The sequence below is a fragment of the Mesorhizobium sp. M0848 genome (assembly GCF_040319805.1).
Lineage (GTDB): Bacteria > Pseudomonadota > Alphaproteobacteria > Rhizobiales > Rhizobiaceae > Mesorhizobium.
The window spans coordinates 113,184-167,052 of sequence record NZ_JAMYOM010000008.1 but is presented as its reverse complement, the minus strand read 5'-3'; the positions used below and the strand labels follow the sequence as shown (position 1 = coordinate 167,052).

Below are 53,869 nucleotides of genomic sequence, written 5' to 3'. Positions count from 1 at the left end.
TTCGAGCGTGAGGCCCGACGACAGGCTGGCGGCGAAATAGCCGCAGAACGTATCGCCGGCGCCGACCGTGTCGACAGGCGTTATCTTGCGCGCAGGAACGGCCAGGTACTCGGTCGGTGTCGCCGCCATCACGCCGTCGCCGCCGAGTGTGACGACGACGGTGCGGCCGGTCTTTCCGGCAAAGTCGCGCATGCGGGCCGCCCGGTCGCGGCCTTGCAGCGACAGCGCTTCGCCATAGAGGTCGAACTCGGTTTCGTTGGCGACGACATAGTCGGCCTTGCCGAGAAAGCCGGCTGCTTGCCCCTGGAACGGCGCCGTGTTGAGCACGGTGATGGCGCCGGCCGCCCTTGCCTGGTCGAGGGCGGCATCGACGGTGGCCAGCGGAATCTCATTTTGCAGCAGCACGACGTCGCCTTTTTTCAGAAAGGCCTTGGAGAGATCGCCGGGCACCACGGAAGCGTTGGCGCCCGGCACCACGGCGATGATGTTCTCGCCGTCGTCGGCGACCATGATCAGTGCCGTGCCGGTCGAGGCGTGAGTCTCGGCAACGCCGGACAGGTCGACCTTGCCGTCGCGCAGCAATGCCAGTGCTTCGGCTGCGAAGCTGTCCCTGCCGACGGCGCCGACCATGCGCACCGAGGCGCCGGCGCGTGCGGCGGCCAGTGCCTGGTTGGCGCCCTTGCCCCCAGGCGCGGTGGTGAAGGCCGAGCCGCCTACCGTCTCGCCGGGGCTAGGCAAGCGGTCGACCTTGGCAATAAGGTCGAGGTTGATCGAACCGATGACGATAATCAAGCAAGGCCTCCTGGCAACGCAAATTCAAATGTCGGAGCATCCTTGTGCGTCCAAGCGAACGCAGGTCGTTCCGATTGCGCGGAAGCTAACCTGTAAGGCCGCGGCTTGCCAGACCACGCGCATGGTCCAGCCCGATTTGGGGTGTCGTGGCCTTATTCGCAGCGCACGGTGACCGTGCCCTGATAGTTGCCGGCGGGAAAGATACCGCTCGACCTGGTGGCGGTGAGGTCGACCTGCATCGTGTGGGTGCCGTTGGCAACCCTCTGCGGCACACTTCCGTTGACATCTGCCCCCGAGCCATCGAGGCGGAAGACCGAAGCGAAGGTCACGTTGGTGCCGCCGCCGCTCGGCGCGGACGAGAATGCGGCAGGCGCCGGCGCCGAAACCGAATAGCAGTCAAGCAAATTAAGTATCGAGCACAACAGGGAGCTTGCCACCACGGTGGCGCTGGCGCTCGATCCGCCTGCCTGTTTGGAGCCCAGTATGCTGATGGCGGGATTGGCCTTCATCGTTCCGGACGCCCCGACCATGATGGTGCAGGTGCCGATGATCGCCGCCTGCACCGGAAGGCAGGAACCGGCAAGTGCTGCCATCGCAAGCAGCGCGCGACTACTGCTTCTTCTTTTTCTTGCCATCACCACTTCCGGTCCTGATGCTCCAGCCTTCGTTGGCCCACCCCGGTGACGCGGCCGTGGAAGTGCTGGCAGCCACGCTCGCCGTCTGGCCGTCGGCGCCGAGGCCCATTTTGAGGAGCTTCAGTTCCAACTGCAGGCGCTCGACCTCAAGCTCATAGAGACGGCTGCAATCGACGCGCTTCGGCGTGCGCCCGATCGGGATCACCACCCGACCATAGGTGGCAACGCTGTTGTCCGACTGGCTGTTGCCTCTGATAACGCCGAGATCGACATAAGCGCCGGAACCGGAGACGGCGGAACGGCAAGTGGTACCGTCCGCGGCATGGACCTCGTCCTGGCCCTGGGGCAAGGTGACGCCGGGCAGGTTGAAGCCGCTCTCATTCTGGTTAAGGTTGTAGACGTCCTCGGCCCCGGCCGGCGACGCACCCGCCCAAGCAGCCGCGAGCGCCAGTGTCAGGACTTGCGGCGCCCAAAAAACTTTCCGCATATCTGTGCCCTTATCTGCGTCTGTTGATTGGGAAAGGGGATGCTTTCGGTACAGATACGCACTTTACGCTCGGCAGCGCCGTCAAAAGGCACAACCACAAGGACAGAACGGGAGGCCTGCGAAGCCAGCTGGAATATATCTGGAGAGATTCTGGCATCTACCGGCTGAAAATCCTGATCGTAGACATGGATTTCGACCCGGATCTTCCGGTCGTAGGGATTGGCGGGGAAGACGCGAACCGCGAAGACGTCGGTGAAGCTGTTGATCTCGCCACGCATCGGCGACATCGACTGGGCCTTGGCGGCAATGGGCGCCAATCCGACGGCCAGTGCCGTCGCCAGGATTCGAGCATGTTTCACGACCCCCTCCTTCGCTCGCGTCATTCGCAGCGCAGCGTTACCGTTGCCTGATAATTGCCGTTGGCGAAGCGATTGCTGCCGCCCTTGGTGCCGGCGAGGTGGACCGAAACGAGGTCGGCGCCGGGGGTGGTGATGCTGCTTGCCGAGCCGGTCTCACCGATGGCATGCGCGCCGGCGGCTGAGTAGGTGGGCGTCCAGGTCGTCGACGTGCTGTCTGCCGATGGCACCGTCATGGTGGTGACCGGGTCGACACTCAGCGACACACCTCCGGTCGTCGTCAGCGTCACGGTTCCAGCCGAGCCGCCGCTGTTGTGCGAACTGAGGGACTGGAGATCGGGGCTGGCCGTCATCGTGCCGTTGGTGGCAACGACAAGTGTGCAGGTGGGCGCGATCGTGCCATTGAAGATGACATTTTGCGTCGCGGCCAACGCGGCCTCGTCGATGCTGGCAACCAGCAGAGCTGCGCCGCAGGCGACGCGAAACAATGTCATCGGGACCTCCTATCAAGCCGGATCGTCCGGATTAATATGAGGGCATCATCACTTTATCGTGGTTAATTTAGAGTTACCTAAAATAATGGCTCAAAATAACTATTACAGGAACCGGAGGTTGCCCTCGGTTGCAAAGGTGAAAACCACAGTGGAAATCGCGCTTATACTTATTAACGCCGACATACCCATGGTTTTCCTCGTAATATCGAGAAAAATCGATATTACGATACCTGCCCGGCTTCCCAGCCCAGAATGGCGCGCTTGCGGGTCAGGCCCCAATGATAGCCGGTGAGGTCGCCTGATTTGCCGATGGCGCGGTGGCAGGGAACCACGAAAGAGAGGGGGTTGGCGCCGTTGGCCGCACCAACGGCACGGCTGGCTGACGGCGCGCCAATGCTGGCTGCAATCGAGGCATAGGTGCGGGCCTTGCCCATCGGGATCTTGAGCAGCGCCTCCCAGACACGAACCTGGAAATCGGTGCCGATCATGACGACATGCAGCGGCTGGTCGGGGCGCCACAGCGTCGGATCGAAGATGCGCGCGGCATAGGGGCCTGTAGCAGTCATGTCCTCGACATAAATGGCGTTCGGCCAGCGGCTGGACATGTCGGCAAAGGCGGCGCGCTCCTCGCCCGGATCATTGAAGGCGAGGCCTGCAAGCCCGCGGTCGGTGGCCATGATCAGGGCAGTGCCGAACGGCGAGGGATGGTAGCCGTAGCGGATGGTGAGCCCGGCGCCGCGTGTCTTGTAGTCGCCCGGCGACATCGCCTCATGCGTGACGAACAGGTCATGCAGCCGGCCCGGGCCGGACATGCCCAGTTCAAACGAGGTCTCGAGCAGCGGCATGCCGGAATCGAGCAGCCTGCGCGCATGGTCCAGTGTCACCGCCTGCAGGAACGCCTTGGGCGACAGGCCGGCCCAGCGGGTGAAGAGCTTTTGCAATCCGGTCGGCGTTTCGCCGACCTCCTCGGCCAACTCTTCGAGGGATGGCTGATCGCGGTAGTCGAGGCTGATCTTCTCGATGGCACGGCGCACGATTTCATAGTCGTTGCCTTGCGGCGTGATGTCCTTCTTGAGGACTGCTGTGTGGGTGCTCATGGAACTGTCTCCTTGAGCCGGAATATCGCCCCTCGGGGCGTCGATCGCCACCCGAAACTTGCCTTCTTGCGGCGTATACACAGATGGACACGGGATTCGAGCCCTGGAGTCGCTCGTGGCTGGCTCAGCGTGCCTTGGCGGTCGCCAGCGCCCGCGAAAAGGCGGTGGCAAAACTCTCGCGGGAATCGGGGTCCAGGAACGATCCGATCGGCACGTTCCGCCCTTGGCCTTCCACCGTCATCCCTGTGATGCCGATCTCGGCGTGACGGGCCACCGAAAGCCGGGCCCAGAACGGATTGAAGCGATGCGCTTCCGATTTCCCCGAGGGGGCTGTCTTGCGGATGTCGAGGCTGGTGCGCGAGACCGAGACTTCTTCGCGGGCACGAGCGGCACGATAGTTGATGCGAAAGGCGATGTAGACGGCGGCCACGTCGAGGCCGAAGAAGCCGAACACCGGCCAGGCGCCGCGCGACAGGAAAAACGCGCCTGTCACCAGCCAGCCGAACAGCAGCGCGCCCATCAGGATGAAGAAGCCTGTCCGGCCGAGAGACCGGTGCGGGGTGAGTAGCGCCTGAAAGAATGGCTCGTCGGCCTGGAACGAGGCGTTTGTGTCGCTCATGAGGGGATATTATAGGAGGGAAATGGCAAGTCCCAAGTCCAAAGATTCTTCCCTGTCCAAAAAAGAGCTGTTGCCCGCACGACGCGATGGGTCGAACGCCAAGCCGCGTCCGCGGCCGGTGCGAAGCGCGTCACGCTACAGCCCGGCCGAAGTGAACGAGATATTCCGGCGCTTTTCCGTCCAGCGGCCCGAGCCGAAGGGGGAGCTCGAACATGTCAACGCCTTCACGCTGCTGGTCGCGGTGGTGCTGTCGGCGCAAGCGACGGATGCCGGCGTCAACAAGGCGACGCGGGCGCTGTTCAAGGCCGCCGATACGCCGCACAAGATGCTGGCGCTGGGGGAGGCAATGGTCGGCCAATATATCCGCACCATCGGGCTGTGGCGCAACAAGGCGAAGAATGTGATTGCGCTGTCGCAGGCGCTGATCCGCGACCATGGCGGCGAGGTACCCGACAGTCGCGATGAATTGGTCAAGCTGCCCGGGGTCGGGCGCAAGACCGCCAATGTCGTGCTCAACATGGCCTTCGGCCAGCACACGATGGCGGTCGACACGCACATTCTGCGCATCGGCAACCGGCTCGGGCTGGCGCCCGGCAAGACACCGGAACAGGTCGAGCAGGGGTTGTTGAAGATCATTCCGGACGAATATATGCGCCATGCACATCACTGGCTGATCCTGCATGGCCGCTATGTCTGCAAGGCGCGCAAGCCGGATTGCCCGGCCTGCGTCATCGCCGACATCTGCAAGGCCGAGGTCAAGACGACCGATGTGCCGGCACCGCTGGTGCCGATCGCACCGCTCGATCCTGTCGAGGAGATCCAGGACCGAAGCGGAACGACGACGTAGTTCAACTCTCCTCCACAAACACCTGTTCGCGCTTTTTCTTGACCGCCGGCAGGAAGACGATGACGAGCACGGCGAGCGCGATGAGCAGCAGGCTGGCGCTGATCGGTCTGGTCAAGAAGGTGCTTGGGTCGCCGCGCGAGAGGATCATGGCGCGGCGCAGGTTTTCCTCGAGCAGCGGGCCGAGCACGAAGCCGAGCAGCAGCGGCGCCGGTTCGCAGCGCAGCTTGGTCAGGAGGTAGCCGAGGAAGCCGAAGAAGGCGACGGCGTAGAGGTCGTAGACGTTGCTGTTGACGCTGTAGACGCCGATCGAGCAGAACGCCATGATGATCGGGAAGAGCACGTAATAGGGGATCGTCAGCAGCTTCACCCAAAGCCCGATCAGCGGCAGGTTGAGGATGATCAGCATCAGATTGCCGATCCACATCGAGGCGATGATGCCCCAGAACAGCGCCGGCTGTTCGGTCGCGACATTGGGGCCGGGTACGATGCCCTGGATGATCATGGCGCCGATCATCAGCGCCATGACCGGGTTGGCCGGAATGCCGAGCGTCAGCATCGGGATGAAGGAGGTCTGCGCACCGGCATTGTTGGCCGATTCCGGTCCGGCGACGCCTTCGATGGCGCCCTTGCCGAACTCCTGCGGGTTTTTCGAGACGCGTTTTTCGACCGTGTAGGACGCAAAAGCTGCCAGGATCGCGCCGCCTCCCGGCAGGATGCCGAGCGCCGAACCGATGATTGTTCCGCGCACGATGGGCGCTGCCATGCGCCGAAAGTCCTCGCGGGTCGGCATAAGGCCGGTGACCTTGCGGATCATCACGGAACGCTCATCCTCGTTTTCGAGGTTGCGCAGGATCTCGGCGACGCCAAAGACGCCGACCGCCACCGCAACGAAATTCAATCCGTCGGCATATTCCCGGATTCCAAGCGTGAAGCGCGGCGTGCCGGTGTAGATGTCGGTGCCGACAATGCCGAGCAGCAGGCCGAGCACGACCATGGCCAGCGCCTTGACGATAGAGCCGTGGGCGAGCGCGACGGACGAAACCAAGCCGACGATCATCAGCGAAAAATACTCGGCCGCGCCGAATTTCAGCGCGATCGCCGTCAGCGGCGGGGCAAAGATGGCGACGAGGAACGTCGACACCGTGCCGGCAAAGAACGAGCCGATGGCCGCGATCGCGAGGGCCGCTCCGGCGCGGCCGTTCCTGGCCATCTGGTAGCCGTCGATCGCGGTGACGGCGGACGAGGATTCGCCCGGCATGTTGATGAGAATGGCGGTGGTCGAGCCGCCATATTGGGCACCGTAATAGATGCCGGCGAGCATGATGAGGGAGGAAACCGGGTCGCCGATCTGGAAGGTGATCGGCAAAAGCATGGCGATGGTCGCGGTGGCGCCGATGCCGGGCAGGACGCCGATCAGCGTGCCGAGAAGGACGCCGATCAGGCAGAAACCGAGGTTGGTCAGCGACGTCGCCGTCGAAAAACCGAGCGCGAGGTTGTCGAGCAGATCCATGCTCATCGCCTCACGACACCAACCATGGGGCCAGCCACGGGCCGAAGCGGCGGAACGGCAGGCCGAGCGCGTAGCTGAAGACGAGGTACGCAAACAATGTCAGGCCGGCCGACAGCACGAGCGCGGTCAACGGCTTCATGCGGCGGCTGGCAAACGACGCGATCAACGCCGTCAGGAAGATCGACGGGATGAAGCCGAGGCCGCGCACCGTCAGGCCGAAGAAGATCGGAGCAGGCAGGATGAGCAGCATGCCGCGCCACGCGATATGCCCGATCGCTTCGCCCTCGACGCGTACGGCCTGGACGAGAATGACGGCGCCAAGCAGGATCAGCACGATCGCCAGGACCAGCGGAAAATAGCCTGGACCCATGCGCAACGCGGTGCCGATTTCGAGGCCGAGCGATTGCAGCGCGAACCATGCGCCGAAACCGATGAACAGGGCGGCGCACAGGCCGTTGGCCCTGTCGATCGCGAAAGGTTTCATGATGGTTCTCCCAAGCCCGCAGTGGGTAGCGGATGCCAAGCGAATAGGGGCGCTGGTGGCGCCCCTATTCAAACCTCAGTCGGCGTACTGGCCGGCGGCTTCGATGATCGGCTTCCAGCGCGCGATCTCGCTTTCCAGCTTGGCCTTCAGTGCGGCGGGCGTCGCATCGGCCTCGGGCGACGGCTTGGTGCCGAGTTCGGCGAAGCGGGCGACGACGTTCTGGTCCTTCAGCGCGACCTGCAGCGATTTCGACAGGCGTTCGGTGATCCCGGCCGGCGTGCCCTTGGGTGCATAGAGACCGTGCCAGATGCCGACCTGCACTTCGGGAAGGCCGCCTTCCACCGTCGTGGGCACGTCTTTCAGCACATCGAGGCGCTCCGGCGAGGTGACGGCATAGGCCTTGATGGTGCCGCCCTGAATCTGCTTGGTGGTGTTGGTCGTCTGGTCGCACATGATGTCGACCTGGCCGCCGAGGAGATCGGTCATGGCCGGGCCGGTGCCCTTGTAGGGTACGGTGACCAGCGGCGTCTTGATGGCGCTCATGAACAGCATGCCGCATAGATGCGAGGCCGCACCGATGCCTGCATTGGCGACGGTTATGGAATCCTTGTTGGCCTTGGCGTACTCCACCAACCCCTTGAGGTCGGTCGGCTCCAGGTCCTTGCGGCCGACGATGGTCATCGGCACCTCGGTGACGAGGCCGACATATTCGAAGGCGTTCAGCGTGTCGTAGGCGAGCTTTCTGTACAGTGTCGCACTTGTCGCCATGCCGATATGATGGAGCAGCAGCGTATAGCCGTCAGGCTCGGCGTTGGCGACGCGGCCGGCACCCAGCGTGCCGCCGGCACCGCCGACATTTTCGACGATGACCTGCTGGCCGAGATCCTTCGACATCGCTTCGGCGACGAGGCGCGTGACCGTGTCGGTCGGGCCGCCGGCCGCAAACGGCACCACAACGGTGATGGTGCGTTCGGGATAGGTCTGCGCGCCGGCAGTGAACCCATAAAGCGTGACGGCCGCGGCAGCAGCCAGAGTGGCGACAAATCTTCTCATCGTGATCTCCTCCCAGTGTATCAATCTCCAACCGCTGCGCGGGGTCCCTCTCAGCACCGCCTGCGGATGAAGCAACAACTAGCGCAAGCTAGCAGATTGCAACCGGAGGCAAACGGCAAACTGCTGATCAGCCCTATCCTAGTAGCCGTAGCCGCGCGCCATCGCCGCCGCGAAGACCGGGATGAGCAGGAAGATGAAAGCTTCGGCGCGGATATAGGTCTTCACGGACGCAAGTTCGGTCGCCGGCACCTGGAACGAGGCATTGCCGCTCGCCTGCCTGTTCCAGGATATGAAGCGGACGGTCGGGATGATCGACAGCAGGCCGACCACGATGAACGCCGCTATCTTGGCCCAGAACACCCAGTTGTAGACGTAGAATTCCCAGCCCTTGAGGCCATAGAAGACGCGGCCGATGCCGACGACGATGATCAGCGCGGCGATGACGCCGTAATGGCGGTCGATGCCGGCGAGCCTCTTGAGCGTCGCAGCACCCAGATCGCCGCGGATCAGGACGAATTCGGCGCCGATGATTCCCGCCAGCGAAAACACCAGCAGATGATGGAAGATCGCAAGCGCAAGATCGGTGGTGTCCATGCTCTTCCCCGGGTTTGACGGCGCCAATGCGCGCTTGAAAGTCGCGCTGGCAGGTGTTGAAATCGGCCTGCGGTGAAAAATAACACCGTCTCGCAAAATTCCCATAGCGGCGCCTGGATGATGGGCCGTGTTGCCCTGGCCCCTTGCGCCGCATCGGCGATTTGCTAATCGCTGGCGATCCGTGCGAGGCAGATCCCATGAACAATCCACAAGCGACCAGCGCTCCTGTCATCGAAACGAAGCGAACCATCCTGCGGGCACACCGGCTGGACGATTTCGACGCCTATGCCGCGATGTGGACCGATCCAGTGGTCACCCGTTTCATCGGGGGCAAGCCGCGCACGCGCGAAGAGAGCTGGATGCGCTTCCTGCGTCACGCCGGCCTGTGGTCGCTGCTCGGCTATGGCTTCTGGGCGATCGAGGAGAAGGCGACCGGGCGCTTCATCGGCGAGGCCGGGTTTCACGATCTGAAGCGCGACATGGAACCATCGATCGAAGGCATTCCCGAGGCCGGGTGGGCGCTGGTTCCGGCCGTGCACGGGGCGGGCTTCGCCACCGAGGTGGTTGCCCGCGTCCTGGCGTGGGGCGAAGCGATTTTCGGGCGCGAGAAGACCGTCTGCATCATCGATCCGGAAAACGGCGCTTCGCTGAGGGTGGCTGCCAAGTGCGGTTACCGGGAAGTGGTGAAGACCACCTATCATGACACTCCGACAATCCTGCTGGCGCGGTGACCTGAGCGGCGAGGCTGCCCGCTGCCGGCGCCGGCATGATGGCGCCTGTCGCCAGCAATGATGACGAGGCGGGCCCCGCCAAGAACCGCCGTGTGGTTCTGGTCAAATTGATCGGAGCGAGCCTTCCAACCGGGACGCATTCTACGGCATGGCGTCCGCTGCCAGGCTTGCCCGCTCCAGCATGGAGGCGTCCTCGCCGAAGGCGCGGGTGGCGCGGGCCGCCGCCTCGAGCAGCGGACGCTTCATGCGCTGCAGAAATGCCGCGTCGACGCGCGTGCTGGGCCCAGCTAGGGTCAAGGCGCCGAGCAGGACGCCTCCTGGGCCGAACACCGGCGCCGACACGCCCCCCGTCTCGGGGTCCCGGTCGCCCACGGCGAGGCAGTTGCAGGTCTTGCGGATGGTCTCGTAGGGTTCGCCCTGCTGGCCCGAAAACGCTGCGAGCACGCGGCCGCCCGAGCCCAGCAGCAAAGGCAATACGTCGCCTTCGCGTATCGTGTAGCGGATCGGGTGCTTGGATTCGACGCGGTAGAGACAGGTGCGGACATCGCCCGAGCGAACATAGAAGGCAACGCTCTCCCAGCTTCGCTCGGAAAGATCGCGCATGATCGGCAGCAGGATATCGACCGCCACGACCGAACGCTGGTAGAGCGCACCGAGCCGAAAGGTCGCGGGTCCGACGCGGTAGCGCCCGTTGTCGAGGCGCTCGAGCAATCGTCCGCGCAAAAGGGAATTCGCAAGCCGCAGGATGGTGCTCTTGTAGAGGCCGGTGCGCGCCGCGATTTCGGCCAGGCTGAACGACCGGTCATCCGTGGTGAAGGCATCGAGGATGGCAATGGCCCGATCAAGCGCGGCAACACCGTCCGCCGAGGTGCGATCTATTTCCCCATTTGCCGATTTGCTTGGCGAGTCCATGGCGGTTCCAGTTTGAAGAAAGCCGAGCACGCGACTCTGTCGCGCCGCCAAATCGTTCTGTCCAGTAGAATATCGTTTCCGTTGACAGAACTCCGTAACATCTGCTTGAAATCGATGACGGGTCTGGATGCAGGCGCGTTTTGGCGGGCACCGGAGGAGGTGTCGTGATTTGGAGGAATCCCCATGCTGAACAGACGCAGATTTTTGATGAGCACCGCAGCCGTGGGTGCCGGGCTGATGACGTCGCATCTTTCTCCCGCTTTCGCCGAAGGCGCGCCCCAGATACAGCTCTTCGTGCCTGCCGCACCCGGTGGTGGCTGGGACCAGACGGCGCGCACGATCGACCAGGTGCTGCGCAGTGAAAAGCTCATCTCGGGTTCGCAGATCACCAATGTCGGCGGCGCCGGCGGCACTGTCGGGCTGCCGCAATTCATCAGCCAGTGGAACGGCAAAGGCAATTCCCTGATGGTTGCCGGCATGGTCATGGTTGGCGCCATCATTGCCAACAAGGCCGCGAACAATCTGACGCAAGTCACCCCGATCGCCCGCCTCACCGGCGAGTTCGAGGCCTTGGTCGTGCCGGCGGAGTCGCCGTTCAAGACGGCCGCTGATTTCGTCGCCGCGCTCAAGGCCGATCCGACAAAAGTTCCCGTCGCCGGCGGCTCCGCCGGCGGTTCGGATCACATCCTGTTCGGCTTGATTGCCAAGACGGTCGGCGTGCCGGCGACAAACCTGTCCTACGTGCCGTTCGCCGGCGGCGGTGAGGCATTGTCGGCGCTGCTCGGCAACCAGGTCGCGGCCGGCATCTCCGGCTTTGGCGAGTTCTCCGAGCAGGTCAAGGCGGGCGCGCTGCGGCTGCTCGCCATCTCGGCAGACAAGCGCCAGGACGGCATCGATGCGCCGACGCTGAAGGAGGCCGGCATCGATGTCGAGCTGTTCAACTGGCGCGGCGTCTTCGCACCGCCGGGCATTTCCGACGCCGACAAGGCGGCGATGGTCACAATGATCGAGACCATGGCCAAGAGCGATGCATGGGCAACCGAGTGCAAAAACCGCAACTGGACGCCCATCCTTTTGACTGGCGACGACTACGCAAAATTCCTCACCGAGGACACGGCCCGCATCACCGCGATCCTCAAGGATCTCGGCCTCGCCTGATGTCTTCAGGGGGCGGTTAGAGTGCCGCCCCCTTCCCATCTCGCCTGCCGCATGGACATATGATGCGGCGAAACTGCGGATGCGGTCGGCTGGAGGATGCCGGCCACCTTGGGAGGACACCGATGAGCACCAGCGACCCTCAGGCGGCGGCGCCGCGCCTTGCCATGCCCGAATTGTTGATCGGCGTCGGGCTTCTCGCCTGCGCCGGGGCCGTAGCCTGGCAGACCTTGGCGATCCCGGTGTCGCCGCTCTATTCCAAGGTCGGGCCGACCGTCTTTCCCTATATCACCATGACCGGCATGATCGTGCTTTCGCTGCTGCTCATCCTCGCAGCGCTGCGCGGCGGCTGGCAGCCGGAGGAAGAAAAGGAAACGCCGACCGACTGGAAGGCGATGGGCATCGTCGTTATCGGGCTGGTGGCAAACCTGGTGCTGATCCAGCCGCTCGGCTTTACCGCCGCCTCGGTCATTATGTTCGTTCTGGTCTGCTACGGCTTCGGCAGCAAGCGCACACTGCGTGACGCAGTGCTCGGCCTGATCCTGGCGCTGGCCGCCTATTTCGGCTTCGCCAGGGCGCTTGGCGTCAACATCGGTGCCGGTTTCATCGAGAACCAGCTGAACACGGTCATCGATGCGTTCATCACCGTGTTGAGGGGCTGACGCCATGGAAACGCTCGGACATCTCGCACATGGCTTCTCGGTCGCCTTCACCCCGGTCAACCTTCTGTGGTGCCTGCTTGGCACCACGCTTGGCACCGCCATCGGCGTGCTGCCCGGTCTTGGGCCGGCGCTGACCATCGCGCTGCTTTTGCCGATCACCTATCAGGTGGCGCCGGAGGCATCCTTCATCCTGTTCGCCGGCATCTACTACGGCGCCATGTACGGCGGTTCGACGACGTCGATCCTGCTCAACACGCCCGGCGAAAGCGCCACCATCGTCACTGCGTTGGAAGGCAACAGGATGGCGCGTTCCGGCCGTGGCGGTGCGGCGCTCGCCACGTCGGCGATCGGCTCGTTCGTCGCTGGCACGATCGGCACGATGGGCGTTGCCTTCCTGGCGCCGGTGGTGGTCAAATTCGCGCTGGCCTTCGGTCCGGCCGAATATTTCTCGCTGATGGTGCTGGCCTTCATCACCGTTTCGGCGGTGCTCGGCTCGTCGTCGGTGCGCGGCCTGACCAGCCTGTTCGCCGGCTTCGTCATCGGCATGATCGGCGTCGACCTGCAGACCGGCCAGCCGCGCTTCACCTTCGGCACGAACGAACTGCTCGATGGCGTCGATGTCATCATTGCCGCGGTCGGCCTGTTTGCCGTCGGCGAGACGCTCTACATGGCCTCGCGCCGCTATGCAGGCAAGGACGAGATCGTGCCGCTGAAGGGCTCGCTCTACATGACGGCGGCCGAATGGGGGCGTTCGTGGAAGCCGTGGCTGCGCGGCGCTGCTATCGGCTTCCCGATCGGCGCCATGCCGGCCGGCGGCGCCGAGATCCCGACATTCCTGTCCTACGCCATCGAAAAGAAGCTGTCGAAGCACAAGGAGGAGTTCGGCACGGTCGGCGCCATCGAAGGCGTCGCCGGCCCGGAAGCCGCCAACAATGCGTCTGCAGCCGGCGTGCTGGTGCCGATGCTGACGCTCGGCCTGCCAACGTCGGCGACGGCGGCGATCATGCTGTCGGCCTTCCAGAGCTACGGCATCAATCCCGGACCGCTGCTACTCACGACCCAGGGCGATCTCGTCTGGGGGCTGATCGCCAGCCTGTTCATCGCCAACGTCATCCTGGTCATCCTCAACCTGCCGTTGATCGGGCTGTGGGTGCGGTTGCTGAAAATCCCGGCGCCGCAGCTTTATGCCGGCATCCTGGTGTTCGCGACGGTCGGCACCTATGGTATTTCGCAGTCGCCCATCGACCTCGTCATCCTCTATCTGCTGGGAGCGGCCGGTTTCCTGATGCGGCGGTTCGATTTCCCGACCGCGCCTGTCATTATCGGCATGATCCTTGGGCCGCTCGCCGAAACCCAGTTCCGCCGGGCGATGACCATCTCGAATGGCGACTGGTCGGTGTTCTACACCCACAAGCTGTCGCTGACGCTGCTGACGCTCGCCTTCATCGGCCTCGCCGGCCCGCATATCTGGGCCTTCATCGAGCATCGGCGTCGGCGCGGACCGGAGCATGTGCCCGGCGATGCCTGATCGATCCATGATGCCATGACAGAACTGCTTTCCGGTATCCGCGTCCTTGACCTGACCAATGTGCTGGCCGGTCCCTACTGCGCCTATCAGCTGGCGCTGCTTGGCGCCGATGTGATCAAGGTCGAGGCGCCGCAAGGCGGCGACCTGGCCCGCCAGCTCGGCGGCTCGCCAAAGCTGAACAGCGCCGGCATGGGCGCATCGTTCCTGGCGCAGAACGCCGGCAAACGGTCGGTGGTGCTCGACCTCAAGAAGCAAGCCGATCGCGAGCGCTTTTTCGATCTGGTGGCCAGCGCCGATGCCCTGGTGGAGAATTTCCGCCCGGGCGTGATGGATCGGCTGGGGCTTGGCTACGAGGCGCTGAAGACGGTGCGTCCAGGCCTCGTCTATTGCGCGATATCGGGTTTCGGCCAGACCGGGCCGATGCGCGACAATCCCGCCTATGACCAGATAATCCAGGGCCTGTCGGGGATCATGAGTATCACCGGCACACCGGAAACGGCGCCGCTGCGGGTCGGCTATCCCGTGGCCGACACGCTTGGCGGACTGGTCGGCGCGTTCGCCATCGCCTCGGCGCTGGTGCGGCAGAAGACGAGCGGCGAGGGTGCCTTTCTCGACGTCTCGATGCTCGAATGCACACTTTCCGCGCTTGGCTGGCCGGTTTCCAACTATCTGACCGCAGGCATCGACCCCAAGCCGATGGGCAATGAGAACATGACGGCGGCACCCTCCGGTGCGTTTCGCACCGGCGACGGGCTCATCAACATCGCCGCCAACAAGCAGGAACAGTTCGTGACGCTGTGCCGGCTGATCGGCCGGCCGGAACTGGCCCTGGATGCCCGCTTTGCCGAGCGCGAGACGCGCAAGCGCAACCGTGCGGCGCTTAAAGTCGAGATCGAGCACGCCCTGGCGGGCGCGCCGGCTGCGGCCTGGGAAGAGATGCTCAATCGCGCCGGCGTGCCTGCCGGCAGGGTGCTGACGATCCCGCAAGTGCTGGCCGAGCCGCAAGTCCTCGAACGCCAGGTGACCGCGAATTTCGACGATGTGGCTGGTATGGACAAACCGCTGACCGTTCTGCGCGGCGGCTTCATGGTCGATGGCGAGGCGCCCTTGCCGACAAAGCCGCCGCCGGCGCTCGGCGAACATATGGGCGAGGTGTTCGCCGACCTGCCACCGCGCGTCAACACAAAGGCAAGCGCATGAGCGGCACGGAGAAGAAGACAGGCCGTGAGCGCGGCGAGGAATGGTGGCAGACCGACATCATCGAGATGCGGCCTGGTGTCATCCGGCTGCGCGGCTACGAGATCCAGGATCTGATCGGCCGCGTCAGCTTCCCGGCGATGATCTGGCTGATGCTGCGCGGCGAACTGCCCAGCGAGGATCAGGCCGCGCTGCTCGGCATTGCGCTCGGTGCCGCCGTCGACCACGGACCGCAGGCGCCATCGATCGCCATCGCGCGCATGGCTGCAACCTGCGGCGTCGGTATCAACAGCGCCATGGCCTCGGCCATCAACGTTCTCGGCGACGTGCATGGAGGCGCCGGCGAGCAGGCGCTTTCCTTCTATGGTGACATTGCCGTGGCGATCGATGCCGGGATGACGCTGAATGAGGCGGTCTCGGCGCGGCTCGACCGGTTCTTCGCCGAGGAGAAGGGCTATGTGCCGGGACTCGGACATCGCTTCCATCCCGTCGACCCGCGCGCGCCGCGCTTGCTGGAACTGATCCGCGAATTCGCCGCACGCGGTGCCGTCAATGGACGTTTCGCCGACATCGCCGCTGCGATCGAGGCTGACGTCGAACGCCGCAAGGGGAAAAAAATACCGCTCAACATCGATGGCGCCACCGCCGTCATCTATGGCGAACTCGGTTTTCCGCCGCCGCTGACGCGAGGGCTTTTCGTGCTGTCGCGCTCGGTCGGCATCCTGGCGCATGCTTGGGAGCAGTCGCAGCAGGCCGAGCGAAACAAGGGGCCGCTGCCGCGCGAGTGGCTGTGGGCCTATACCGGCACGCCGGTGCGGCCGTTTCCCGAAAGCGATGACCCCGGCGAGTGAGGCTTTACGCCTTGTCCACCTGCATAGGCTGGGGAAGCTTCAGCGTCTTCACCAACGTTGAAAGATCCGGCTCGTCGATGAGCATGGCCGCATCGGCTGGTGCCAGCCAGGCCCGCTGGCGTCGTTTGGCTTCCTGCCAATCGGCCAGTTCCTCCGTTACCTCGAGCAGATAGACGATGACGTCGACGCGGACAAAGCGATTGGCCAGCCGCTTCCAGTAGGAATAGGTGCCTGCCGGCTGCTTCAGCGTCTTGCCGAGTACGCCGGCTTCCTCCTGCGCCTCGATGGTGGCCGCCTTGCGCCCGCTCTTGCCCTTCATCGGCCAGCCCTTGGGTACGATGAAGCGCCTGGTGGTGCGCGACGTAACCAGCATGACCTCGATGTCGCCGCGCGCGATCAGCCGAAAGGGAACAGCCGCCACCTGGCGGATTCTTTCGCCCTTTTTTGCCTTGCGTACGGCTTTCTTCTTGGTGGCTGCCATTCGTCAATCCAGTCGATGCAATGCCGCATAGCGCGACAAGGCGTCGTTGCAAAACCAAAACTTTCGCATGTGCCGCCAAAACTTTCGCATATGCCGAAAGACACTCGAAATACCTAAGTCGGCTAAATAAATGAAAAAGGCCTTGTTGTCAGCGGCAATTGCTCACGGCGGTGGTGCCGATTATCTGGGTCTGGCAGCTTGGCTTGAGCTGCTGCACGACCGGGGGCGGTTGCTGAACGATCTGGCGGTCCTGGGCGCGGTACTGCCGCTGTTGCTGCTGATATTGCTGCCGCTGTATCCTGTTTTGCAGGATTTGCAGGTCGTTCTGCCGGATCAGCGCATTGTTGCCGGTAGCGGAATTGAGCGCTTGTGCGGAAGCCGGCAGGCAAACGCCCGCCAGCACTGCCGTGGCCAGCATTGCCACTGTGAAGATCGTTGATGGCCGAAGTGCCGACATTCGCTCATTCCCGCGCAAAAAACTCTGCCCACTGATATAGGACGTTTGCGCGGCGATGCCATGGCCAGCGGGTCGAGCGACCAAATCTGCTTGTCACCCCCGAAGGTCGCTTCGCGGCGGCGGAGAATCTGCCTGGCAACCCCGCATTGCACTTGACGGAGGCCGTCGATTCGCCGCTCTATCGGGTCGGCGCCGGCCTTGAGCTGAATGGCGTCAATGGCGTCGGCATGTCCGTCAGGTATAATGGCGCCTTCGGCGAAACGGTTAAACAGAACGCGATCAGCGCGTCTCTCAAGGTCAGTTTCTAGCTGGCCCGAGGCGGAGCCGGGCGGGAGGGATCTTGATGAGGAAGTACGCGCATTTCGTGGCGATGCTGGGTGTTGCCTGCACCGTCGGCGTGGCGGCCGTGGCGGCACAAACCAAGAGCGACAGGGCGGTCGCGGCACCCGCTGCCGCGGATGCGCCGCAGTTGCCCGGCGGCGCGTCGGCACTGTCTGAAACCCACGGCGACTGGACGGTCAATTGCCAGATATCGGGCACGGCCAAGACCTGCAGCCTGTCGCATCAGCAATTCAACAAGCAAAGCAATCAGCGGCTGCTGGCGATAGAGCTGTCGAGCAAGACCGGCGAGGATGCCACGGGCACGCTTGCGTTGCCGTTCGGCCTGGCGCTGGCCAAGGGGGTCAGCCTGACCATCGACGATCAGAAGCTGGACGGCAGCCTGGCGTTCAACACCTGCCAGGTCGTCGGCTGTCTGGTGCCGGTGGTGTTCGATGCGACTGTCACGCCACTGCTGAAATCAGGCACCACACTGAAGATCGACGCTTTCGCGGCAGACACCGGACAAGCGGTGAGCTTTTCCATTCCGCTCAACGGCTTCGCCGGCGCGCTTGCCCGAACCGCCGAGCTTTTGACCAATTGATGTAGAGCCGCAGGACTTAAAGCGCGCCGCCTGAATGCCATCTCGCGGCAGGGCGGTGCGTCACTGCAGCAGAACGTCTTTCAGCTCAAACGACGATCGTTTTAAGCCTTTCGGCGATCAGGGCGGCGAGCCGCGCCGCCACATCATCCTTGCTCATCTCCGGCCATTCCTCGACGCCAGCCTTTGACACGATCCGCACCCGGTTGCGATCGCCGCCCATCACGCCCGAAGAACCGACGCCGCTTCCCTGCGACACGTCGTTGGCGACGATGAGATCGGCGCCTTTTTTCTTGAGTTTGGCCTCGGCGTTGCGCAGGAGATCCTGCGTCTCGGCGGCGAAGCCGATAACCAGGCCGGGTCGCTGGCTGTGATGGCCGACGCCGGCGAGAATGTCGGGATTCTCGACCATGCGCAGCACCGGCGGCCCTTCGCCGGCGACCTTCTTGATCTTCTCACCGGCTGAATTCTCGGTTCGCCAGTCGGCCACGGCGGCGACGAACACCGCCGCGTCTGCGGGCAGGAGCTGTTCCACCGCGTCGCGCATCTCTTGCGCACGTTCAACATGGATGGTCTTCACGCCTGCCGGATCGGCGATGCCGACAGGGCCGGAGACGAGGTGCACATCGGCGCCGAGCCTGGCCAGTGCCGCGGCGATGGCATGGCCCTGCTTGCCGGACGAACGGTTGGCGATGTAGCGCACCGGGTCGATCGGCTCATGCGTCGGGCCGGAGGTGACGATGATCTTGCGCCCCGACAGCGGATTGGGGCCGCCATCGAGCAGCGCCTCGATGGCGGCGACGATCTCCAGCGGCTCGGCCATGCGGCCTTCGCCCGCCTCATTGCTTTCGGCCATCTCGCCCCTGGCCGGGCCGATGAAGGCAATGCCATCCTTCTGCAGCGTCGCGCGGTTTCGGCGGGTGGCTGGATGCGCCCACATCCTGGGGTTCATGGCCGGCGCCATCAACACCGGCTTGTCGGTGGCGAGAAGCACGGTGGAGGCCAGATCGTTGGCGTGGCCGTTGGCGAGCTTGGCCACCAGGTCGGCGGTGGCGGGCGCCACGACCAGAAGGTCGGCCTCGCGCGACAGCCTGATATGGCCGACATCGTGCTCGTCCTGGCGGTCGAACAGTTCGGTGAAGACATGGTCGGCGGAAAGCGCGCCGACCGACAGAGTGGTGACGAATTCCTGTGCCGCCGATGTCATGATCACCCGCACCGCCGCACCACGCTCGCGCAGCCGGCGGATCAGATCGAGCGCCTTGTAGGCGGCGATGCCGCCGCCAATGATGAGCAGGATGCGCTTGCCGAAGAGGCTCATGCCCAAGACCAGTTCCTGTCCAGTGTCATGCCGGCTTCAGCGCCGGTTCGATATCGGTATGGATGAAATCATTGCCCTTGAAAAGCAGCGGCAGGTTTCGCGTCTTGGCCAAGGCGTAAGCGAAACAGTCGCCCATGTTGAGATCAGCACGATGATGAGATCCACGGCCATAGAGAGAGTAGGCAAGCCGTGCGACTTCAAGCTGCGCTAAATCAAAAGGAACTACCGTCAACTCGAGAAGATCGATTAGCAGTTTGAGTTCGTTGACGTTAACGCCATCACTCGACCGGCTCGCGACACAATGCGCCTCCAGCAGCGTCGCTGCGCTTACCAGTGCAACAGATGAGGTACCGAAAACGTCGACGAATGCAGCGGCATCCGGCTCCGAGCCTAGGATTGCGATCAACGCCGAGGTATCGACCGCGACTGTCACAGAAGTCCCTCGTCCCACATATGGTCAGTAATCGCTTTGAGATCAAAAGGGCGTTCCAGCTTCCGCCCGAGCGCCAAGATTTCGTCACGGGAAGCCTTCAGTCGCCACGCCCCATTCTCAAGCCTGGTTTTTGGGATTGCCGCCTCACGCAAGGCATCCCGCACTTCCTGCTCCATCGAAACGCCGCGCGCGGCGGCGCGCTCGCGGAGCACCTGCTTCACGTTGTCGTCAAGGTTGCGGACTGTTATCGTGCTCATGGTCTTGCTCCAAGCCGCTTAATATAGGCAACAAGCAGCGTGCATGCAATGACAGCATTGCTGTCATTGCCTGCACTCAGATGAGCTTCCAGGCGATGTAGACCAGCGTCAGCGCAATTACCCAGAGTGCCCAGCGGCCGGAGCGGCTGTAGCGCGCCTCGGCCTTGCCGATGGCGTCGGCGGTGGTCTCGTCGAAGCGCAGGCCGTGCTCGGCCATCAGGTCGATCTCGCGCGACAGCCGGTCGGTGCGCGCCGCAAGCTCGGGAATCTGGCGGGCCAGCGTGAGCAGCGCCCTGGCGCCGTCACGCGCATCGATCATCATGCCACGCGGCCCAAGATTGCCTGATATCCAGTCGCCGACCACCGGCTCGGCCGTCTTCCACATGTTGAAGGCCGGGTCGAGCGTGCGCGCCACGCCCTCGACCACCACCATGGTCTTCTGCAGCAGGATCAATTCGGGCCGCGTCGCCATGTCGAAGAGTTCGGTGACCTCGAACAGCAGCGTCAGAAGCTTGGCCATCGAGATGGTCTCGGCCGGCTGGCCATGGATCGGCTCGCCGATCGCCCGGATCGCCTGCGCGAAGGCTGCGACATTGTGCTGGCGCGGCACATAGCCGGCCTCGAAATGGACCTCGGCGACACGCAGATAGTCGCGCGTGATGAAGCCGTAGAGAATTTCGGCGAGGAAGCGGCGCTCCTTCTTGCCGAGCCTGCCGGCAATGCCGAGATCGACGGCGACGATGGTGCCGTTTGCCTCGACGAACAAATTGCCCGGATGCATGTCGGCATGGAAGAAGCCGTCGCGCAGGGTGTGGCGCAGGAACGACTGGATGAGGTTGGCTGCGATCGCCTTCAGATCGTGGCCGGCGGCCTCCAGGCCGGCAATGTCGTTCATCTTGACGCCGTCGACCCACTCCATGGTCAAGACGTCGCGGCCGGTGCGCTCCCAGTCGACGGACGGCACGCGAAAGCCGGGGTCGTCCCTGGTGCTTTCGCCGAGCTCCGAGAGAGCCGCCGCCTCGAGGCGAAGATCCATCTCGATCTTGGTGGTCTGTGCCAGCGTCTGGGTGACCTCGACCGGCCGCAGCCGGCGTGACGAGGGGATGTATTTCTCCTGCAGGCGAGCGGCGAGGAAATAGCTTTCGAGATCCTGGAAAAAACGGCGGCGCACGCCTGGCCGGATCACCTTGACCGCCACCTTGGTGGCAATGCCGTCATGGAGAGCGTCGGCGGCATGGACCTGGGCGATGGAGGCGGCGGCGACCGGGTCGCCGAATTGCGTATAGAGGGCGCCGATCTTGCGCCCGAGCGAAGCCTCGACCGCCGCGATGGCCTCGGCCCGGGGGAAGGTGTGCATCTTGTCCTGCAACGTGGCGAGATCGAGCGCCATGTCGTTGCCGACGACGTCGGGCCGCGTCGCCAGGAACTGGCCGAGCTTTACATAAGATGGACCGAGCCGGACGACCGCCTTGGCCAGCCGGTCGCTGCGCTCATAGGCCAGCGCGCGGCGGCGGGTGAGCAGCCGCGCCATCCGCCATCCGAACTTCGGCAGGCCGGACAGTTCCTCACCCGGCAGAGCGGCGACGACACCCTCGCGGACCAGCACCCAGCCGGCCCTTACGAGCCGGAATCCTGCACTGACATTGCTCATGGCAGCGCCAATCCTGCCGGCTCTTTGAACCGGCATAGCACGCGTCGATTATGAGAAATGCGGTCCGGCCTCAAAGCTTCCAGCCCGAATGAAGTGCTGCAATACCGCCGGAATAGTTGCGGAAGGAAACGCGGTCGAAGCCGGCGCGGGAAATCATCGTCGCGAAATTCTGCTGATTGGGAAACCTGGCGATCGATTCGACCAGATAGGAATAGGGCTCGCCGTCGCCAGTGACCATCTTGCCGATCTTGGGGATGGCGTTGAACGACCAGGCTTCATAGGCCTTGTCGAGCAGCGGCATCTCGACCTCGGAAAATTCCAGGCACAGGAAGCGCCCGCCGGGCTTCAGCACGCGAAACGCTTCGCCCAAGGCCGCCTCTATGCGCGGTACGTTGCGGATGCCGAAAGCGATAGTGTAGGCATCGAATGTGGCATCAGGGAAGGGCAGTTCCTCGGCATTGGCCCCGACGAAATCGGTGTTGCCGGACAGGCCTTTCTTTCCGGCCCGGTCGCGGCCGACAGCCAGCATCGAGCCATTGATGTCGAGCACGGTGGCATGGGCATTGCCGTGGCTGGCATCGACGATGCGGAAGGCGATGTCGCCGGTGCCGCCGGCAACGTCCAGCACGCGCCAACCAATCCTTTTGGGAGGATTGAGCCAGGTGACCATGGCGTCCTTCCACAGCCGGTGCAGGCCGGCCGACATCAGATCGTTCATCAGGTCGTAGCGGTTGGCGACCTTGTGGAAAACATCGTTGACCAGGGACTGCTTGTCGCCAGCCCCTACACGCTTGAAACCATAGGAGGTTTCCATGCCGCCCGCGGCCGTGGTTCTCTCAACTGACATTTTTTTGATCCGTCATAAAACCGGCGGGACCATAGCCGATCGATGGTGCGGGCGCTATTGTTTAAGGCGCGGTGTTCAGCCGCGCTTCCAGGTGGCGGGTTTTCGAGACCTGGACGGACCGACGGGATGATTGAATGCCTTTGAAAGCGGAACTGCACTGCCACATCGAAGGGGCAGCGGCGCCCGAACTCGTCGTCCGCCAGGCGCAGAAATACGGCAAGGACACCTCGCCCTATATCCAGAACGGTTCCTTCGTCTGGCACGATTTCACCTCCTTCCTGGCGGCTTATGATTTTTCCGCCGATCTGTTCCGGACCGAGGAGGACTATGCGCGGCTGGCCGACCACTATCTGACCAGTCTCGCTCGCGATGGCGCCATCTATTCCGAAGTGTTCACCTCGCCGGACCACGCGAAAAAGGCCGGGCTGTCGCCGAAAGCCTATACCGATGCGCTCGGCGAAGGCATGGCCCGCGCCAAGGCCAAGACCGGCATCGAGGGCCGCATGATCGTTACCGGCGTGCGCCATGTCGGCGTCGAGTCGATCGAGCAGGCGGCGCGCTTCGCGGCGCGCTGCGGGCATCCGCTGGTCACCGGTTTCGGCGTTGCCGGCGATGAGCGCATCGGCGATATGGAGGACTATGTCAGGGCTTTCGAGATCGCCCGCGAAGCCGGGCTCGGCATCACCATCCATGCCGGCGAACTGACGGGCTGGGAGACCGTCCAGGCGGCGCTCGATCATATCCGTCCGTCCCGCATCGGCCATGGCGTGCGCGCCATCGAGAACCCGGACCTCGTCCGGCGCATCGCCGACGAGGGCGTCGTGCTGGAATGCTGCCCCGGCTCCAACATCGCGCTCAAGGTGTTCGACAGTTTTGCCGACCATCCGTTTCCGTCCCTGCAGGCGGCAGGCTGCAAGGTGACGCTCAATTCCGATGATCCGCCGTATTTCTGGACCTCGCTGAAGCGCGAATACGACATTGCCGCCGAGCATTTCTCGATGAACGAAAAGGCGCTGGCCGCCGTTACCCGCACCGCCATCGAGGCCGCTTTCGTCGACAAAAAGACCAAGACCGCGCTTCTTGCCCGGTTGAACAGCGCGGCACGCTGATTTCTGCCGACAAAGCTGTGGTCGGTGCGGGCCAAGCGGTTCCTTGGCCGGCGCATTGTCGCTAGGGTTCGCCCAGGCAGCTTGAAGCGCGGCGCGTCCGAAAGGACTATGCGCGCACTTTCGGGCGCAGGCATCAGGAGAACACCATGAAGGGCGTCACCGTCGTCGACCATCCGCTTGTCCAGCACAAGCTGACCATCATGCGCAAGAAGGAAACTTCAACGGCGGGCTTCCGCCGGCTGCTGCGCGAAATATCGCTGTTGCTCGGCTACGAGGTCACCCGCAATCTCGAATTGACGACGACGACGATCGAAACGCCGATGGAAACCATGGAGGCGCCGACGCTGGAGGGCAAGAAGCTGGTCTTCGCCTCGGTGCTGCGCGCCGGCAACGGCTTGCTGGAAGGCCTGCTCGATTTGGTGCCGGCGGCGCGCGTCGCCCATGTCGGTCTCTATCGCGATCACGAGACACTGGAAGCGATCGAGTATTTCTTCAAGGCGCCGAGCGACCTCGCCGACCGGCTGGTGATCGTCGTCGATCCGATGCTGGCGACCGCCAATTCGGCGATCGCGGCGATCGACAAGCTGAAAGAGCGCGGCGCCACCAACATCCGCTTCCTCTGCCTGCTGGCAGCGCCCGAAGGCATCGAACGCTTCATCAAGGCGCATCCGGACGTTCCCGTCTTCACCGCTTCGATCGACCGCCAGCTCAACGAGAAGGGCTACATCATGCCGGGCCTCGGCGACGCCGGCGACCGCATGTACGGGACCAAGTAAACCAGGCAAAGTCACCTGGTACGATTTACCAAATGTTTACGCAAAGGCGCGGTTTTGGCGCGCGTTAAAGCGGCAAACACCATCCGGGCCTAACGATCGGCTGTCACTACGGCGCCGCGCGTCCATTTCGGACGCGCAAAGGACGCTGTAGCATTTTGATTTGCGCGTGAGCCTTTCCGAAATCGATCCCGATTTCCGGGGTCATGCGGCGAGGCCGATCCATGCTGCGCAAACTTCTCATCCTCGCCGTTTTCGCCGGTTCATCGGTATCGATACCGATTGTGTATCAGTCGAATCCGCAACTCGTCGAAAACCTGCTGAGGTCGGCGGTGCCGGGCAAACAAGCGGTCGAAGCCCAACCGGACGTCAATCTGGCATCGGTGCCCAACAAGCCCGCGGCACCGCTGCCGATGGGCCGCAAGGTGGTCGTCGCGGCAGACGAGCGCGGACATTTCTCATCGGCTTTCAAGTTCAACGGGCGCCAGGTCGACGGCATGATCGACACCGGCGCCACGCTGGTCGCCATCAACATTTCGACGGCACGCCGAATCGGCTTGTCGCTGAATGCTTCGGACTTCAGCCACGAGGTCAACACGGCCAACGGCACCATCAAGGCGGCCGTGGCCATGATCGACCGCCTGCAGATCGGCAACATCACGGTCAATGACGTCCAGACCATCGTGCTCGACGACAGGGCGCTGCGCACCAATCTGATCGGCATGAGCTTCCTCAACCGGCTCGACAAATACCAGGTCGAGAACGGCACGCTGCTGCTCGTCCAGTAAGGCCGTTCGTTTTCCGTAATTCCCAAGGAAAGCGCTATGCGCTTTTCCCGGGAAGCCGTTTCACACTTTTCCTGGAATTGCTTTAGCCGCGCGGCAGAATCCGCCGGATGACCGACTTGTCGGCGGGCGGCTTCGAGGCGCCGACCGTATAGGCCGAAAGCACGGTTGCGGCAGCGCTCTCGGCATCGGCCGATGAGCGGGCATGGACCAGCGCCAGCGGCTCGCCGGCCCCAACCTCCGCACCGACCGGCAACAGCCTGGTGATGCCGACCTCGGGGTCGATCTTATCGTTCGGCCGCGTGCGTCCACCTCCCAGGCCGACCACGGCGAGCCCGATATCGCGGGTAGCGATGCCGGTGACGAAGCCGTTTGCGGTCGCCTTGACGGCAAATTCGATCGCCGCCGCCGGCAGATACTTTTCCGGTTTCTCGATGAAATCGGCGGGGCCGCCAAGCGCGGCCACCATGCGTGCGAAAGTGGCGGCGGCGCGGCCGCTGGCGAGCGTTTCGGTGGCGCGCCGCATGCCATCCTGGTTGGACGACACCAGCCCGGCCGACTGCAGCATTTCGGCGGCCAGCGCCAGCGTCACATCCTCGAGCCGACGGTCACGATACCGGCCGGTGAGGAAATCAACGGCGTTGCGCACCTCGACGGCGTTGCCGGCGGCCGACGCCAGTGGCTCGTTCATGCCGGTGATCAACGCCGAAGCCTTCAGTCCGGCGCCGTTGGCGATCTCAACCAGGCTGTTGGCGAGTGCAGTGGCGTCGCGCGATTTTTCCATGAAGGCGCCGTTGCCGACCTTGACGTCGAGCACCAGCGATTGCAGCCCGGCCGCCAGCTTCTTCGACAGTATCGAAGCGGTGATCAGCGGCACCGATTCGACCGTGCCGGAGACGTCGCGAATCGCATAGAGCCGTCGATCGGCGGGCGCGAGGTCGGCGGTCTGGCCGATGATGGCACAGCCTGTTTCGAGCACCGCCTTGCGAAACAGCGCGACGTCGGGCTGGCTGATGTAGCCGGGGATGGCATCCATCTTGTCCAGCGTGCCGCCGGTGTGGCCAAGGCCACGGCCCGAGATCATCGGCACATAGGCGCCGCAGGCGGCGACGATCGGCGCCAGCATCAGCGAGACATTGTCGCCAACGCCGCCGGTCGAATGCTTGTCGGTGACCGGGCCGGGCAGGTCCGACCAGTCGAGCACGTCGCCGGAATCGCGCATCGCCAGCGTGAGCGCCACGGCCTCGTCGCGGCTCATGCCGTTGAAGAACACCGCCATGGCGAAGGCGCCAGCCTGGCCATCGGTAACGGCGCCTGACGTCACGCCCTCGACGAAGCCGGCGATCTCCTCTTCCGACAGCCTGAGGCCATCGCGCTTGCGGCGGATGATTTCCTGGGGAAGCATCAGATCTCCAGCAGTCCGTCGCGAAACACGCGCTGCAGGATCGTCGCCAGCCGCGCGCCGCCTACCGGTGCCATGTCCTTGGTCTCCTGGTGCGAAAGCTCGGCCCCGGTCATGCCGGCCGCCAAATTGGTGATGACCGAACAGGCGGCGACGCGCAGTCCGAGGAAGCGGGCGAGAATGACCTCCGGTACGGTCGACATGCCGACCGCATTGGCGCCCATGATGCGCGCCATGCGGATCTCGGCCGGCGTTTCGAAGCATGGGCCGGAGAACCACATATAGACGCCCTTGTGCAGGGTGGTGCCGGTCGCATTTGCCGCCCGTTCGATGGCCTGGCGGATGCCGGCATCATAGGCTTCAGTCAGGCCGACGAAACGCCGGTCGCTTGGTTCGCCGATCAGCGGGTTGGTGCCCGAGAAATTGATATGGTCCGATATCAGCATCACCGAGCCCGGCGGCATGTCCGGATCGACCGAGCCGGCGGCATTGGTGAGGATCAGCTTCGTGATGCCGATGCCGGCAAGCACTTCCAGCACCGGCCGCATCGCCGCGGCAACGCCGTGCTCGTAGTAATGGGCGCGGCCCGAAAGCATCAGCACCGGCACGCCGGCAAACAGCCCTGCCACCACTTCGCCGGCGTGCCCGGTGACACCGCTTCTGGGAAAACCGGGCAGGTCGGCATAGGAGATGCGGATCGGGTCCTCGATCTGGGCGACCAGACCGCCGAGGCCCGAACCGAGCACCAGTGCCGTGGCCGGCGCCAGGCCGTCCAGCCTTTCGACGAGATGATCCAGGGCTTTTTCCGTCATCGCTGCCAGCTGTTCATTTGAGCCCGTTGTTCATTTCAAAATATCGCCGCGGAAGCCGTAAGGCAGCATGTCGCCCATGGTCACGGTCTCGGCCACACCTGCATTGTCGCAGAGATAGAGCTTTGTTTCCGGCCGGCAGAATTCGGCCAGCCGCTGCCGGCAGCCGCCGCAAGGCGAGCATTTCGCCATGCGTTCGGCGATGACGGCGATTTCGACGATCTTGCCGCCGCCGCCCATAATGTAGTGGCCGAGCGCCGTGGTCTCGGCGCACCAGCCTTCCGGATAGGAGGCGACTTCGATGTTGGCGCCGGTAAAGACGCGCCCGTCTTCGGTTCGCAAGGCAGCGCCGACCGGAAACTTCGAATAGGGCGCGTAGGCCCTGGCCATGGCGGCCTTGGCGGCCTCGAACAGATCATGCGACATTCAGGTGTTCTCTCCGATGATCGTGTTCAAAACCCGGCGCAAAGCCGACCTGCCGCTCAACGTTCCTTGACATAAGGCACGCCGCCGGCGCGTGGCGGGATTGCCTTGCCGATGAAGCCGGCGAGCAGGATGACGGTGAGGATGTAGGGCAGCGCCTGCATGAACTGCGCCGGCACCTTGCCGATGATGGGCAGCGGTGATCCCTGCAGGCGGATCGACGCCGCGTCCAGGAAGCCGAACAGAAGGCAGGCGAACATGGCGTTGACCGGCTTCCACTTGGCGAAGATCAGGGCTGCCAGCGCGATATAGCCCTTGCCGGCGGTCATGTCCTTCACGAAGCCGCCATTTTGCACCATCGACAGGTAGGCGCCGGCAATGCCGGTGAGGATGCCGGTGCAGATCAGCGCCCTGTAGCGCAGCCAGGCGACCGATATGCCGGCAGTATCGACGGCGGCCGGGTTCTCGCCTACGGCGCGCAGCCTGAGGCCGAAACGGGTGCGAAACAGCACCCACCAGGTGAACGGCACCATCAGGAAGGCAAGATAGACCAGGATCGAGTGGCCCGACAGGAGCTCGGCATAGATCGGTCCGATGATCGGCACGCCGCGGATGGCCTCGGCGCCCGGCAAGGTGATGGCCTCGAAGCGCTCGCCCGGTTGCAGCGCCGGCGTGCGCCCGCCCTGCTGGAACCAGGCCTGGCCGAGGATGATGGTCGAGCCGGCGGCGATGAAATTGATCGCCACGCCGGAGACGATCTGGTTGCCGCGATGGGTGATCGAGGCAAAGCCGTGGATCATGGCGAAGGCGACCGAGATCAGGATCGCCATGCCGAGGCCGAGAAAGGCCGAATGGAACACGGAAGCGGCGGCCGCACCGGCGAAGGCGCCGACCAGCATCTTGCCTTCGAGGCCGATGTCGAAGATGCCGGCGCGTTCCGAATAGAGGCCGGCGAGGCAGGCAAGCAGCAGCGGCACCGAGAGGCGGATGGTGGAGTCCAATGTCTGGATGATCGCGTTGAACACATCCATCTCAGGCACCTTTCCCCTTGACCGCTTCCATGCCCACCGATCGCGGACTGAACGAGGCGAACAGCGCCTGGATGTAGGGTCGGAACATGTGCTCGAGGGCACCGGCAAACAGGATCACCAAGCCTTGAATGATGACGATCATATCGCGGCTGATTGCCGGCATCTCGAAGGCGAGCTCGGCGCCGCCCTGGTAGAGCATGCCGAACAGGATCGCCGCCAGCACGATGCCGACAGGGTGCAGGCGGCCCATCAGCGCCACGGCGATGCCGACGAAGCCGGCGCCGGAAACGAAGTCGATGGCGACATTGTGCTGATCGCCCATCACCGGATTGAGCGCCATCATGCCGGCCAGCCCGCCCGAGATCATCATGGCGGTGATGATGATGCGGGTTTCGGAAATGCCGGCATAGCGTGCCGCTTTCGGGCTGTGACCGTAGGTGCGCATTTCATAGCCGAGCTTGGTGCGCCAGATCAGCAGCCAGACCAGGAAGGCCATGACCAGCGCCAGGAGGAAGGTGACGTTGAGCGGCGCCGAACGGATCTTGGCGCCGAACAGCTCGATGATCCAGTTGAGCTTGGGCAATTCCGCGCCGGCGAGGAAGTTACGCGTCTGCGGCGCTTGCGAGGCGGCTGGCTTCAACGGGCCGACCAGCACGTAAACCATGATCGAGGCGGCGATGAAGTTGAACATGATGGTGGTGATGACGATGTGCGAACCACGCTTGGCCTGCAGATAGGCCGGGATGAGCGCCCACAATGCGCCGACCGTCGCCGCAGCAATGATCGCCAGCGGGAAGGTCAGCCACCATGGCAGTGTGCTGTCGAAGCTCAGGCAGACGATGGCGATGCCGAGGCCGGCGATGTAGGCCTGCCCTTCAGTGCCGATGTTGAACAGGCCGCAATGCGCGGCCACCGCCACCGAAAGCCCGGTGAAGATGAAGGTGGTGGCATAAAAGAGGGTGAAGGCGATGCCGGTGCCTTTGCCGAAGGCGCCTTCGACCAGGATGACGGCTGCGCGCAACGGATTCTCGCCGACCAGAAGCACGACGAAGCCGGCGACGACGAAGGCGACGAACAGATTGATCAGCGGGATCAGGCCATAGTCGGCCCAGGCCGGCAGTTTGGCGTAAGGCGCGCTCATTCGGCGGCCTCCTGGTGCTCGATGCCGGCCATCAGCAGGCCGAGCTCGCCCTCGGTCGCTTCGGGGCCGCGTTCGCCGACGATGCGGCCCGCAAACATCACCAGGATACGGTCGGACAGCGAACGGATCTCGTCAAGCTCGACCGACACCACCAGCACCGCCTTGCCCTGGTCGCGCATGGCGATCAGGCGCTTGTGGATGAATTCGATGGCGCCGACATCGACGCCGCGTGTCGGCTGGCCAACGATCAGAACACCCGGGTCCTGTTCCATCTCCCGCGCCAGCACGATCTTCTGCTGGTTGCCACCGGAGAAATTGGCGGTCTTCAGGCGCGGATTGCCGGGGCGGATGTCGTATTTCTCGATCTTGTCCCTGGCGTCGGCCATAATGGCGTCAACGTTGAGGAACGGCCCCTTCAAATAGCGGGGATCGTCGTGATAGCCGAGGATAGAATTCTCGTTCTCCTCGAAGGCCAGCACCAGCCCGACGTGATGGCGGTCCTCCGGCACATGCGCCAGGCCACGGTCGCGCAATTCGCCGGGATCTGCCGCACCGGTCAGGTCGATCGGTTTGCCGTCGAGCATGACCGAGCCGGACACCGCGCGCCTGATGCCGGAAATCGCCTCGAGCAGTTCGGATTGTCCGTTGCCGGCGACACCGGCGATGCCGACGATCTCGCCGGCCCTGATATCGAAGGAGATGTCGTCGACCATGGTGACGCCGCGCGTATCCCTGACCGTCAGGTTCTTGACAGCGAGCTTGACGGCGCCGGCCTCGGCCTCGCCCTTCTCGACCCGCAAGAGCACGCGCCGCCCGACCATCAGCTCGGCCAGTTCCTCGACAGTCGTCTTCCTGGTCTCGCGCGTCGCCACCATCGTGCCCTGGCGCATCACCGACACGGTGTCGGTGATGGCCATGATCTCGCGCAATTTGTGGGTGATCAGCACCACCGTCTTGCCCTGGTCCTTCAACTGCCCGAGGATGCGGAACAGGTGATCGGCCTCGGCCGGTGTCAGCACGCCCGTAGGCTCGTCGAGGATCAGGATCTCGGCGCCGCGATAGAGTGCTTTGAGGATCTCCACCCGCTGCTGCAGGCCGACCGGCAGTTCCTCGATGATTGCATCGGGATCGACTTCCAGCCCGTATTCACGCTCCAGCCGCTCCAGTTCGGAGCGCGCCTTGGCGATGCTCTTCTTCAGCAGCGCATCGCTTTCGGCGCCGAGGATGACGTTCTCCAGCACCGTGAAATTGTCGACCAGCATAAAGTGCTGATGCACCATGCCGATGCCGAGCGCGATGGCGTCATTGGGGGTTTTGATCGAGGCCGGCTGGCCGCCAACGCGGATCTCGCCGCTGTCGGCCTGGTAGAAGCCGTAGAGGATCGACATCAGCGTCGACTTGCCAGCTCCGTTCTCGCCGACAATGCCGTGGATCGTGCCGCGACCGATCTCAAGATTGATGTCCCGGTTGGCGCGCACCGCACCAAAACTCTTGTTGATGCCGATCAACTCGATTGCGGCTTGCGCCATGCAGCCTGTCCCACTCTTATTTTTTTATCGCTTGGTCAAAACGCCTAGCATGACGCTCCGCCCGTGCCAATTGGCGGAGCCGGTTCACTCTCGACAAATCCCGGTGCGCTTGTCAATTTGCAACGTGGCCGGGGCCTTCACATTCGCTAGTATGACGGCGCCGAAATTCGCATCACGGCGCAAAACATCGCGGTGAACGACATCGCGGTGAACGACATCGCGGCGAACGACATCGCCGTGAAGACTGGGGAATTCACATGATCACGCCCGCCGACCGGCTGACGACGCTGGAAATACGCGCCGCCGAGCAGGAGAAGACCATCGAGGAACTGTCCGGCCAGATCGCCGAGCAGTGGAAAGTGATCGAGCGCATGCAGCGCAAGCTCGACGCGCTGACGGATCGCTTCCTGGCGCTGGAGGAGCAGACAGGAGATGAGGTGCCGGTAACCAAGCCACCGCACTGGTGAGGAAAGGGAAGGTGCACGCCGTGGTCAGTGAAAGCGATCGCATCGCGCGGGCCGGCGAATATGTGCTCGGTCTTATGAACGACAAAGACCGCGAACGGGCCGAACGTGACCTGGAGGTCGATCCCGCCTTCCGCGACGCGGTCGTGCGACTTGCCGAGCAGATGTATTTCTTCGACCGTTACGGAAAACGCGGCCTGCTGCCTGGCAGGCATTGGGAACTGGTTACCCAACGCCTAGCCGAGTTACCTCAGATGCGCAGCGTCGAGCTCGGCGGCAATGAGGTCAAACCGCGCACGGTGATCCGAAGCCTGTCCCGGCCACCATACGGCATTGGCGTGCACGCGCTTGGCGGCCGGCGCGGAGTTGTCGTTGCCGCCGGGCTGATGGTGGCGTTCGCGCTGGGCTGTGTCGTCGCGAAGCTGCTATAGGCGAGGCCGGCGCGACATCAGCGCCATCGTCTCGCCGTCCGAGCCGCTTATCTCAACGGTATTCCAGCCGAGAGCCGCGTAGAAATCACGCGCATCCCACGTGTAGAGATGGAGCATCTCGACGCCCCGTGACGCCGCATGGGCTTCCGTTGCCTTGACCAGCGCGGTGGCGATGCCTCGGCGTCGATACCTTGCATCGACAACCAACCCGGCCAGCCATGGCGTCAGATCATGTGCGGGCTCCAGTTCGTGGCGGACCAGCAGGCATGTCCCGACCGGGGTGTCGCCGATCCGGGCCACGAATGCCGCCTCGAAGCCGTCACCGGCGATCAAGTCGCGAAGCCCTGCCGCATCTTCACCGAGGGTCCTTCCGGTTCCCGCGAAAAAGGCAGCCAGGCGCAGTTGCGCGACAGCTGCTATGTCGTGCTCGCCCATGGGTTCGATCGTCGGCTGCATCCGTATCCCCAAACGGTGTCCGGCACGGAGCGAAGGTTTCGCTCGAACCCGTATAAGGCAAAACCGCCGGGCTGGCGCCCGGCGGTTTGCAGATCATGGCTGTGTGTTCGTGCCGCTCAATAGGGGCAAGCGTTGTCAGCCGTATAGTCGTGTACTTCGACCTTGCCGGCAATGATGTCGGCCTTGGCTTTTTCGACGGCCGCCTTCATCTCTTCCGTCACCAGCGCCTTGTTGTTGTCGTCCATGGCGTAGTCGACGCCGCCTTCCTTGAGGCCCAGATTCTCGACTCCGCCTTTGAAGGTGCCGTTCTTGCCGTCCATGAAGGCGGTGTAGACGGCGACGTCGACGCGCTTCAGCATCGAGGTCAGCACCTTGCCCGGCTGCAGGCCGTTCTGGTTGGAATCGACGCCGATGCCGAGCTTGCCGGCATCTGCCGCCGCCTGCAGCACGCCGACGCCGGTGCCGCCTGCCGCGGCATAGACCACGTCGGAGCCTTGGTCGATCTGCGTCTTGGCGATCTCGCCGCCCTTGGCCGGATCGTTCCAGGCAGCCGGCGTATCGCCCGTCATGTTCTGGATGACGTCGGTCGCGCCCGCTGACTTGGCGCCGCCGACATAGCCGCATTCGAACTTGCGGATCAGCGGGATATCCATGCCGCCGACGAAGGAGACCTTCTTCGACTTCGAAGCCATGGCCGCCAGGACGCCGACGAGGTAGGAGCCCTCCTGTTCCTTGAACTTCAGCGACCGCACGTTCGGCAGATCGACCTGGTCGTCGATGATGGCGAAGTTCAGGTCGGGATATTCGGCGGCGACCTTGGCCAGCGCGTCCGTCCAGGCAAAGCCGGCCATGACGATCGGGTTGCGGCCGTCCTCGGCGAAGCGGCGCAGCGCCTGCTCACGCTGCGAGGCATTGGAGACCTCGAATTCGACGTAGGCCGTACCGGTTTCCGTCTTGAATTTTTCGGCGCCGTTGTAGGCAGCCTCGTTGAAGGATTTGTCGAACTTGCCGCCGAGATCATAGAGGATGGCCGGCTGGACATCCGCGGCGAAAGCCGGAAGAACCATTGCGGTTGCGGCCAGGAGGCCGAGAACGATACGTTTCATGTGATCCACACCCTGTCGGTTATTTTTTCCGTTACGCGCCGCATGCCGGCCCGGTTCTCCGGCAGGCATACGACGTCAGCCAGGAGTGTACTCCCTCCCGCTCGGCGGCAATCTGGCATGGCCCGAAACAAAATTCACGCGGAATTTTGACCTTTTGGAAAAGCTTGGTGCGGGCAAGCCGCACCGCAGCTTGTCCTTGCGCCAAGTGTCAGGCGGAGGCGGCGGCAGGGATGGCGCAAGCGACGCCAGTGCCTTTGAGGTTGCACGTGCCGTAAGGATTCTTCGCCAGATATTGCTGGTGATCGGATTCTGCGAAGTAGAATTCGGCCGCCGGCGCGATCTCGGTGGTGATCCTGCCGTGGCCGGCACCGCGCAGCGAGGTCTCATACGCATCGCGCGAGGCGCTCGCCGCCGACAATTGCGCCTCGTCGCTCGTGTAGATCGCGGAGCGATAGGCGGTGCCGACATCATTGCCCTGGCGCATGCCTTGCGTGGGGTCGTGGCTTTCCCAGAACAGCTTCAGAAGCCCAGCATAGGAGACGATCTCGGGGTCATGGACCACCAGCACCACTTCGGCATGACCGGTAAGCCCGGTGCAGGTCTCCTGATAGGTCGGATTGGGGGTGAAGCCGCCGGCATAGCCAGCCGCGGTGACCCAGACGCCTTCGATCTGCCAGAACAGCCGCTCCGCACCCCAGAAGCAGCCCAGTCCGAACATCGCCGTCTCCAGCCTCTCGGGATAAGGACCCTTGAGCGGTCTTTTCAAGACCTTGTGTCTGGATGCGGTCGGGATCGCCCTGGCGCGGCCCGGCAGGGCCTCGGAGGGCTTCGGCATATTGAGCTTCTTGTTCAGCATGTCGCTGAGAAAGAACATGCGCGGCTCCTCTCCGGGTGAAACGCAAGAAGCCGCATGACGGCGGCTTTGTTTGAGCATCGGATTTCCCAAAACCGGCAACCGCTTTTGGGTCCGATGCTCTAGGTGGCGGCGAACTGCCCAGCACGCGGTGGCCGCCTGTAGCCTATCGCATAGAGCAGGAAAGCCAGCACCGCGAATACGGCGAAGCCCGGCTGGTTCAGCACCCAGGCGATGGCGCCGTCCCACAGCAGCGGGCTGGCCTTGGTTCGGATGAAGGTTTCGAAGGCGGCCCGCGTGTCAGGGGAGACCGCCAGCCAACTGGTGTTGAGCGGGGTCAGCACCAGAACGGAGGCCGCCACGGTGCGTGTCGCGTCGAGCACCGCCATGATGACGGAAATCGACAGCGCGATCATTGCGGCAAGACGAAAGACGAAGCGAAACATCAGAACTCTCCTCCGGGCTGGTCCCTATCGAGGGGCCTTTCAGAGATAGAATGCGCATGGCTGGATCGCAATCGCCATACGCGAATTTGCAGACTCCAAACTCAGGTCAACAGAAGGCCGGACGACAGTCGGCCGGGTGGCTTTTCATTGACATATGAGGGCAGCTATGCTAACAATTTCGGCATGGTGCTGACTTGCGCCGACGACCCGCCGCACAGGCGGGTTTTTGCGTTTGGTGCCTTGCAAACCGACGTGCCGGCGAAGTCTCTAAAGCCCGGGTGAACCCGGATTCGTTGCCCTGCGCGAACTATGCGGCCGGCTTCCTTTTGCGCCGATGGACACGCCAGACGGCAAAAACGCCGCCGCCTATGGCGCCGATCGCCAGGCCGGCCAGGCCGGTGAACACGGCGAAATAGCCGCAGGCGCCCTCGAAACAGCTCATCTCGGTGGCATCAGCGATCACCGAGCCGATGGCGAATCCGCCCACGGCGCCGATGACCGCGCCCAGGACGATGCCGAGCAGCGCGGCGACGACCGAGACGAAGACAGGCGGGCTTTCGGTTTCCGGATTGACATAAACGGCATCGGCTTCGGATCCACGGCGCAGCAGATAGATGCAGAGAACGCCGATGGCGATTTGAGCAGCCATGATGGCAAGCGCCTGGCCCGAAAAGACGAAATCCGAAATCGTCAGTGCACAGGCCTGCCAGGTCACCAGCCAGACGATTGTGGCGACCTGCCAGATGATGAACCGTCGCGGGAAGCGGGCCGAGCGGCCGAAGGCGAGGCCGAGCAGGTAAAGCCCCCACAGGATGGTGACGATATCGATGACGAGCCCGCCATAGATAAGGTAAAACACGCTGTCTGGCAGGCCGGTGGCGCCGACCGCGGGCCAGACGGAGATCAGGCCGTAGACCGACCACGCCATGACGAAGACAAGCCAGCCCACCGGCACGAAAGACAGCCCGCTGTCCGGCCGCCTGACTGGCGTCTGTCCATTGCTCGATGTCATGTCCGCACAATGCCCCCGCAAAGCCTCGGCACCCGACAGGCAACTCCGGGGGAAGTCAAGGGCGGCCGGCCCCGCGGTCCTGCCTGTGCACACCATTGCAGCGGCGGCGCCTGTAAAAACGGGCATGCCGGCCGCCTTGTGAAACACTGTGTGGCCGGCAAAGCGAATAGACTGCCGTTATGGCTTGGCATTCGGCGCCGGATCGACTAGATGAGCCCCGCGCCTGTTGCTTCGGCTCAGGTGCGGGGAAGGGCGTTCGCTGGTTGGCGGCGCCGGCGCGGATTTCCACGCCTCAGCCCCAAGGGAGGTGCATCTCCCCAACCCGCACGGCGAAACCGGCCGACGCGACATGCATGGACGGAGAGGTGGCCGAGTGGTTGAAGGCGCACGCCTGGAAAGTGTGTTTACGGGAGACCGTAACGCGGGTTCGAATCCCGCTCTCTCCGCCAATTTGCACCCCAGCCGGAGTTGCCTGGAGCCGGCGCCCAGGGCACACGGACCAAGGCAATCCTCGTCGAGCGCCACGGAGGCCCCGACGTTCTGCAGCTTGCGGAGATCGGCTTGGCGCCGCCATCGCGTAGCGAGGTCCAGATCCGTCACACAATCATTGGGGTCAATTTCATCGACGTCTATTGCAGGACCGGCTATTTCGACCTCCTGCAGCCGCCAGGCGTTCCGGGCATGGAAGCCGCCGGTCTCATCGCAGCGGCCGGCCCGGAGGTTTCAGGCTTTTCAGTCGGCGACCGCATTGCCTATGCATGCCCGCCGGTCGGCGCCTACTGGCGCAGGCTGCCGACGCTCATCGCGATCTCGAGGCCAGGAGGACAACCAGGGCGCTTGTGCTGAAGGTGTGATAGTGTTGCCCCGGTGCTGTCATATTCTGAACAGGGCCGAATACCGGAGAATGGCAGCAAAACGGTCGATCATCTCGCCCTAGGCCGTGAACTCATAAATTGGGGAGACCGGGATCGGTGGGAACGGACGCCGACTTCCTGTACCGAGCTGCTTGGATAGGCGCCATGGTCGCCAAGGTCTGACGATCCTTATTTCAACCGTACTCAGTCGCGGTAGCGCAGCGTTTCCAGCACGAGTGCGAAAGCCGGCGAGGGTTGGCGCCGGCTTGGATAGTACAGGTGATATCCCGGCCGGAGTGGGCACCAGTCCTCAAGAACACGCACCAGGCGACCCTCTTCAAGGGGGGAGGTCACCAGGTCCTCGGGCAGGTAGGCGAGCCCGAATCCCTCAAGGCTGGCCTGACGGATCATCGCGAGGGTGTTGAACGCTGCGTGTCCTTGAACGCGCACCTTCAGCTCCCGCCCCTCCTTGCGAAACTCCCACGGTGCAAAGCCGCCATGTGTGGGCAGTCGCAGAGGTATGCACGCGTGATCGGCAAGGTCTGCGGGCGTGACCGGACGGGAGCGGCTTACGAAGTATGAAGGCGCTGCCACAACCGCCATGCGGAAGTCTGGTCCGATGCGCGCCGAGATCATGTCCTTGTCCACCTGTTCGCCAAGCCGCACACCCGCGTCGAAGCGATCGGCCGCAATGTCTGCCAAGCCGTAGTCATGGATGATCTCGACCCTGATGTCGGGATAGTCGCGCATGAGCCCGACCATGGCAGGCCAGATGATAGTCTCGCCGGCATGCTCCACGGTGGTGATCCGGACTGTGCCGGCCGGCTTGTCGCGCAGGGCGCTGAGGGCGGCAATTTCGCTTGCGATCTCATCGAACTTGGGAGCGATGCTTCGGAACAGACGATCCCCCGCTTCGGTGAGCGAGACGCTGCGGGTCGTGCGGGTCAGCAGCCTAACGCCGAGGCGCTCTTCCAGCGTCCGGATCGAATAGCTCAGAGCCGACTGCGACACCCCGAGCTTGGCGGCCGCCTTGGTGAAGCTGCGCTCGCGGGCGACGGCGATGAAGGTCAGGAAGTCATCCAGACTGTCGCGACGCATTCATCAACCCCACTTCTAAGCCCATGCAGATTATACCATCTAATTGCACGCCGCTAAAGGAGCTAACTTCCTGACCTCAAGGCCAGACGGTCCGGAGCAACTCTCCGCGCAATGCCTACCGTCCAACTGGCCACCGAAGGAGAACAAAATGAAGAAGGTAATCGTGGGCGCGCTCGCCGCCCTCACCATGATCGTGAGCCCTGCCGCCTTTGCTCAGGAAGCGACGGGCGCCGTCCCCCGCGCCTACATGATCGGCAGCTATGACATCAAGGATAAGGCGGTGTTTCAGCAGTACATCGAAGCCGCCTCGCCGCTCGTCACCAAGTATGGCGGCCGGGTGATCGTCTACAACCCCAATGTCACTGCCATCGAAGGAAGCTCGAGATCGGTGATAGCCATCGCCGAGTTCCCGAGCCTTGCTGACGCCCAGCGCTACTACAACTCGCCGGAATACACGGCGGCCCGGCAGTTTTTCACCAAATCGACCGAAGGATTTCGCATCATCACCGAAGGCGCCGGCCTTCCGCAGTGACGCAGTCCGCTGGCGGATGGATACCGGCATGGGCGGCGTCAGCCCCTGCTGGCCATCGCGTCCGAATTCGAGGCCGAGCTGCGGCCTAGAGAACAGGAGCCCAATATGAGTGTTTGGTTCATCACCGGGGCAGGCCGGGGCCTCGGTCTGGATATCGCCAAGGCCGCATTGGCGGCGGGCCACAAGGTGGTGGCAACCGGCCGCAACACGGAAAAGGTCGCAAGGGCCGTCGGAAAGTCCGAGAACGTCCTTATCGTCAAGCTGGACGTGACGAGCGCGGCCGACGCCGAAGCCGCTGCCCAGGCAACGCTTGACCGGTTTGGCCGCATCGACGTGCTGGTCAACAATGCGGCGAGTTTCTTTGCCGGGTATTTCGAAGAGCTGACCGCGGAACAGATGCAACTGCAGCTCAGCACCAGCCTCGTCGGTCCCATGAACGTGACGCGGGCCTTTCTGCCAGCGATGCGCAAGCAGCGGTCCGGCAGGGTCATTTCGATCTCTTCGACGGCCGGGCTAATGGGCTTCGAGTTCTGCACGGCCTATTCAGCCTCGAAGTTCGGCCTCGACGGCTGGATGGAGGCGCTGCAGACCGAAGTTGTGCCGTTCGGCATCGAGACGATGAGTCGTGAACCCGGGCTTTTTCCGCACCGAGCTTCTCACGGAAGAGTCGACCAACTATGCCGCGCCTTCCGTCGAGGACTACAACGAACGGCGGACGGCGCAGATCGCTTTCTGGCGTTCTCAAAACGGCAAGCAAGGGGGTGACCCCGCAAAGCTTGCGCACGCACTGATCACGCTCGCGGCTGGGGACGTGCTGCCCCATCGTTTCCTTGCCGGTGCCGATGCCATTGCGACGGCAGAGCAGAAGATTGCCATTCTGCAGCAGCAGATCGATGCCTATCGCGAGCTCTCGAGTTCCCTCGCCATCGACGAGAATGGCCATAACTAAGCGACCCCTGCGGAACATCCGTACTTGCGGTGCTGGTGGCTGAACACCACTGGCACTGCAATTCCGAGGTGAAGACTTCGTGGCTGCGGCAGCCCCAAAACGGCCACCTGTGGATTGATCAAATACGTCCGCTAAGAGGTCGATTGTCGACTGGCGGCTTTCCTATTGCAGCGGAATCTGATTCCAGACTCTGCATGAGCCGATATGACCTGACCGACTCCGAATGGCACGTGATCGAGCCACTTTTGCCCAAAAGGCCACGAGGGGTGCCGCGTGTCGATGATCGGCGCGTGCTAAACGGCATCTTCTGGGTGCTGCGATCCGGTGCGCCTTGGCGGGATCTACCAGAGCGGTATGGTCCACGCACCACCTGTTACAATCGCTTCGTCCGATGGCGGAAAGCAGGCGTGTGGGACCGCCTCATGGACGCTATCACCAAAGTCCATGACGACAAGGTGCAGATGATCGACACCTCTATTGTTCGCGTCCACCAGCAGGGCGCGACGGCAAAAAAGGGGGATCGAGATCATTGTCTCGGTCGTTCCCGAGGCGGGCTGACAACCAAAATCCATGCTCTTGTCGACGCCAAAGGCATGCCGATCAAATTGATGCTCACGGCAGGTCAGATGAGTGATATTGCCTCGGCAGCGGACCTGATCACGGATCTGCCGGAGGGTGCCATGCTACTCGCCGACAAGGGCTATGATGCCAACGCCTTGCGTAATGCGGTCAGCAAGCGAAAAGCATGGGCCAACATCCCGCCCAAGGCCAACCGCAAGGACCCAATCTGCTTCAGCCCCTTCTTGTATAAGGCCGCAACTTGGTTGAGCGCTTCTTCAACAAAGCCAAGCAGTTCCGCCGCATCGCAACCCGCTACGACAAGTTGGCTGAGAACTATCTTACCGCGCTCAAACTCGTCGCAATCCGCATCTGGCTACGCGGTAATGAGTCTACGTCCTAGATCACCGCTTCCTCGAGGAACGGCTCGTTGCGCTCTATGCGCTCGTAACAGAACGGCGACAGATCGAGCGTCTGGAAAGCCCCGTGAACGATGAGTTCTGAAACTCCCCGGCCCACGGCTGGCGACTGTTGCAGCCCGTGCCCCGAAAAGCCGTTGGCAAACATGAAATTGGTTACCTGCGGGTGGAAGCCGACGATGCCGTTGTGGTCGAGCATGTTGTACTCGTAGTGGCCGGTCCAACTGGTCTGGACCTTGAGGGCATCGAAGGCCGGGACGCGATGCCAGAGCGCCGGCCAGATATATTCGTCGAACTCTTCATACTGCATTTCGAAGTCGTCGTAGCCGGCCGGCCCGTCGCCCTGCGGGGTGTTGCCGGTGAGAAAAAGCTCGCCTTCCGGGCGCACGAATGTACCGGAAAGGTCGATGACGTTAGGCATCCGGCCAGGGATCGGATTGGCGCTGGCGAAGACGAAGCTGTAGCGCTTGTACGGCGCGACCGGGATCGACAGGCCGGCCATGGCTGCGACCTGTTGCGCGCGCGGACCCGCGGCGTTGACCAATGTTCCGCAGGCGATCGTCTGGCCGGTCGCGAGGCGCACTGAGATGACCCGCCCGTTGGCGATGCCAAGCTCCGTCACGGCATTATCGATATACTCGACACCGCTGGCGCGGGCGGCTCGGCGGAAACCGTTCATCAGCCCCATGGAATCGAACCAGCCCTCTTCCCGGGCCCCCCAGGAACCGCCGCCGAGATCATCCACGTTGAGCCAGGGAAAGCGATCCTTCAGCGGGCCCGGCTTGAGGAAGACAGTGTGAGCCCCGAGACTTCGCTGCAGGTCGACGCGCTCGCGGGCCGCTTCGACGCCGTCCGGGGAGCAGCAGTAGAGATAGCCGTGCTCACGAAAGCCGAGATCGGGCGCCGGCTCGTCCTTGTAGAAGGGTGCCATGCGCTCCTGGAAGGTGCGGATGACCTCGATGCCGAACTGGCTGATCTTCACATTGATCGGATTGGAATATTGCTGCCGGATCGCGCTGGTGGACAGCGCTGTCGATGAAAACTCGTAACTGCTATCGCGCTCGACCACGAGGATCGATGCACCGCTGCCCAGCGCCTGGCTCAGCCAGTAGGCCGTGGACGAGCCGACAACCGCTCCGCCGACGATGACGATGTCGTAGGCGTTGCGCGATGGCGCTTTGTAAGGCGGGATCGCCATGGCTCCGACTCCAAGCTACTGGTTGAACAAAGCGATCAGGGCATCCGAGCCCCGCGCAAGAAGGCCAAGGTCCGAACCGACGGCAACCATGGTGAAGCCTTCGGCAAGGTAGCGGTCGGCATCGGCCCTCGCCGGCGCCAGGATGCCGCTTGCCTTGCCTGCCGCCGTTGCGGCCTGACGCACGGACGAGATTGCCTCCTGGACATGTGCCGCGCCGGGATTGCCCATCGCGCCCATATTGGTGGAAAGATCGCCGGGACCGACGAAGAGAACGTCGACGCCGTCGACCGCCGCGATCTCGGCGGCATTCGCCACGCCCAATTCATCCTCAATCTGCACGGCGAGAAGCTGCTGCTCACGCGCCTTGGCGTGGTAGCCGGCGATGCGGCCGAAGGCGTTGGCGCGGTGACCGACCGAGAAGCCGCGAAATCCGCCGGGCGCATAGGTCATGGCCGCGACGATGGCGCGGGCCTGATCGGCGGTCCGTACATTGGGGATCATCAGGCTGCGTGCGCCGATATCCAGCGCCTGCTTGATCAGATTGGGATCGTCGGAGGGCAGCCTGACGACAGCCTCGCTGTCGAAGCCGCCCATCACCTGAAGCTGCGCCATGATGCTGCGCAGATGGTTGGGGCTGTGCTCGCCGTCGATCAGCACCCAATCGGCTCCGGAGCCGGCGACGATCTCCGTGGTGAGCGCCGAAGCCAGCGAGCACCAGATGCCGATGTGAGCCTGGCCAGCCGCTGTGGCAGCTTTCAGCGTGTTGAGGCGTTCTTGCATCTTGCGATCATCTCCAAATCATCTGGACTGAAATTTGTATGATGTCCTATATCATATGGCTACAAAACGGTGCAAGATGGGATGTGCGGACTTTCGAATGGGAGCTGGAGAATGAGGATCGGGTTCATCGGGCTTGGCGTCATGGGAGCACCGATGGCGCGCCACCTGGCCGATGCCGGGCATGAGATCGTCACCGTTCTCAATCGCTCCCCTCTACCGCAGGGCCTGACCGCATCGGTCGTCGCGTCCGCCGCCGAAGTGGCACGGCGGTCCGAGATCATCATCACCATGCTGCCCGACACGCCTGACGTCGAACGCGTCCTGTTGGGCGAGGACGGCGTCCTGGAAGGACTGTCAGCCGGCAAGCTGGTCGTCGACATGAGCTCGATCAGCCCCATCGCCACGGCGGCGTTCGCGGCGAAACTGCGAGAGAAGGGAGCCGGCTACCTCGACGCCCCGGTCTCGGGCGGCGAGGTCGGCGCCAAGGCGGCAAGCCTCACCATCATGGTCGGCGGCCCGGCCGCCGAGTTCGAGCGGGCGCTGCCGATCTTTGAGACACTCGGCAAGAACGTCACTTCGATCGGCGAGCAGAATGGCGCCGGGCAGACCTGCAAGATCGCCAACCAGATCATCGTCGCGCTCAACATCGAGGCCGTGGCCGAAGCGCTTGTCTTCGCCAGCAAGGCCGGGTGCGACCCGACGAAGGTGCGCGGCGCCCTGATGGGTGGCTTCGCCGCTTCACGCGTCCTGGAAGTGCATGGCCAGCGCATGATCGACCGGACCTTCGCCCCAGGCTTCCGCATCAAGCTCCACCAGAAGGATCTCAACCTGGCGCTTGACAGTGCCCGCGTCCTTGGCGTGGCGCTGCCGAACACCGCCATGGCGCAGCAACTGATGAATGCCTGTTCAGGCCATCCAGGCGGCGCCGAGGCCGATCACTCGTCTCTCGTCCGGGCGCTGGAGATCCTGAGCGGCCACGAACTGTCAAAAGAAAAGGAGTAACCGATGCGCGGAACCGGCAAGGCCGAGATCTTCGTGATGCTGGCCCATCCCGTGGCCCATGCCAAGAGCCCCGGCATATTCAACGAGATCTTCGAGCAGAAGGGCCTCGACAGCCTCATGGTGCCCTTGAGCTGCCGCCCGGAGGATTTCGAGACCTTCTGGGCCGGCATCACGGCAGCCGAGAATATCAGGGGCGTGATCATTTCGGTGCCGTACAAGGTTGCCGTCTACCACAAATGCTCCGCCGCGCATGACCGCGCCGCGCGGGTGGAAAGCGCCAACTCGGTGCGACGGCTGCCGGATGGCAGCTGGTATGCCGACAATTTCGACGGCGTCGGCTTCATCGATGCGCTCAAGGCAAACGGACATCAGATCGCCGGCCGCCGCATTCTTCAAGTCGGTGCCGGCGGCGCCGGTGCCTCGCTCGCCTATTGTCTCGCGGAAGCCGGCGCCGACGAAATCCGCCTTACCGACATCGATACGGCGCGTGCCGAGAAACTGGCGGCGCTGGTTGGCCGCGCGTTCCCGAAATGCCGCATCCAGGTCGGAGGGGCCGAGCCTTCCGGCATGCATATGGCGATCAACGCCACACCTGTCGGCATGCATGCCGGCGATCCGCTGCCGCTTGACGTCAGCCGGCTGACCCCGGATATGACGGTCGTGGACATCATCATGGAGCCTGCGGAAACCGCTCTGCTGCGGGCGGCCAAGGGGGTCGGCTGCCGCGTTCAACCGGGACGCCCGATGATGGATTTCCAGGTCCGGGCGATGTCCGAATTCTTCGACATCGAAGGCAAGGACCGTGGCCATGGCTGAGACACCGACTGCCGTCGTCATCGGCGGCACGTCCGGCATCGGACGCGCTATCGCGCAGCGCTTCGCCGAAGACGGTTATCATGTGGTCGTCTCCGGCCGGGATGCGACGAGGGGCAATGAGGCGGCCGGCTCCTGCCAGGCGGCAGGCGCGCCGCGTGCGCTGTTTGTCCAGACAGATGTCGCAGATAGCGGCTCAGTCGAGGCTCTGGCACGGATTGTCAGCGACGGGTTCGGCACGCCTCACGTCGTCGTCAACTGCGCCGGCATCTTGCAGAGCGGCAAGTACGTCCTTGATCAGGATCTGGACGAGGACGAGAAGATGTGGCGGGTGAATTATCGCGGCACGCTGTTGGGGTGCCAGGTGTTTGGCCGGCTGATGTCGGCCGCCCGGCGAGGCGCGATCCTGAATGTCGGCTCGCTCGCCTCTTTCGCGCCGCTGTCGCTGCCGGCCTACACGCCGGGAAAGCATGCGGTCCTGGCCCTGACCCAGATCCTCGCCGCCGAACTCGGCCCGCATGGCGTTCGCGTCAATGCGGTCGCGCCCGGCTATACACTTTCCGATGGTTTGAAGACCAAGATCGCCAAGGGTGAACGCAACCCCGAAGCCATACAGGCCACCACGGCACTGCGACGCTTCGTCGAGCCGCGCGATGTCGCCGAGGCGGCATTGTTCCTCTGCTCGGAGCGCGCCGCTTCGATTACCGGCGTCACCTTGCCGGTCGACGCCGGCTGGCTGGTTCAGGCGCCTTACGCACAATATCTGCAGGGAAATCCCATCCGGCAAACGCCGGCTATCTGACAAGGATAATCCAGTGAGCAATATCCGGCCAGTGAGCGACATCCAGCGCTTCGACTTCGATACCCGCATCCACCACGGCGTCATCCATAACGGCACGCTCTACCTCACCGGCCAGGTCGCGAGGCCCGGCCAGTCCGCGGCCGACCAGATGCGCGAGGTGCTCGGCAAGATCGATGCGCTGCTTGGCAAGGCGGGCACGGACAAGACCCGCATCCTTCATGTGCAGATGTGGCTGGACGACATCAGGGATTTCGACGAAGTCAACGCGGTGTGGGACGCCTGGATGCCCGGGGAGCACGCACCGGCGCGCTCATCGGGCGAAGGACGGATGGCGAAGCCCGGAATGCTGGTCGAACTGATCGTCACCGCGGCGGTTTGAATGGTCCTGCCGGTTCGGGCATCATCCCGAATCTGGCGAGAGGGAGACTGATGACGAAGCGCAAGCCGCTTTCCACCGTCGTGGCGGAGAGCCTGTCCGAGAAGATCCGTTCCGGACAGCTGCTGCCCGGCGCGCAATTGCCGACAGAGGCGGAGCTTTGCGCCGAGTACGATGTCAGCCGCACGGTGGTGCGGGAAGCTGTGGCGCGACTACGTTCCGAAGGCCTGGTGGTGCCGCAGCAGGGGCGCGGCATGTTCGTCAGCGAGACGCCGGCGCCGCGCAACTTCTCGATACCGGACGAAGCGCTCAGGACCTTGCCGGAAACCATTGCGCTGCTCGAGCTGAGGTTGAGCGTCGAGGTGGAGTCGGCGGGATTGTGCGCGGAACGGCGCACCGATGCGGAAGCCAGCGTGATCCGCACCTTGATGGAACAGGTCGACGCCCAGCAGGCCGATCCCGCCGTCGTCCAGATCCACTACGACTATGATTTCCACCTGGCGATCGCCAAGGCGGCACGAAATGAATTCATCCACGGTTTCCTAGGCTATCTCGGGCCGATGATCGTGCCGCGCTTCCAGCTCGGCTATCTGGTCACGCCCGAACTCAAGGACAGCTACTACGCGCGCATACACAGCGAACATAAGACGATCGTCGACGCCATCGAAAGGCAGGATGGCCGCGCCGCCCGCCAGGCCATGCGCAAGCACCTGCACAACAGCCTCGGGCGGGTGCGCGCCCTGGCCCGAGCCTCTGGCGTGGAGGCAATCGAAGCCGAGCAGAAGGCGGCGGCGGCCTCACTTTTCACCGACATGAAAAGGCCTGTCTCGACAGGCGGATGAGGCCTCGGCGAATTCGATCGCATCGGCGCGCCTGAGCCGAAAATTAGACATCCGTTGCGAAAGCCGTGTTTTTTGTTCCGTCACCGGCTGCGCGGGTTTCCCAAGGGTTGAAGGCGCCAGCTTGCCAGCGTTTCCCTGGGTTTTCGGCTGCTGCGGTTAAACCAACACCCCAAGGGATTTTGGAGGCGTTCGAAATTTTCGAAAGTTTATCTTTCCTTTTTGCTGGTTTTCTTGGTTTCGCGGCATCGGCCCGGGCCGCAAACTGAAAACAGACAATCAGGAAAGTCCACGTGACGACAGCCTTCATCACCGGTGCGACGAGCGGCATAGGGCGGGCCATAGCGATCGCGCTGAGCGACGCCGGCTACGACGTCTATGCGGTCGGACGCAGCCAGGCCGCGCTCAAGGAGCTGCAGGCACAGCGGTCCGGCATCGTGCCGATTGCCGTCGACGTCACCGACCGCGAGGCCCTGGAAGCGGCCCTGGCGGATCTCACCATCGACGTGCTGATCAACAATGCCGGGGTCATGCCGCCGCTCGGCAACTTCGCCGATATGAAGATCGCTGACATCGACACCACGCTCGAGGTGAACCTCAGCGCGGCAATCCTGCTCACGCGCCTCGTCGTCCCGCAAATGCGCGAGCGGCAGTCCGGGCATGTATTGTTCACCGGCTCCACAGCGGGCCACGCGGCATACTCCAACGTTGCCGTCTATTCAGCGACCAAGGCGGCGATATCAGGCTTTGCAGCAGCGCTGCGCGCCGACCTCTCCCCATCAGGCGTACGCGTCACCGAGATCGTTGCCGGCCGTGTCGAGACGCAGCTCTACCAGGACATCCTCGACGCCAACGCGCGCGCAGCCATGTACGCCAGCAAAGTGGTGCAACCGGATGACGTGGCCAGGATGGTCGTCGCTGTGCTTGGGCTCCCCGCATGGGCCGACGTTACCCGTTTCGACATCATGCCGACTTGGCCAACCTCGCCAAGCGGTACCAAGTAAGGAAAACTGGGATGAAAGATCTTTCCGTTCTGATCGTTGGCGGTGGTGCCGGCCTCGGTGCCCTCTTAGCCGAGATGGCTGTCGAGGCCGGAGCGGCAAAGATCGGCATCATCGACATCAACCAGGAAGCCGCCGAGTCCGCGCTGGCGACCGCGAAGGCCAGCGGACTGCCTACCGCGACCGCCCTTTGCGACATCCAGGTAGGCCCAGAGTGCCACGCCGCATTCGAGGCGATCGTTTCGAAACTCGGGCGCGTCGACACGCTGATCAATTGCGCCGCGATCTACCCTCGCCGCCCGCTCCTCGAAATCACCGACGCCGACTGGGATGCCTCCAACGGCATCAACATCAAGGGCACCTACCACATGATGGTGGCGGCGGTTCGCCACATGCAATCGCAGGAGCCGAAGAGCCACGTCCGCGGGCGGATCGTGAACCTGACCTCGGTCGACGCCTTCAAGGCGCATCCGCAGAACGCTCATTATGCGGCGACCAAGGCCGCCGTCGTCAGCCTTACCCGATCCTTTGCCCATCACGTGGCGAAGGACGGCATTCTGGTGAATTCGGTGGCGCCGGCCGGCATGGCGACGGAGAAGGCAAAAGCGCTCGGCTTCCTGGAGGAACTGGCCAAGGCGAGCCCGCTCGGCCGCGGTGCCGAGCCAAAGGAAATTGCCGAATGGGTGCTGATGACGGGCAGCCCCAAGAACACTTACATGACCGGTGAAAACGTAATTGTTTCAGGCGGTTACATATACGCCTGAGCCTCTTTCGCCGCAGGCGACTGAACTCTGGCAGTGCATGACCGAGGCAGTGCATGACCGACCGGCCACAAGCAGGGAAAGGAACGGGATTTTCGATGACCGGCAAGCTGCGCCTTCCCTCGCTGAATGCTCTGCGCGTGTTCCACGCGGTCGCGCAGCACAAGAGCTTTCGGCAGGCGGCGGATGAATTGCTGGTCACGCCGCAGGCCGTCGGACAGCAGATCAAGCTTCTGGAGGATACGCTCCAGGTAACGCTGTTCGAGCGTAAGGGCCGGTCGATCGAACTGACCGAGTCGGCCATTCTTCTGTCGCACTATGTCAAAGCCGGCTTCAACGAGTTTGCCGAAGGCGTTCGCCGCGTCACCAAGTCGAACTATCGGGACCGCATCAACCTGAATGCAAGCCCATACTTCGCCACGCACTATCTCCTGCCGCGGCTTTCGTTGTTCCGGGAAATCTTGCCGGGCGCGGATCTGCGCCTGACGACGATGGTCGACCTGCCCGATTTCGGGCGCGACGATATCGATATGACGGTCCAGTGGGGCTACGGCAACTGGTCCGACTATGAAACCACGTTGCTGGTGCCGGACCCGAAGATCATCTGCTGCACGCCGGCGATCGGCGAAAGGATCAAGTCGGCGCATGATCTGACACAGTTCACGTTGCTCGACACCGTCAAGTCGAAGCGTCTGTGGCCGGACATATTGCGCCACCTTGGCGTGGAACTGACGGATGGCGACCGCAGCATCAGCTTCGACGACGCCGCGACCATGCGCCGGGCGACCTTGCAAGGCATAGGTGTGGGCTTGGTTTCCGTCATCGACGCCGAGGAAGATTTCCGAGCGGGCACGCTGGTCGCGCCGATCGGCCGCGACGCCATTGCCGATATGAAGCCAGAGGAAGTCCCGGGCTTCTATCTTGTCGTCCCGCGCGGACATCTGCGTGTGAAGGCGGTCGCCGCACTTCACCGATGGCTGGCTCAGCAGGACTGGCGCGGCGACCTCACGATTTCCTCGTTACCGAAACCGGCCCCGCTTTCCGACTAGAAGCGGCTTCGAGACCGAGGCCTGAAAGACGCTTTTTAGGCCTCCAACAACAAGAAACCAAACAACCTCAACAGTGGAGACGGAACATGAAAATGATGAAATGGGGGGCTTCGGCCCTGGCCCTTGGCCTCGTGCATTTTGCGGCGCCGGCGGAAGCCGCCGGCGGCAAGACGCTCGAAACCGTCAAGGCACGCGGCATGCTGAACTGCACCGGCCATGACGGCTCCTATCTCGGCTTCGCCGAGGTGGACGACAAGGGCAACTGGAAGGGCATGGACATCGACCTCTGCAAGGCGGTAGCCGCGGCCGTGTTCGGCGACCCGGCGAAGCTGAAGGTCGTTCCGATCAGCTGGGCCCAGCGCTGGCCGGCCTTGCAGTCCGGCGATGTCGACATCATCATCAAGGCCTCGGGCGGCACGCTCAGCCGCGACACCGAACTTGGGCTGCAGTTCTCCATGTCCTACTATCTCGGGACCACCAAGGTGATGGCGCACAAGGAGCTGAACCTCAAGTCGCTCAAGGATGCCGCAGGCGGCACGATCTGCATTCCCGCCGGCACCTCGCAGGAACAGCAGGTCGCTGCCTATACGGCCAAGCTCGGCATCAAGCTCGAACCGGTGCTCATCGAGAAGACCGAGGAGCTCGAGCAGGCCTATTTCTCGGGACGCTGCGATCTTTATGCGCAGTGGGGTCCGACACTGGCCATTGCGCGCATCGCCAAGAGCAAGGTCGACGACCACGTCATTCTGCCCGACGTGCTCGCCGTCGAGCCTGAAGTCATGATCATGCGGCAAGGCGACGACAACTGGGTCGACATCGCCAACTGGACGCTGAGCACGCTGATCTTTGCCGAGCAGGAAGGTATTACCTCGAAGAACGTCGACGAGATAAAGGCCAAGCCGACCTCACCGCAGGTCGCCAAATTCCTCGGCGTCACGCCAGGCATGGGCAAAGGTCTCGGGCTCTCCGACGACTGGGCCTACAAGGTGATCAAGAACGTCGGCAACTACGGCGAAATCTTCGATCGCGATCTCGGCAAGGACTCGCCCTACAAGATGGATCGCGAACTGACCAATTTGTGGAACAATGGCGGTGTCCTGTTCCCGCTGGTTGTCGATTGATCCGTTCTGAACGCATCTCGCTCCAGGTCCCGCCCGGCTCCCACCGGGCGGGACCGCGCGGCAATTCGGGAAGGATTTCTGAATGGTCAGCCTGCTGAGAAATCAAAAAGTCCGCAACGCACTGTTGCAGGTCCTGTATGTCGGCTCGATCGCCGCGATGGTGCTTGCCGGCATTGCGATCGCCAGACAGAACCTGGCGGCGCAGGGGATCACCTCCGGATTCGACTTCCTGTTCAAGTCCACGGGCTGGGACCTGAACTTCTCGCTGCTGCCCGCCACGGCGAACGATCCTTATTGGTGGTACTTCCTCATCGGGATCATCAATACGCTGTTTCTGGGAACCGTCGGCCTGACGCTGGCGACGATCGTGGGAACGATCGTCGGCCTGGCGCGAACATCCTCGAACGAATTGGCCCGGCTGCTCGGCCGCACCTATGTGGACATCTTCCGAAACATCCCGCTGATCCTCCAGGTTTTTTTCTGGTATGCCGTCATCACCCATCTGCCGACGCCGCGCGCCGCGCATGAGGGATGGGGCTTTCTCCTCACCAGCCGGGGGCTTTACATTCCGTTCCCCAATGTCAGCAGCGCCGCGCTCGCTGCGGCGACATTGGCTGTGATTGCCGCCATCGCGCTGCCGATCTGGCTGGGCAGGACATCGCGCCTCAGCCTGCCGGTCGGCCAGCGTGGCGGCATCCAGCTTGCCTGCGCGGCGGCGGCACTTGCCTGCGCGGCCGTCGTTCTGGTGGCCGGCCGCCTGGCCGACTTGCCGCTGCTCGATTTCCCGGCGCTGCAAGGTCTCAATCTGAGAGGCGGCCTGCGCATTCCGCCGGAATTTGCGACACTGGCCATCGCGATCGCCATCTATGGCGGCTCCTACATCGCCGAGATCGTGCGCGGCGGGTTCAAGGCTGTCGGCAAGGGCCAGGTCGAGGCGGCTCTTTCCCTGGGCCTCGGCCCGTGGCGGGTCTTCATGCTGGTGCGGCTGCCGCTGGCACTACGCGCCATGCTGCCAATCCTCGCCAACCAGTATGTCTGGCTGATGAAGGCGACCACAATGGGCATCGCGGTGGGCTTCACGGATTTCTTCATGATCGTGGCGCTGACGATCAACCATTCCGGCCAGACAATCGAAGCGATCGGCATCCTGATGGCTGGCTTCCTCGCCATCAACCTCAGCCTCGCCGCCATCTTCAACCGCATCAACAAAGCAATCGCCCTCAAGGGCAACCAGTTGAGGGGGTGAGGGATGGAAATGGTCGTTGTCGCCCCTCCTGCCCTTGGAAAGATCGAGGATCTGAGGCGGCGCTTCTTTGCGACACCCCTGCAGGCATTGCTGTCGCTGGCTTCCCTGGCGATCATGGTCTTCCTGGTCTGGAAGCTCCTGAATTGGGCGGTTTTCTCGGCCGTCTTCACGACGAGCGGCGGACCCGAAGCCTGTCAGGCGGCGGCGGGAGCCTGCTGGTCGGTCATTGCCGCGCGATGGCGCATCATCCTGTTCGGCCTCTATCCCTATGACGAGCAGTGGCGGTCGGCCCTGGCTTGCCTGACCGTCGTGGTCATGACGGTGCTAAGTTGCATTCCGGCCTTCTGGACGGGTCGCCGCATCGCACTCGTATGGGGAGCCGGAACGGCGCTTTTCTACGTGCTGATGAAGGGCGGCGTGCTTGGTCTGCCCTATGTCGGCGAGGAGGCCTGGGGCGGACTGGCGCTGACCCTGTTCATCTTCGTGACCACCTGCCTGATCGGCTTCCCGCTGGCAATCTGCCTGGCGCTGCTGCGCCGCTCCGGCCTGCCATGGATTTCCCGCACCACCGGCCTCATCATCGACGGGGTGCGTTCATTGCCTCTGATCTCGATCCTGTTCACCTTCGCCATCGTGCTGCCGTTCGCACTGCCGCAATGGCTGGTGGGCGACAAGCTGTACCGGGTGATCCTGGGCTCGGCCCTGTTTTTTTCCGCCTACCAGGCGGAGATCGTCAGAGGTGGGATGCAGGGCGTTCCCAGTGGGCAAGAAGAGGCAGCCAAGGCGCTTGGCATGCGCTACTGGCAGCGCGTCGGCCGCATTCTTCTACCGCAGGCCATGCGCAATGCACTGCCGGCGACGATCAACCAGTTCGTGATCTCGTTCAAGGAAACCTCGCTGGTGATCATCGTCGGCTTCTTCGAGATCCTGGCCTCCGGCAATGCCGCCTACGGCACCGGCGAGTGGCGCTTCGCCTATGTCGAGGTCTATGCCTTCATCGCCTTCATCTACTTCATCTTCGTGTTCAGCCTGTCCCGCTATGGCGCTTTTCTCGAGCGCCGTATGTCGGTCGGCGAACGATAGGGGGCGTTTACGTGATTTCAGGAAACCGATCCAGCGGCCCCGCGGTGCTGATCGAAAATCTCGACAAATATTACGGGACATTCCAGGCGCTGCGAAAGGTGAGCTTGTCCGTGGATCGCGGCGAGAGGATCGTCGTCTGCGGCCCGTCCGGCTCCGGCAAGTCCACCATGATCCGCTGCATCAACCGTCTGGAGCAGCACAATGGCGGCCGGATCACCGTGCTCGGCACCGAGCTCAACGACGATGTCGGCAACATCGACGGGATCAGGCGGGAAGTCGGCATGGTGTTCCAGCACTTCAACCTGTTTCCACACATGACGGTGCTGGAGAACTGCATGCTCGCGCCCATGATCGTGCGCAAGGTGCCGCGCGCGGATGCCGAGGCGACCGCCCGGCGCTATCTGGAGAAGGTACGCATTCCTGAACAGGCGATGAAGTATCCCGGTCAGTTGTCCGGCGGCCAGCAACAGCGGGTCGCGATAGCGCGTGCCCTTTGCATGCAGCCCGAGATCATGCTGTTCGATGAGCCGACCTCTGCGCTCGACCCGGAAATGATCGCGGAAGTGCTCGACGTCATAGTCACGCTCGCCTCCGAAGGCATGACAATGATCTGCGTCACGCATGAGATGGGTTTTGCGCGCCGGGTTGCCGACCGGGTAATTTTCATGGATGGAGGCGAGATCGTCGAACAGGCGCCTCCCGATGAATTCTTCACCTTTTCCCGCAACGAGCGCACGCGGCAGTTCCTGTCGCAAGTGCTTGGTCACTGATCGATGCAACGATCCCGCGTCAGGCCGCAGCCATGTCCGTGACTGATCCCGTCACCGTCTTGCGCGAGATGCTCGGACCGAAAGGCTGGCTTTCGGGCAGCGATGCCAGGCCCTATCAGCGCGATTCGCTCGATCGCTACGGCGTCGCGGCTCTGGGCGTAGCCAGGCCTGCGGACACCTCCGAAGTGGCCAGTGTCGTAAAGGCATGCCATGCGGCCGGACTGGCGGTCGTGCCGCAAGGCGGCAACACCGGGCTTTGCGGCGGCGCCGTCGCCGATCGGCCGGATGCGGTGATCGTTTCGCTTTCGCGCATGACGGCGATCGGCAAACCGGACTTGGACAGCGGCTCGATCCTCATCGAGGCGGGGGCCGTGCTTGCCGCGCTGCACGAGGCGCTGGAACCGCACGGCCTGATGTTTCCGATGCATCTCGGCGCGGAAGGCAGCGCCAGGATCGGCGGCCTGGTCGGCACCAATGC

At 63.4% G+C, this 53,869-nt stretch carries 64 protein-coding genes, 1 tRNA gene and 1 pseudogene (2 of these 66 only partly in view); 33 read left to right on the top strand and 33 right to left on the bottom strand.

Annotated features, from left to right (window positions below; all coding sequences use genetic code 11):
* The 7 genes from NKH95_RS11690 to NKH95_RS11660 all read right to left on the bottom strand — a co-directional run.
* Positions 1-792, bottom strand: partial view of a ribokinase gene (locus NKH95_RS11690; protein ID WP_128303205.1) — the 5' portion only. It extends 114 nt beyond the left edge of the window; only the first 792 of its 906 coding nucleotides appear in the window; the start codon lies at positions 790-792; the stop codon falls past the left edge of the window.
* Between the two features lie 152 nt (positions 793-944).
* Entirely contained in the window at positions 945-1,427 is a 483-nt protein-coding gene (locus tag NKH95_RS11685) for a hypothetical protein (RefSeq protein WP_164892880.1), read from the bottom strand.
* Entirely contained in the window at positions 1,402-1,914 is a 513-nt protein-coding gene (locus NKH95_RS11680) for a hypothetical protein (RefSeq protein WP_023812544.1), read from the bottom strand. The genes NKH95_RS11685 and NKH95_RS11680 overlap by 26 nt, the downstream gene beginning before the upstream one ends.
* Positions 1,881-2,273, bottom strand: coding sequence for a hypothetical protein (locus NKH95_RS11675; protein ID WP_023812545.1), 393 nt, complete (start codon positions 2,271-2,273; stop codon positions 1,881-1,883). Before NKH95_RS11675 ends, NKH95_RS11680 begins: the two co-directional genes overlap by 34 nt.
* A gap of 20 nt (positions 2,274-2,293) precedes the next feature.
* On the bottom strand, positions 2,294-2,764 hold the full coding sequence (locus NKH95_RS11670) for a hypothetical protein (RefSeq protein ID WP_352774389.1): 471 nt from the start codon (positions 2,762-2,764) through the stop codon (positions 2,294-2,296).
* A 221-nt stretch (positions 2,765-2,985) separates the two neighbouring features.
* Positions 2,986-3,861: a methylated-DNA--[protein]-cysteine S-methyltransferase gene (locus NKH95_RS11665; protein WP_352891596.1), complete on the bottom strand. Its 876-nt coding sequence runs from the start codon at positions 3,859-3,861 to the stop codon at positions 2,986-2,988.
* A gap of 124 nt (positions 3,862-3,985) precedes the next feature.
* The gene (locus NKH95_RS11660) at positions 3,986-4,480 is read right to left on the bottom strand and encodes a DUF2244 domain-containing protein (protein ID WP_352774393.1); all 495 of its coding nucleotides are present in this window, start codon (positions 4,478-4,480) and stop codon (positions 3,986-3,988) included.
* A gap of 22 nt (positions 4,481-4,502) precedes the next feature.
* Here NKH95_RS11660 and nth point away from each other — a divergent pair, with 22 nt between their 5' ends.
* Positions 4,503-5,327, top strand: coding sequence for an endonuclease III (nth, locus tag NKH95_RS11655; protein WP_352891595.1), 825 nt, complete (start codon positions 4,503-4,505; stop codon positions 5,325-5,327).
* Position 5,328: 1 nt separating this feature from the next.
* Here the strand turns inward: nth and NKH95_RS11650 are convergent, their stop codons facing one another.
* The 4 genes from NKH95_RS11650 to NKH95_RS11635 form a co-directional block, all read right to left on the bottom strand.
* Entirely contained in the window at positions 5,329-6,837 is a 1,509-nt protein-coding gene (locus NKH95_RS11650) for a tripartite tricarboxylate transporter permease (RefSeq protein WP_128303200.1), read from the bottom strand.
* 10 nt (positions 6,838-6,847) lie between these two features.
* Positions 6,848-7,321: a tripartite tricarboxylate transporter TctB family protein gene (locus NKH95_RS11645; protein WP_023812551.1), complete on the bottom strand. Its 474-nt coding sequence runs from the start codon at positions 7,319-7,321 to the stop codon at positions 6,848-6,850.
* Between the two features lie 75 nt (positions 7,322-7,396).
* Complete coding sequence (locus NKH95_RS11640; RefSeq protein WP_023812552.1) at positions 7,397-8,374, bottom strand: tripartite tricarboxylate transporter substrate-binding protein; 978 nt, start codon at positions 8,372-8,374, stop codon at positions 7,397-7,399.
* A 138-nt stretch (positions 8,375-8,512) separates the two neighbouring features.
* Positions 8,513-8,968, bottom strand: coding sequence for a DUF2214 family protein (locus NKH95_RS11635; protein WP_128303199.1), 456 nt, complete (start codon positions 8,966-8,968; stop codon positions 8,513-8,515).
* Between the two features lie 197 nt (positions 8,969-9,165).
* Between NKH95_RS11635 and NKH95_RS11630 the strand changes: the two genes are divergently transcribed.
* On the top strand, positions 9,166-9,699 hold the full coding sequence (locus tag NKH95_RS11630; protein WP_128303198.1) for a GNAT family N-acetyltransferase: 534 nt from the start codon (positions 9,166-9,168) through the stop codon (positions 9,697-9,699).
* A gap of 141 nt (positions 9,700-9,840) precedes the next feature.
* On the opposite strand, the gene NKH95_RS11625 is transcribed toward NKH95_RS11630, so the two are convergent.
* Complete coding sequence (locus NKH95_RS11625) at positions 9,841-10,611, bottom strand: IclR family transcriptional regulator (RefSeq protein ID WP_352891591.1); 771 nt, start codon at positions 10,609-10,611, stop codon at positions 9,841-9,843.
* A 183-nt stretch (positions 10,612-10,794) separates the two neighbouring features.
* Between NKH95_RS11625 and NKH95_RS11620 the strand changes: the two genes are divergently transcribed.
* From NKH95_RS11620 to NKH95_RS11600, 5 genes are all read left to right on the top strand, one after another.
* Positions 10,795-11,769, top strand: coding sequence for a Bug family tripartite tricarboxylate transporter substrate binding protein (locus NKH95_RS11620; protein ID WP_128303197.1), 975 nt, complete (start codon positions 10,795-10,797; stop codon positions 11,767-11,769).
* 122 nt (positions 11,770-11,891) lie between these two features.
* Positions 11,892-12,428 (top strand): tripartite tricarboxylate transporter TctB family protein, encoded by a 537-nt coding sequence (locus NKH95_RS11615; protein WP_023812557.1) that lies wholly within the window; start codon positions 11,892-11,894, stop codon positions 12,426-12,428.
* 4 nt (positions 12,429-12,432) lie between these two features.
* Positions 12,433-13,956 (top strand): tripartite tricarboxylate transporter permease, encoded by a 1,524-nt coding sequence (locus NKH95_RS11610; protein ID WP_023812558.1) that lies wholly within the window; start codon positions 12,433-12,435, stop codon positions 13,954-13,956.
* A 15-nt stretch (positions 13,957-13,971) separates the two neighbouring features.
* Positions 13,972-15,156, top strand: a complete 1,185-nt coding sequence (locus tag NKH95_RS11605; RefSeq protein WP_023812559.1) for a CaiB/BaiF CoA transferase family protein — start codon at positions 13,972-13,974, stop codon at positions 15,154-15,156.
* Positions 15,153-16,004 carry a citryl-CoA lyase gene (locus NKH95_RS11600; protein WP_023812560.1) on the top strand — a complete coding sequence of 284 codons (852 nt, stop codon included), beginning with the start codon at positions 15,153-15,155 and terminating at the stop codon, positions 16,002-16,004. The genes NKH95_RS11605 and NKH95_RS11600 overlap by 4 nt, the downstream gene beginning before the upstream one ends.
* 4 nt (positions 16,005-16,008) lie before the next feature.
* On the opposite strand, the gene NKH95_RS11595 is transcribed toward NKH95_RS11600, so the two are convergent.
* The gene (locus NKH95_RS11595; protein ID WP_023812561.1) at positions 16,009-16,485 is read right to left on the bottom strand and encodes an NUDIX hydrolase; all 477 of its coding nucleotides are present in this window, start codon (positions 16,483-16,485) and stop codon (positions 16,009-16,011) included.
* A gap of 130 nt (positions 16,486-16,615) precedes the next feature.
* Here NKH95_RS11595 and NKH95_RS11590 point away from each other — a divergent pair, with 130 nt between their 5' ends.
* The 3 genes from NKH95_RS11590 (at position 16,616) to NKH95_RS11580 (ending at position 17,864) form a co-directional block, all read left to right on the top strand.
* A complete protein-coding gene (locus tag NKH95_RS11590; protein ID WP_164892879.1) occupies positions 16,616-16,924 on the top strand; it encodes a hypothetical protein in 309 nt (102 codons plus the stop codon).
* A gap of 170 nt (positions 16,925-17,094) precedes the next feature.
* Positions 17,095-17,250, top strand: coding sequence for a hypothetical protein (locus tag NKH95_RS11585; RefSeq protein WP_164892878.1), 156 nt, complete (start codon positions 17,095-17,097; stop codon positions 17,248-17,250).
* Between the two features lie 35 nt (positions 17,251-17,285).
* Positions 17,286-17,864, top strand: a complete 579-nt coding sequence (locus tag NKH95_RS11580) for an invasion associated locus B family protein (RefSeq protein ID WP_128303196.1) — start codon at positions 17,286-17,288, stop codon at positions 17,862-17,864.
* Positions 17,865-17,949: 85 nt separating this feature from the next.
* Here NKH95_RS11580 and coaBC read toward each other — a convergent pair whose 3' ends face one another.
* From coaBC to ubiE, 5 genes are all read right to left on the bottom strand, one after another.
* On the bottom strand, positions 17,950-19,182 hold the full coding sequence (gene coaBC, locus NKH95_RS11575) for a bifunctional phosphopantothenoylcysteine decarboxylase/phosphopantothenate--cysteine ligase CoaBC (protein ID WP_023812565.1): 1,233 nt from the start codon (positions 19,180-19,182) through the stop codon (positions 17,950-17,952).
* Positions 19,183-19,207: 25 nt separating this feature from the next.
* Positions 19,208-19,615: a type II toxin-antitoxin system VapC family toxin gene (locus tag NKH95_RS11570; protein ID WP_023812566.1), complete on the bottom strand. Its 408-nt coding sequence runs from the start codon at positions 19,613-19,615 to the stop codon at positions 19,208-19,210.
* Entirely contained in the window at positions 19,612-19,872 is a 261-nt protein-coding gene (locus NKH95_RS11565; RefSeq protein ID WP_023812567.1) for a FitA-like ribbon-helix-helix domain-containing protein, read from the bottom strand. The genes NKH95_RS11570 and NKH95_RS11565 overlap by 4 nt, the downstream gene beginning before the upstream one ends.
* 76 nt (positions 19,873-19,948) lie before the next feature.
* On the bottom strand, positions 19,949-21,523 hold the full coding sequence (ubiB, locus tag NKH95_RS11560) for a 2-polyprenylphenol 6-hydroxylase (protein WP_023812568.1): 1,575 nt from the start codon (positions 21,521-21,523) through the stop codon (positions 19,949-19,951).
* A 70-nt stretch (positions 21,524-21,593) separates the two neighbouring features.
* Positions 21,594-22,370 (bottom strand): bifunctional demethylmenaquinone methyltransferase/2-methoxy-6-polyprenyl-1,4-benzoquinol methylase UbiE, encoded by a 777-nt coding sequence (gene ubiE / locus NKH95_RS11555; RefSeq protein ID WP_352774404.1) that lies wholly within the window; start codon positions 22,368-22,370, stop codon positions 21,594-21,596.
* 134 nt (positions 22,371-22,504) lie between these two features.
* Between ubiE and NKH95_RS11550 the strand changes: the two genes are divergently transcribed.
* The 3 genes from NKH95_RS11550 to NKH95_RS11540 all read left to right on the top strand — a co-directional run bounded on the left by NKH95_RS11550 (position 22,505) and on the right by NKH95_RS11540 (position 25,040).
* Positions 22,505-23,479 carry an adenosine deaminase gene (locus tag NKH95_RS11550; protein ID WP_352774405.1) on the top strand — a complete coding sequence of 325 codons (975 nt, stop codon included), beginning with the start codon at positions 22,505-22,507 and terminating at the stop codon, positions 23,477-23,479.
* Between the two features lie 146 nt (positions 23,480-23,625).
* Entirely contained in the window at positions 23,626-24,255 is a 630-nt protein-coding gene (upp, locus tag NKH95_RS11545) for a uracil phosphoribosyltransferase (RefSeq protein ID WP_027024071.1), read from the top strand.
* A 221-nt stretch (positions 24,256-24,476) separates the two neighbouring features.
* A complete protein-coding gene (locus tag NKH95_RS11540) occupies positions 24,477-25,040 on the top strand; it encodes a TIGR02281 family clan AA aspartic protease (protein ID WP_352891587.1) in 564 nt (187 codons plus the stop codon).
* A gap of 82 nt (positions 25,041-25,122) precedes the next feature.
* Here NKH95_RS11540 and deoA read toward each other — a convergent pair whose 3' ends face one another.
* From deoA to NKH95_RS11510, 6 genes are read right to left on the bottom strand one after another with little or no spacing between them, the layout of a single operon-like run.
* Positions 25,123-26,442: a thymidine phosphorylase gene (gene deoA / locus NKH95_RS11535; protein ID WP_352891586.1), complete on the bottom strand. Its 1,320-nt coding sequence runs from the start codon at positions 26,440-26,442 to the stop codon at positions 25,123-25,125.
* The gene (locus NKH95_RS11530) at positions 26,442-27,251 is read right to left on the bottom strand and encodes a purine-nucleoside phosphorylase (protein ID WP_352751605.1); all 810 of its coding nucleotides are present in this window, start codon (positions 27,249-27,251) and stop codon (positions 26,442-26,444) included. The genes deoA and NKH95_RS11530 overlap by 1 nt, the downstream gene beginning before the upstream one ends.
* A 30-nt stretch (positions 27,252-27,281) precedes the next feature.
* Positions 27,282-27,674, bottom strand: coding sequence for a cytidine deaminase (gene cdd, locus NKH95_RS11525; protein WP_023812575.1), 393 nt, complete (start codon positions 27,672-27,674; stop codon positions 27,282-27,284).
* A gap of 56 nt (positions 27,675-27,730) precedes the next feature.
* On the bottom strand, positions 27,731-28,702 hold the full coding sequence (locus NKH95_RS11520; RefSeq protein ID WP_127266924.1) for an ABC transporter permease: 972 nt from the start codon (positions 28,700-28,702) through the stop codon (positions 27,731-27,733).
* 1 nt (position 28,703) lies between these two features.
* Positions 28,704-29,843: an ABC transporter permease gene (locus NKH95_RS11515; protein ID WP_352774413.1), complete on the bottom strand. Its 1,140-nt coding sequence runs from the start codon at positions 29,841-29,843 to the stop codon at positions 28,704-28,706.
* Positions 29,840-31,372 carry an ABC transporter ATP-binding protein gene (locus NKH95_RS11510; protein ID WP_352722320.1) on the bottom strand — a complete coding sequence of 511 codons (1,533 nt, stop codon included), beginning with the start codon at positions 31,370-31,372 and terminating at the stop codon, positions 29,840-29,842. The genes NKH95_RS11515 and NKH95_RS11510 overlap by 4 nt, the downstream gene beginning before the upstream one ends.
* Positions 31,373-31,632: 260 nt before the next feature.
* On the opposite strand from NKH95_RS11510, the gene NKH95_RS11505 reads away from it, so the two are divergent.
* Positions 31,633-31,839 carry a SlyX family protein gene (locus NKH95_RS11505; protein ID WP_174800349.1) on the top strand — a complete coding sequence of 69 codons (207 nt, stop codon included), beginning with the start codon at positions 31,633-31,635 and terminating at the stop codon, positions 31,837-31,839.
* A 20-nt stretch (positions 31,840-31,859) separates the two neighbouring features.
* A complete protein-coding gene (locus NKH95_RS11500; protein ID WP_352722344.1) occupies positions 31,860-32,267 on the top strand; it encodes a hypothetical protein in 408 nt (135 codons plus the stop codon).
* On the opposite strand, the gene NKH95_RS11495 is transcribed toward NKH95_RS11500, so the two are convergent.
* The 5 genes from NKH95_RS11495 to NKH95_RS11475 form a co-directional block, all read right to left on the bottom strand.
* Positions 32,262-32,723, bottom strand: coding sequence for a GNAT family N-acetyltransferase (locus NKH95_RS11495; RefSeq protein WP_352891583.1), 462 nt, complete (start codon positions 32,721-32,723; stop codon positions 32,262-32,264). The two genes, NKH95_RS11500 and NKH95_RS11495, sit on opposite strands and share 6 nt — an antisense overlap.
* Before the next feature lie 116 nt (positions 32,724-32,839).
* Positions 32,840-33,829 carry a BMP family lipoprotein gene (locus NKH95_RS11490; protein ID WP_128303185.1) on the bottom strand — a complete coding sequence of 330 codons (990 nt, stop codon included), beginning with the start codon at positions 33,827-33,829 and terminating at the stop codon, positions 32,840-32,842.
* Between the two features lie 208 nt (positions 33,830-34,037).
* Positions 34,038-34,703, bottom strand: coding sequence for a peptide-methionine (S)-S-oxide reductase MsrA (msrA, locus tag NKH95_RS11485; protein WP_352722317.1), 666 nt, complete (start codon positions 34,701-34,703; stop codon positions 34,038-34,040).
* Between the two features lie 101 nt (positions 34,704-34,804).
* Positions 34,805-35,128 carry a hypothetical protein gene (locus NKH95_RS11480; protein WP_127290698.1) on the bottom strand — a complete coding sequence of 108 codons (324 nt, stop codon included), beginning with the start codon at positions 35,126-35,128 and terminating at the stop codon, positions 34,805-34,807.
* A gap of 307 nt (positions 35,129-35,435) precedes the next feature.
* Positions 35,436-36,140, bottom strand: coding sequence for a DUF2569 domain-containing protein (locus NKH95_RS11475; protein ID WP_245486098.1), 705 nt, complete (start codon positions 36,138-36,140; stop codon positions 35,436-35,438).
* 359 nt (positions 36,141-36,499) lie between these two features.
* Here NKH95_RS11475 and NKH95_RS11470 point away from each other — a divergent pair.
* Positions 36,500-36,589: transfer RNA gene (locus tag NKH95_RS11470), tRNA-Ser, on the top strand.
* A gap of 112 nt (positions 36,590-36,701) precedes the next feature.
* The gene (locus tag NKH95_RS11465) at positions 36,702-36,986 is read left to right on the top strand and encodes an alcohol dehydrogenase catalytic domain-containing protein (RefSeq protein WP_352722296.1); all 285 of its coding nucleotides are present in this window, start codon (positions 36,702-36,704) and stop codon (positions 36,984-36,986) included.
* A 212-nt stretch (positions 36,987-37,198) separates the two neighbouring features.
* Here the strand turns inward: NKH95_RS11465 and NKH95_RS11460 are convergent, their stop codons facing one another.
* Positions 37,199-38,092 carry a LysR family transcriptional regulator gene (locus tag NKH95_RS11460; RefSeq protein WP_352722295.1) on the bottom strand — a complete coding sequence of 298 codons (894 nt, stop codon included), beginning with the start codon at positions 38,090-38,092 and terminating at the stop codon, positions 37,199-37,201.
* Positions 38,093-38,240: 148 nt separating this feature from the next.
* On the opposite strand from NKH95_RS11460, the gene NKH95_RS11455 reads away from it, so the two are divergent.
* The 3 genes and pseudogenes from NKH95_RS11455 (at position 38,241) to NKH95_RS11445 (ending at position 40,534) form a co-directional block, all read left to right on the top strand.
* Positions 38,241-38,624 carry a DUF1330 domain-containing protein gene (locus NKH95_RS11455; protein ID WP_127290690.1) on the top strand — a complete coding sequence of 128 codons (384 nt, stop codon included), beginning with the start codon at positions 38,241-38,243 and terminating at the stop codon, positions 38,622-38,624.
* Between the two features lie 105 nt (positions 38,625-38,729).
* Positions 38,730-39,573, top strand: a pseudogene (locus tag NKH95_RS11450) (SDR family oxidoreductase).
* Positions 39,574-39,767: 194 nt separating this feature from the next.
* Positions 39,768-40,534 (top strand): IS5 family transposase gene (locus NKH95_RS11445; protein ID WP_352891582.1). Its coding sequence is split into 2 segments (ribosomal slippage): positions 39,768-40,386 and positions 40,386-40,534, totalling 768 coding nucleotides; the frame shifts between segments, so codons are not numbered across the junction.
* On the opposite strand, the gene NKH95_RS11440 is transcribed toward NKH95_RS11445, so the two are convergent.
* Complete coding sequence (locus NKH95_RS11440) at positions 40,531-41,748, bottom strand: NAD(P)/FAD-dependent oxidoreductase (protein WP_352891580.1); 1,218 nt, start codon at positions 41,746-41,748, stop codon at positions 40,531-40,533. The genes NKH95_RS11445 and NKH95_RS11440 overlap by 4 nt on opposite strands.
* Positions 41,749-41,763: 15 nt before the next feature.
* Positions 41,764-42,528 carry an HpcH/HpaI aldolase family protein gene (locus NKH95_RS11435; protein WP_128303178.1) on the bottom strand — a complete coding sequence of 255 codons (765 nt, stop codon included), beginning with the start codon at positions 42,526-42,528 and terminating at the stop codon, positions 41,764-41,766.
* A 111-nt stretch (positions 42,529-42,639) separates the two neighbouring features.
* Here NKH95_RS11435 and NKH95_RS11430 point away from each other — a divergent pair, with 111 nt between their 5' ends.
* Genes NKH95_RS11430 through NKH95_RS11410 form a run of 5 tightly spaced genes read left to right on the top strand, consistent with a single transcriptional unit; the run spans position 42,640 to position 46,363 of the window.
* A complete protein-coding gene (locus NKH95_RS11430; RefSeq protein ID WP_023810161.1) occupies positions 42,640-43,530 on the top strand; it encodes a 2-hydroxy-3-oxopropionate reductase in 891 nt (296 codons plus the stop codon).
* A 3-nt stretch (positions 43,531-43,533) separates the two neighbouring features.
* Positions 43,534-44,346 (top strand): shikimate dehydrogenase family protein, encoded by an 813-nt coding sequence (locus NKH95_RS11425; protein WP_023810160.1) that lies wholly within the window; start codon positions 43,534-43,536, stop codon positions 44,344-44,346.
* Complete coding sequence (locus NKH95_RS11420; protein ID WP_128303177.1) at positions 44,339-45,145, top strand: SDR family NAD(P)-dependent oxidoreductase; 807 nt, start codon at positions 44,339-44,341, stop codon at positions 45,143-45,145. The genes NKH95_RS11425 and NKH95_RS11420 overlap by 8 nt, the downstream gene beginning before the upstream one ends.
* Positions 45,146-45,176: 31 nt before the next feature.
* The gene (locus NKH95_RS11415; RefSeq protein ID WP_023810158.1) at positions 45,177-45,524 is read left to right on the top strand and encodes a RidA family protein; all 348 of its coding nucleotides are present in this window, start codon (positions 45,177-45,179) and stop codon (positions 45,522-45,524) included.
* Between the two features lie 50 nt (positions 45,525-45,574).
* Positions 45,575-46,363: a FadR/GntR family transcriptional regulator gene (locus NKH95_RS11410; protein WP_032908872.1), complete on the top strand. Its 789-nt coding sequence runs from the start codon at positions 45,575-45,577 to the stop codon at positions 46,361-46,363.
* 43 nt (positions 46,364-46,406) lie between these two features.
* Here NKH95_RS11410 and NKH95_RS11405 read toward each other — a convergent pair whose 3' ends face one another.
* Positions 46,407-46,670, bottom strand: a complete 264-nt coding sequence (locus NKH95_RS11405) for a hypothetical protein (protein ID WP_128303176.1) — start codon at positions 46,668-46,670, stop codon at positions 46,407-46,409.
* Here NKH95_RS11405 and NKH95_RS11400 point away from each other — a divergent pair.
* The 8 genes from NKH95_RS11400 to NKH95_RS11365 all read left to right on the top strand — a co-directional run.
* Complete coding sequence (locus tag NKH95_RS11400) at positions 46,654-47,364, top strand: SDR family oxidoreductase (protein ID WP_023810156.1); 711 nt, start codon at positions 46,654-46,656, stop codon at positions 47,362-47,364. The two genes, NKH95_RS11405 and NKH95_RS11400, sit on opposite strands and share 17 nt — an antisense overlap.
* 11 nt (positions 47,365-47,375) lie before the next feature.
* Positions 47,376-48,125: an SDR family NAD(P)-dependent oxidoreductase gene (locus tag NKH95_RS11395; RefSeq protein ID WP_023810155.1), complete on the top strand. Its 750-nt coding sequence runs from the start codon at positions 47,376-47,378 to the stop codon at positions 48,123-48,125.
* Between the two features lie 95 nt (positions 48,126-48,220).
* A complete protein-coding gene (locus NKH95_RS11390; protein ID WP_023810154.1) occupies positions 48,221-49,171 on the top strand; it encodes a LysR substrate-binding domain-containing protein in 951 nt (316 codons plus the stop codon).
* 86 nt (positions 49,172-49,257) lie between these two features.
* A complete protein-coding gene (locus NKH95_RS11385; protein ID WP_023810153.1) occupies positions 49,258-50,292 on the top strand; it encodes an amino acid ABC transporter substrate-binding protein in 1,035 nt (344 codons plus the stop codon).
* A gap of 82 nt (positions 50,293-50,374) precedes the next feature.
* A complete protein-coding gene (locus NKH95_RS11380; RefSeq protein ID WP_023810152.1) occupies positions 50,375-51,538 on the top strand; it encodes an ABC transporter permease subunit in 1,164 nt (387 codons plus the stop codon).
* 3 nt (positions 51,539-51,541) lie between these two features.
* Complete coding sequence (locus tag NKH95_RS11375; RefSeq protein WP_023810151.1) at positions 51,542-52,621, top strand: amino acid ABC transporter permease; 1,080 nt, start codon at positions 51,542-51,544, stop codon at positions 52,619-52,621.
* An 11-nt stretch (positions 52,622-52,632) separates the two neighbouring features.
* The gene (locus NKH95_RS11370) at positions 52,633-53,391 is read left to right on the top strand and encodes an amino acid ABC transporter ATP-binding protein (RefSeq protein WP_031212843.1); all 759 of its coding nucleotides are present in this window, start codon (positions 52,633-52,635) and stop codon (positions 53,389-53,391) included.
* A gap of 32 nt (positions 53,392-53,423) precedes the next feature.
* Positions 53,424-53,869 carry the 5' portion of an FAD-binding oxidoreductase gene (locus NKH95_RS11365; protein WP_352891579.1) on the top strand. Its footprint extends 970 nt past the window's final position, so only the first 446 of its 1,416 coding nucleotides appear in the window; the start codon lies at positions 53,424-53,426; the stop codon falls past the right edge of the window.

Bases quoted from the DNA above. Each gene is read 5' to 3' on its own strand.
- NKH95_RS11550 (WP_352774405.1), top strand. From the start codon at position 22,505: ATGCCTTTGAAAGCGGAACTGCACTGCCACATCGAAGGGGCAGCGGCG.
- NKH95_RS11605 (WP_023812559.1), top strand. From the start codon at position 13,972: ATGACAGAACTGCTTTCCGGTATCCGCGTCCTTGACCTGACCAATGTG.
- NKH95_RS11635 (WP_128303199.1), bottom strand. From the start codon at position 8,968: ATGGACACCACCGATCTTGCGCTTGCGATCTTCCATCATCTGCTGGTG.
- NKH95_RS11480 (WP_127290698.1), bottom strand. From the start codon at position 35,128: ATGTTTCGCTTCGTCTTTCGTCTTGCCGCAATGATCGCGCTGTCGATT.
- coaBC (WP_023812565.1), bottom strand. From the start codon at position 19,182: ATGAGCCTCTTCGGCAAGCGCATCCTGCTCATCATTGGCGGCGGCATC.
- NKH95_RS11625 (WP_352891591.1), bottom strand. From the start codon at position 10,611: ATGGACTCGCCAAGCAAATCGGCAAATGGGGAAATAGATCGCACCTCG.
- NKH95_RS11405 (WP_128303176.1), bottom strand. From the start codon at position 46,670: ATGAAGGCTGTCGTCACGTGGACTTTCCTGATTGTCTGTTTTCAGTTT.
- NKH95_RS11495 (WP_352891583.1), bottom strand. From the start codon at position 32,723: ATGCAGCCGACGATCGAACCCATGGGCGAGCACGACATAGCAGCTGTC.
- NKH95_RS11380 (WP_023810152.1), top strand. From the start codon at position 50,375: ATGGTCAGCCTGCTGAGAAATCAAAAAGTCCGCAACGCACTGTTGCAG.
- NKH95_RS11665 (WP_352891596.1), bottom strand. From the start codon at position 3,861: ATGAGCACCCACACAGCAGTCCTCAAGAAGGACATCACGCCGCAAGGC.
- NKH95_RS11420 (WP_128303177.1), top strand. From the start codon at position 44,339: ATGGCTGAGACACCGACTGCCGTCGTCATCGGCGGCACGTCCGGCATC.
- NKH95_RS11530 (WP_352751605.1), bottom strand. From the start codon at position 27,251: ATGACGGAAAAAGCCCTGGATCATCTCGTCGAAAGGCTGGACGGCCTG.
- NKH95_RS11440 (WP_352891580.1), bottom strand. From the start codon at position 41,748: ATGGCGATCCCGCCTTACAAAGCGCCATCGCGCAACGCCTACGACATC.
- msrA (WP_352722317.1), bottom strand. From the start codon at position 34,703: ATGTTCTTTCTCAGCGACATGCTGAACAAGAAGCTCAATATGCCGAAG.
- NKH95_RS11540 (WP_352891587.1), top strand. From the start codon at position 24,477: ATGCTGCGCAAACTTCTCATCCTCGCCGTTTTCGCCGGTTCATCGGTA.
- NKH95_RS11460 (WP_352722295.1), bottom strand. From the start codon at position 38,092: ATGCGTCGCGACAGTCTGGATGACTTCCTGACCTTCATCGCCGTCGCC.
- deoA (WP_352891586.1), bottom strand. From the start codon at position 26,442: ATGCTTCCCCAGGAAATCATCCGCCGCAAGCGCGATGGCCTCAGGCTG.
- NKH95_RS11670 (WP_352774389.1), bottom strand. From the start codon at position 2,764: ATGACATTGTTTCGCGTCGCCTGCGGCGCAGCTCTGCTGGTTGCCAGC.
- NKH95_RS11660 (WP_352774393.1), bottom strand. From the start codon at position 4,480: ATGAGCGACACAAACGCCTCGTTCCAGGCCGACGAGCCATTCTTTCAG.
- NKH95_RS11590 (WP_164892879.1), top strand. From the start codon at position 16,616: ATGAAAAAGGCCTTGTTGTCAGCGGCAATTGCTCACGGCGGTGGTGCC.
- NKH95_RS11615 (WP_023812557.1), top strand. From the start codon at position 11,892: ATGAGCACCAGCGACCCTCAGGCGGCGGCGCCGCGCCTTGCCATGCCC.
- NKH95_RS11430 (WP_023810161.1), top strand. From the start codon at position 42,640: ATGAGGATCGGGTTCATCGGGCTTGGCGTCATGGGAGCACCGATGGCG.
- NKH95_RS11620 (WP_128303197.1), top strand. From the start codon at position 10,795: ATGCTGAACAGACGCAGATTTTTGATGAGCACCGCAGCCGTGGGTGCC.
- ubiB (WP_023812568.1), bottom strand. From the start codon at position 21,523: ATGAGCAATGTCAGTGCAGGATTCCGGCTCGTAAGGGCCGGCTGGGTG.
- ubiE (WP_352774404.1), bottom strand. From the start codon at position 22,370: ATGTCAGTTGAGAGAACCACGGCCGCGGGCGGCATGGAAACCTCCTAT.
- NKH95_RS11565 (WP_023812567.1), bottom strand. From the start codon at position 19,872: ATGAGCACGATAACAGTCCGCAACCTTGACGACAACGTGAAGCAGGTG.
- NKH95_RS11630 (WP_128303198.1), top strand. From the start codon at position 9,166: ATGAACAATCCACAAGCGACCAGCGCTCCTGTCATCGAAACGAAGCGA.
- NKH95_RS11645 (WP_023812551.1), bottom strand. From the start codon at position 7,321: ATGAAACCTTTCGCGATCGACAGGGCCAACGGCCTGTGCGCCGCCCTG.
- NKH95_RS11435 (WP_128303178.1), bottom strand. From the start codon at position 42,528: ATGCAAGAACGCCTCAACACGCTGAAAGCTGCCACAGCGGCTGGCCAG.
- NKH95_RS11410 (WP_032908872.1), top strand. From the start codon at position 45,575: ATGACGAAGCGCAAGCCGCTTTCCACCGTCGTGGCGGAGAGCCTGTCC.
- NKH95_RS11650 (WP_128303200.1), bottom strand. From the start codon at position 6,837: ATGGATCTGCTCGACAACCTCGCGCTCGGTTTTTCGACGGCGACGTCG.
- NKH95_RS11520 (WP_127266924.1), bottom strand. From the start codon at position 28,702: ATGGATGTGTTCAACGCGATCATCCAGACATTGGACTCCACCATCCGC.
- NKH95_RS11385 (WP_023810153.1), top strand. From the start codon at position 49,258: ATGAAAATGATGAAATGGGGGGCTTCGGCCCTGGCCCTTGGCCTCGTG.
- NKH95_RS11390 (WP_023810154.1), top strand. From the start codon at position 48,221: ATGACCGGCAAGCTGCGCCTTCCCTCGCTGAATGCTCTGCGCGTGTTC.
- upp (WP_027024071.1), top strand. From the start codon at position 23,626: ATGAAGGGCGTCACCGTCGTCGACCATCCGCTTGTCCAGCACAAGCTG.
- cdd (WP_023812575.1), bottom strand. From the start codon at position 27,674: ATGTCGCATGATCTGTTCGAGGCCGCCAAGGCCGCCATGGCCAGGGCC.
- NKH95_RS11685 (WP_164892880.1), bottom strand. From the start codon at position 1,427: ATGGCAAGAAAAAGAAGAAGCAGTAGTCGCGCGCTGCTTGCGATGGCA.
- NKH95_RS11510 (WP_352722320.1), bottom strand. From the start codon at position 31,372: ATGGCGCAAGCCGCAATCGAGTTGATCGGCATCAACAAGAGTTTTGGT.
- NKH95_RS11425 (WP_023810160.1), top strand. From the start codon at position 43,534: ATGCGCGGAACCGGCAAGGCCGAGATCTTCGTGATGCTGGCCCATCCC.
- NKH95_RS11515 (WP_352774413.1), bottom strand. From the start codon at position 29,843: ATGAGCGCGCCTTACGCCAAACTGCCGGCCTGGGCCGACTATGGCCTG.
- NKH95_RS11490 (WP_128303185.1), bottom strand. From the start codon at position 33,829: ATGAAACGTATCGTTCTCGGCCTCCTGGCCGCAACCGCAATGGTTCTT.
- NKH95_RS11475 (WP_245486098.1), bottom strand. From the start codon at position 36,140: ATGACATCGAGCAATGGACAGACGCCAGTCAGGCGGCCGGACAGCGGG.
- NKH95_RS11610 (WP_023812558.1), top strand. From the start codon at position 12,433: ATGGAAACGCTCGGACATCTCGCACATGGCTTCTCGGTCGCCTTCACC.
- NKH95_RS11375 (WP_023810151.1), top strand. From the start codon at position 51,542: ATGGAAATGGTCGTTGTCGCCCCTCCTGCCCTTGGAAAGATCGAGGAT.
- NKH95_RS11580 (WP_128303196.1), top strand. From the start codon at position 17,286: ATGAGGAAGTACGCGCATTTCGTGGCGATGCTGGGTGTTGCCTGCACC.
- NKH95_RS11395 (WP_023810155.1), top strand. From the start codon at position 47,376: ATGAAAGATCTTTCCGTTCTGATCGTTGGCGGTGGTGCCGGCCTCGGT.
- NKH95_RS11640 (WP_023812552.1), bottom strand. From the start codon at position 8,374: ATGAGAAGATTTGTCGCCACTCTGGCTGCTGCCGCGGCCGTCACGCTT.
- NKH95_RS11680 (WP_023812544.1), bottom strand. From the start codon at position 1,914: ATGCGGAAAGTTTTTTGGGCGCCGCAAGTCCTGACACTGGCGCTCGCG.
- NKH95_RS11600 (WP_023812560.1), top strand. From the start codon at position 15,153: ATGAGCGGCACGGAGAAGAAGACAGGCCGTGAGCGCGGCGAGGAATGG.
- nth (WP_352891595.1), top strand. From the start codon at position 4,503: ATGGCAAGTCCCAAGTCCAAAGATTCTTCCCTGTCCAAAAAAGAGCTG.
- NKH95_RS11595 (WP_023812561.1), bottom strand. From the start codon at position 16,485: ATGGCAGCCACCAAGAAGAAAGCCGTACGCAAGGCAAAAAAGGGCGAA.
- NKH95_RS11455 (WP_127290690.1), top strand. From the start codon at position 38,241: ATGAAGAAGGTAATCGTGGGCGCGCTCGCCGCCCTCACCATGATCGTG.